51 protein-coding genes and 1 other RNA gene (2 of these 52 cut by a window edge) are annotated in these 57671 nt (G+C 66.0%); 22 read left to right on the forward strand and 30 right to left on the reverse strand.

The features are described from left to right. The 3 genes from ETC07_RS03770 to ETC07_RS03780 form a co-directional block, all read right to left on the reverse strand. Positions 1–205, reverse strand: partial view of a 16S rRNA (uracil(1498)-N(3))-methyltransferase gene (locus tag ETC07_RS03770; RefSeq protein ID WP_136247170.1) — the start only. 527 nt of this gene lie to the left of the window's left edge; only the first 205 of its 732 coding nucleotides appear in the window; the start codon lies at positions 203–205; the stop codon falls past the left edge of the window. A gap of 115 nt (positions 206–320) precedes the next feature. Then, the gene (secB, locus tag ETC07_RS03775; RefSeq protein ID WP_136247171.1) at positions 321–839 is read right to left on the reverse strand and encodes a protein-export chaperone SecB; all 519 of its coding nucleotides are present in this window, start codon (positions 837–839) and stop codon (positions 321–323) included. A gap of 42 nt (positions 840–881) precedes the next feature. After that, a complete protein-coding gene (locus ETC07_RS03780; protein WP_136247172.1) occupies positions 882–1304 on the reverse strand; it encodes a rhodanese-like domain-containing protein in 423 nt (140 codons plus the stop codon). 210 nt (positions 1305–1514) lie between these two features. On the opposite strand from ETC07_RS03780, the gene gpmI reads away from it, so the two are divergent. From gpmI to ETC07_RS03795, 3 genes are all read left to right on the forward strand, one after another. Next, a complete protein-coding gene (gpmI, locus tag ETC07_RS03785; protein WP_136247173.1) occupies positions 1515–3086 on the forward strand; it encodes a 2,3-bisphosphoglycerate-independent phosphoglycerate mutase in 1572 nt (523 codons plus the stop codon). Then, the gene (locus tag ETC07_RS03790) at positions 3083–4231 is read left to right on the forward strand and encodes a murein hydrolase activator EnvC family protein (protein ID WP_240724549.1); all 1149 of its coding nucleotides are present in this window, start codon (positions 3083–3085) and stop codon (positions 4229–4231) included. Before gpmI ends, ETC07_RS03790 begins: the two co-directional genes overlap by 4 nt. 217 nt (positions 4232–4448) lie before the next feature. Further along, a complete protein-coding gene (locus ETC07_RS03795; protein ID WP_136247175.1) occupies positions 4449–5771 on the forward strand; it encodes a S41 family peptidase in 1323 nt (440 codons plus the stop codon). A 100-nt stretch (positions 5772–5871) separates the two neighbouring features. Here the strand turns inward: ETC07_RS03795 and ETC07_RS03800 are convergent, their stop codons facing one another. The 4 genes from ETC07_RS03800 to ETC07_RS03815 all read right to left on the reverse strand — a co-directional run bounded on the left by ETC07_RS03800 (position 5872) and on the right by ETC07_RS03815 (position 10414). Continuing rightward, positions 5872–7110 (reverse strand): UbiH/UbiF/VisC/COQ6 family ubiquinone biosynthesis hydroxylase, encoded by a 1239-nt coding sequence (locus ETC07_RS03800; protein WP_368733014.1) that lies wholly within the window; start codon positions 7108–7110, stop codon positions 5872–5874. Positions 7111–7130: 20 nt separating this feature from the next. Further along, positions 7131–8354, reverse strand: a complete 1224-nt coding sequence (gene ubiH, locus ETC07_RS03805) for a 2-octaprenyl-6-methoxyphenyl hydroxylase (protein ID WP_136247176.1) — start codon at positions 8352–8354, stop codon at positions 7131–7133. 63 nt (positions 8355–8417) lie between these two features. After that, positions 8418–9755 (reverse strand): Xaa-Pro aminopeptidase, encoded by a 1338-nt coding sequence (gene pepP, locus ETC07_RS03810; protein ID WP_136247177.1) that lies wholly within the window; start codon positions 9753–9755, stop codon positions 8418–8420. Positions 9756–9826: 71 nt separating this feature from the next. Further along, positions 9827–10414, reverse strand: a complete 588-nt coding sequence (locus ETC07_RS03815; protein WP_136247178.1) for a UPF0149 family protein — start codon at positions 10412–10414, stop codon at positions 9827–9829. Positions 10415–10567: 153 nt separating this feature from the next. On the opposite strand from ETC07_RS03815, the gene ETC07_RS03820 reads away from it, so the two are divergent. The 3 genes from ETC07_RS03820 (at position 10568) to ETC07_RS03830 (ending at position 11737) form a co-directional block, all read left to right on the forward strand. Next, the gene (locus ETC07_RS03820) at positions 10568–10867 is read left to right on the forward strand and encodes a cell division protein ZapA (RefSeq protein WP_136247179.1); all 300 of its coding nucleotides are present in this window, start codon (positions 10568–10570) and stop codon (positions 10865–10867) included. A gap of 45 nt (positions 10868–10912) precedes the next feature. Continuing rightward, a non-coding RNA gene (gene ssrS, locus ETC07_RS03825) (6S RNA) lies at positions 10913–11097 on the forward strand. Between the two features lie 7 nt (positions 11098–11104). Further along, positions 11105–11737 (forward strand): 5-formyltetrahydrofolate cyclo-ligase, encoded by a 633-nt coding sequence (locus ETC07_RS03830; protein ID WP_136247180.1) that lies wholly within the window; start codon positions 11105–11107, stop codon positions 11735–11737. 374 nt (positions 11738–12111) lie between these two features. Here ETC07_RS03830 and ilvA read toward each other — a convergent pair whose 3' ends face one another. Then, positions 12112–13752, reverse strand: coding sequence for a threonine ammonia-lyase, biosynthetic (gene ilvA, locus ETC07_RS03835; protein ID WP_306462086.1), 1641 nt, complete (start codon positions 13750–13752; stop codon positions 12112–12114). Positions 13753–13778: 26 nt separating this feature from the next. Between ilvA and rpiA the strand changes: the two genes are divergently transcribed. Beyond that, the gene (gene rpiA / locus ETC07_RS03840) at positions 13779–14453 is read left to right on the forward strand and encodes a ribose-5-phosphate isomerase RpiA (protein ID WP_136247181.1); all 675 of its coding nucleotides are present in this window, start codon (positions 13779–13781) and stop codon (positions 14451–14453) included. Between the two features lie 251 nt (positions 14454–14704). Here rpiA and waaA read toward each other — a convergent pair whose 3' ends face one another. From waaA to ETC07_RS03855, 3 genes are read right to left on the reverse strand one after another with little or no spacing between them, the layout of a single operon-like run. Continuing rightward, a complete protein-coding gene (gene waaA, locus ETC07_RS03845) occupies positions 14705–16003 on the reverse strand; it encodes a lipid IV(A) 3-deoxy-D-manno-octulosonic acid transferase (protein WP_136247182.1) in 1299 nt (432 codons plus the stop codon). Beyond that, positions 16003–17433 (reverse strand): bifunctional D-glycero-beta-D-manno-heptose-7-phosphate kinase/D-glycero-beta-D-manno-heptose 1-phosphate adenylyltransferase HldE, encoded by a 1431-nt coding sequence (gene hldE / locus ETC07_RS03850; protein WP_136247183.1) that lies wholly within the window; start codon positions 17431–17433, stop codon positions 16003–16005. Before hldE ends, waaA begins: the two co-directional genes overlap by 1 nt. Beyond that, positions 17423–18520 (reverse strand): glycosyltransferase family 9 protein, encoded by a 1098-nt coding sequence (locus ETC07_RS03855; protein ID WP_136247184.1) that lies wholly within the window; start codon positions 18518–18520, stop codon positions 17423–17425. The genes hldE and ETC07_RS03855 overlap by 11 nt, the downstream gene beginning before the upstream one ends. Here ETC07_RS03855 and ETC07_RS03860 point away from each other — a divergent pair. The 4 genes from ETC07_RS03860 (at position 18519) to ETC07_RS03880 (ending at position 22916) form a co-directional block, all read left to right on the forward strand. Continuing rightward, positions 18519–19223, forward strand: a complete 705-nt coding sequence (locus ETC07_RS03860) for a 3-deoxy-D-manno-octulosonic acid kinase (protein WP_136247185.1) — start codon at positions 18519–18521, stop codon at positions 19221–19223. The genes ETC07_RS03855 and ETC07_RS03860 overlap by 2 nt on opposite strands. Positions 19224–19421: 198 nt before the next feature. Further along, positions 19422–20516: a glycosyltransferase family 9 protein gene (locus ETC07_RS03870; RefSeq protein ID WP_136247187.1), complete on the forward strand. Its 1095-nt coding sequence runs from the start codon at positions 19422–19424 to the stop codon at positions 20514–20516. Next, positions 20513–21286, forward strand: coding sequence for a glycosyltransferase family 2 protein (locus tag ETC07_RS03875; protein ID WP_136247188.1), 774 nt, complete (start codon positions 20513–20515; stop codon positions 21284–21286). Before ETC07_RS03870 ends, ETC07_RS03875 begins: the two co-directional genes overlap by 4 nt. Continuing rightward, a complete protein-coding gene (locus ETC07_RS03880) occupies positions 21279–22916 on the forward strand; it encodes a sulfatase-like hydrolase/transferase (RefSeq protein WP_136247189.1) in 1638 nt (545 codons plus the stop codon). The genes ETC07_RS03875 and ETC07_RS03880 overlap by 8 nt, the downstream gene beginning before the upstream one ends. Here ETC07_RS03880 and waaF read toward each other — a convergent pair. Beyond that, entirely contained in the window at positions 22906–23919 is a 1014-nt protein-coding gene (gene waaF / locus ETC07_RS03885) for a lipopolysaccharide heptosyltransferase II (protein ID WP_136247190.1), read from the reverse strand. The genes ETC07_RS03880 and waaF overlap by 11 nt on opposite strands. After that, on the reverse strand, positions 23912–24868 hold the full coding sequence (rfaD, locus tag ETC07_RS03890; RefSeq protein WP_136247191.1) for an ADP-glyceromanno-heptose 6-epimerase: 957 nt from the start codon (positions 24866–24868) through the stop codon (positions 23912–23914). Before rfaD ends, waaF begins: the two co-directional genes overlap by 8 nt. 265 nt (positions 24869–25133) lie before the next feature. On the opposite strand from rfaD, the gene glyQ reads away from it, so the two are divergent. From glyQ to gmhB, 3 genes are all read left to right on the forward strand, one after another. Then, entirely contained in the window at positions 25134–26078 is a 945-nt protein-coding gene (gene glyQ / locus ETC07_RS03895) for a glycine--tRNA ligase subunit alpha (protein WP_136247192.1), read from the forward strand. 1 nt (position 26079) lies between these two features. Further along, entirely contained in the window at positions 26080–28146 is a 2067-nt protein-coding gene (gene glyS / locus ETC07_RS03900; RefSeq protein ID WP_136247193.1) for a glycine--tRNA ligase subunit beta, read from the forward strand. Positions 28147–28787: 641 nt separating this feature from the next. Next, positions 28788–29354: a D-glycero-beta-D-manno-heptose 1,7-bisphosphate 7-phosphatase gene (gene gmhB, locus ETC07_RS03905; protein ID WP_136247194.1), complete on the forward strand. Its 567-nt coding sequence runs from the start codon at positions 28788–28790 to the stop codon at positions 29352–29354. A 120-nt stretch (positions 29355–29474) separates the two neighbouring features. On the opposite strand, the gene gyrB is transcribed toward gmhB, so the two are convergent. The 4 genes from gyrB to dnaA form a co-directional block, all read right to left on the reverse strand. After that, positions 29475–31895 carry a DNA topoisomerase (ATP-hydrolyzing) subunit B gene (gene gyrB / locus ETC07_RS03910; protein WP_136247195.1) on the reverse strand — a complete coding sequence of 807 codons (2421 nt, stop codon included), beginning with the start codon at positions 31893–31895 and terminating at the stop codon, positions 29475–29477. Positions 31896–31906: 11 nt separating this feature from the next. After that, positions 31907–33022, reverse strand: coding sequence for a DNA replication/repair protein RecF (gene recF / locus ETC07_RS03915; protein ID WP_136247196.1), 1116 nt, complete (start codon positions 33020–33022; stop codon positions 31907–31909). A 9-nt stretch (positions 33023–33031) separates the two neighbouring features. Continuing rightward, positions 33032–34135, reverse strand: coding sequence for a DNA polymerase III subunit beta (gene dnaN / locus ETC07_RS03920; protein ID WP_136247197.1), 1104 nt, complete (start codon positions 34133–34135; stop codon positions 33032–33034). A 70-nt stretch (positions 34136–34205) separates the two neighbouring features. After that, entirely contained in the window at positions 34206–35669 is a 1464-nt protein-coding gene (gene dnaA / locus ETC07_RS03925; RefSeq protein WP_136247198.1) for a chromosomal replication initiator protein DnaA, read from the reverse strand. Between the two features lie 515 nt (positions 35670–36184). Between dnaA and rpmH the strand changes: the two genes are divergently transcribed. The 4 genes from rpmH to mnmE all read left to right on the forward strand — a co-directional run bounded on the left by rpmH (position 36185) and on the right by mnmE (position 40103). Beyond that, positions 36185–36319, forward strand: coding sequence for a 50S ribosomal protein L34 (gene rpmH, locus ETC07_RS03930; RefSeq protein ID WP_008959105.1), 135 nt, complete (start codon positions 36185–36187; stop codon positions 36317–36319). 14 nt (positions 36320–36333) lie between these two features. Next, positions 36334–36729 carry a ribonuclease P protein component gene (gene rnpA, locus ETC07_RS03935; protein ID WP_136247199.1) on the forward strand — a complete coding sequence of 132 codons (396 nt, stop codon included), beginning with the start codon at positions 36334–36336 and terminating at the stop codon, positions 36727–36729. 204 nt (positions 36730–36933) lie between these two features. Further along, positions 36934–38619 carry a membrane protein insertase YidC gene (gene yidC, locus ETC07_RS03940; protein WP_136247200.1) on the forward strand — a complete coding sequence of 562 codons (1686 nt, stop codon included), beginning with the start codon at positions 36934–36936 and terminating at the stop codon, positions 38617–38619. Positions 38620–38732: 113 nt separating this feature from the next. After that, positions 38733–40103 (forward strand): tRNA uridine-5-carboxymethylaminomethyl(34) synthesis GTPase MnmE, encoded by a 1371-nt coding sequence (gene mnmE / locus ETC07_RS03945; RefSeq protein ID WP_136247201.1) that lies wholly within the window; start codon positions 38733–38735, stop codon positions 40101–40103. Between the two features lie 53 nt (positions 40104–40156). Here mnmE and ETC07_RS03950 read toward each other — a convergent pair whose 3' ends face one another. The 4 genes from ETC07_RS03950 to ETC07_RS03965 form a co-directional block, all read right to left on the reverse strand. Beyond that, positions 40157–41005, reverse strand: a complete 849-nt coding sequence (locus tag ETC07_RS03950) for a 23S rRNA (adenine(2030)-N(6))-methyltransferase RlmJ (protein WP_136247202.1) — start codon at positions 41003–41005, stop codon at positions 40157–40159. A gap of 75 nt (positions 41006–41080) precedes the next feature. Further along, on the reverse strand, positions 41081–41752 hold the full coding sequence (locus tag ETC07_RS03955; RefSeq protein WP_136247203.1) for a YiaD family glycine zipper/OmpA-like lipoprotein: 672 nt from the start codon (positions 41750–41752) through the stop codon (positions 41081–41083). Positions 41753–41789: 37 nt separating this feature from the next. Further along, on the reverse strand, positions 41790–42962 hold the full coding sequence (hemW, locus tag ETC07_RS03960; protein ID WP_136247204.1) for a radical SAM family heme chaperone HemW: 1173 nt from the start codon (positions 42960–42962) through the stop codon (positions 41790–41792). Next, positions 42959–43564, reverse strand: coding sequence for an XTP/dITP diphosphatase (locus tag ETC07_RS03965; protein ID WP_136247275.1), 606 nt, complete (start codon positions 43562–43564; stop codon positions 42959–42961). The genes hemW and ETC07_RS03965 overlap by 4 nt, the downstream gene beginning before the upstream one ends. Before the next feature lie 347 nt (positions 43565–43911). Between ETC07_RS03965 and ETC07_RS03970 the strand changes: the two genes are divergently transcribed. From ETC07_RS03970 to ETC07_RS03980, 3 genes are all read left to right on the forward strand, one after another. Then, entirely contained in the window at positions 43912–44610 is a 699-nt protein-coding gene (locus tag ETC07_RS03970) for a LuxR C-terminal-related transcriptional regulator (RefSeq protein WP_136247205.1), read from the forward strand. A 99-nt stretch (positions 44611–44709) separates the two neighbouring features. Continuing rightward, positions 44710–46158 carry a sigma-54 interaction domain-containing protein gene (locus tag ETC07_RS03975; protein ID WP_136247206.1) on the forward strand — a complete coding sequence of 483 codons (1449 nt, stop codon included), beginning with the start codon at positions 44710–44712 and terminating at the stop codon, positions 46156–46158. 217 nt (positions 46159–46375) lie between these two features. Then, positions 46376–47452 carry a transporter gene (locus ETC07_RS03980; protein ID WP_136247207.1) on the forward strand — a complete coding sequence of 359 codons (1077 nt, stop codon included), beginning with the start codon at positions 46376–46378 and terminating at the stop codon, positions 47450–47452. A gap of 87 nt (positions 47453–47539) precedes the next feature. Here ETC07_RS03980 and ETC07_RS03985 read toward each other — a convergent pair whose 3' ends face one another. The 9 genes from ETC07_RS03985 to ETC07_RS04020 form a co-directional block, all read right to left on the reverse strand. Continuing rightward, the gene (locus tag ETC07_RS03985) at positions 47540–48271 is read right to left on the reverse strand and encodes a hypothetical protein (protein ID WP_136247208.1); all 732 of its coding nucleotides are present in this window, start codon (positions 48269–48271) and stop codon (positions 47540–47542) included. A gap of 23 nt (positions 48272–48294) precedes the next feature. Beyond that, complete coding sequence (locus ETC07_RS03990) at positions 48295–48939, reverse strand: C39 family peptidase (RefSeq protein WP_240724551.1); 645 nt, start codon at positions 48937–48939, stop codon at positions 48295–48297. Between the two features lie 155 nt (positions 48940–49094). Next, positions 49095–49472 carry a hypothetical protein gene (locus tag ETC07_RS03995; RefSeq protein ID WP_136247210.1) on the reverse strand — a complete coding sequence of 126 codons (378 nt, stop codon included), beginning with the start codon at positions 49470–49472 and terminating at the stop codon, positions 49095–49097. Positions 49473–49595: 123 nt separating this feature from the next. Further along, entirely contained in the window at positions 49596–50744 is a 1149-nt protein-coding gene (locus tag ETC07_RS15970; RefSeq protein ID WP_168709159.1) for a hypothetical protein, read from the reverse strand. Between the two features lie 535 nt (positions 50745–51279). Beyond that, positions 51280–52515: a P-loop nucleotide/nucleoside kinase family protein gene (locus ETC07_RS04000; protein ID WP_136247211.1), complete on the reverse strand. Its 1236-nt coding sequence runs from the start codon at positions 52513–52515 to the stop codon at positions 51280–51282. A 34-nt stretch (positions 52516–52549) separates the two neighbouring features. Further along, positions 52550–53839 carry a glutamate-1-semialdehyde 2,1-aminomutase gene (gene hemL, locus ETC07_RS04005; RefSeq protein WP_136247212.1) on the reverse strand — a complete coding sequence of 430 codons (1290 nt, stop codon included), beginning with the start codon at positions 53837–53839 and terminating at the stop codon, positions 52550–52552. Positions 53840–54035: 196 nt separating this feature from the next. Then, positions 54036–54890 (reverse strand): bifunctional hydroxymethylpyrimidine kinase/phosphomethylpyrimidine kinase, encoded by an 855-nt coding sequence (thiD, locus tag ETC07_RS04010; protein ID WP_136247213.1) that lies wholly within the window; start codon positions 54888–54890, stop codon positions 54036–54038. Then, positions 54890–55321: a protoporphyrinogen oxidase HemJ gene (hemJ, locus tag ETC07_RS04015; RefSeq protein WP_136247214.1), complete on the reverse strand. Its 432-nt coding sequence runs from the start codon at positions 55319–55321 to the stop codon at positions 54890–54892. The genes thiD and hemJ overlap by 1 nt, the downstream gene beginning before the upstream one ends. 8 nt (positions 55322–55329) lie before the next feature. Next, positions 55330–57105, reverse strand: a complete 1776-nt coding sequence (locus ETC07_RS04020) for a chloride channel protein (protein ID WP_136247215.1) — start codon at positions 57103–57105, stop codon at positions 55330–55332. A 221-nt stretch (positions 57106–57326) separates the two neighbouring features. Between ETC07_RS04020 and argC the strand changes: the two genes are divergently transcribed. Next, a protein-coding gene (gene argC / locus ETC07_RS04025) for an N-acetyl-gamma-glutamyl-phosphate reductase (RefSeq protein WP_136247216.1) crosses the window boundary here: on the forward strand, positions 57327–57671 show its 5' end (the start). Its footprint extends 690 nt past the window's final position; only the first 345 of its 1035 coding nucleotides appear in the window; it begins with the start codon at positions 57327–57329; the stop codon falls past the right edge of the window.

The raw sequence follows: 57671 nt of genomic DNA on the forward strand, positions 1-57671 counted from the left end.
CGACGCGGGCCACCACGCGCTTGCGCGTGGCCTCGACCAGCACCGCCCAGGCCTCGATGCCGTGGCCGTCGAACAGCACCAGCGGCGCGCCCTCACCCAGGCGCAGCACCCGGGCCACATGGCGCGCGGCGCCTTCCGGCAAGACGACATCGCCGCCGGCGTTCAGCTCGGCATCGACATGGATACGGGGGGCTTTGATGGCCATGGACGAGACGCTCTCTCGGGCAAGGACGAAACGATGAACGCCGGGGCAGGCCGGGCGAGGGGTGAATACCCCTCGCGCGACCCGTCCCGGCGCGATCCGGTGGTGGCGCGGCCGCTTACTGGGTGGCCTGCTCACCCTGCTGTTGCTGGGCTTCGCGCTGTTTCTTCTGGGCGTAGATCGCCTCGAAGTTGACCGGCGACAGCATCAGCGGCGGGAAGCCACCCCGATTGACCAGGTTGTCGATGCATTCCCGCGCATAGGGGAACAGCATGTTCGGGCAGAAGGCCCCCAGGGTGTGGTCGAGCTGGGAGCCTTCGATGCCGCCGATGCGGAACAGGCCGGCCTGCTCGATCTCGGCCAGGAAGGAGGTGGTGCCCTCCTCGCTGTGGGTCACCTGGGCGGTGACCTTGATCACCACCTCGTAGAGGTCTTCGCCGACCTGCTGGTGGGTGGTGTTCAGGTCCAGGCCGACCTTGGGCTTGAACGGCTGCTGGAACACCGCCGGAGAGTTCGGCGCCTCGAAGGATATGTCCTTGACGTAGATGCGCTGCAGGGCGAACTGTACCTGAGGCTTGTCCTGCTGGCCGGCAGCCTCGCCATTGGCGCCGCCGTTCGGGTTGTTGTCTTCCGCCATGGAAAGCAATCCTTTGGTCGTTGGGGTATTAACAGGGCGTGATCACTTCTTGACCAGCGGCAGGCCGTCGGCCTGCCACTGCGTCATGCCGCCCTTGAGCTTGTAGACACGCTCGAAGCCGGCCTTGCCCAGCTTGGCCAATGCCACGCCGGAGGTCTGGCCATGCTTGCAGGCCACGACGATCGGCTTGTCCTTGGACTTCTCGAGCTCGCCGATGCGATCGTCGAGGCTGCCCTGGGGAATGTTGCGGGCGCCGGCGATATGGCCAGCCTTGAAGTCTTTCTTTTCGCGGATGTCGAGCACCACGGCGTCCTCGCGATTGACCAGCTGAGTGGCCTCGCTGGTGGTCACGCCGTTGGCACCGCCGCTGCGGATCTCATAGGCGATCCAGGCGACCAACACCAGCGCGAAGGCGGCGACCAGTAGCGGGTGGTTCTGCACGAATTCGAACAGCTGATCGATCATGATTCGGAAGACTCTTCTGCGGGTACGCGGTGAACGAAACCGGCCGGGCCGGCGGCACCCAGTATACATGATGCCAAGGGGCCGCCGAGGGCGCGCGATATGACGCCCGGCGGGACCGTGCGATATGATGCCGCAAGCAGAGACAAGTCGCGACCCCGCACGAGGTCGCAGAGCCGAGGTGGCAACGACCCAACGAAGAGGCTTCGACGCATGACCGATTCATCGACCCCGACTCCCCGCCCGGTGGCCCTGATCATCCTCGATGGCTATGGCGACAACCCGGACCCCACCGACAACGCCATCCTGGCCGCGAACACCCCGGTGATGGACCGGCTCAGGGAGACGCGCCCGCACACCCGCGTGCACACCGATGGCCGCTACGTCGGCCTACCGGACGGGCAGATGGGTAATTCGGAAGTCGGTCACATGAACCTCGGCGCCGGGCGCATCGTCTACCAGGACTTCACCCGCATCACCCAGGCCGTCGAGGACGGTGAGCTGGCCGACAACGCCATCCTCACCGGCCCGCTCGATGCCGCCGTCGAGGCCGGCCGCGCCGTGCATCTGCTGAGCCTGCTGTCGCCGGGTGGCGTGCACAGCCACGAGGACCACCTCCTGGCGATGGCCGAGCTGGCGGCGCAGCGCGGCGCCAGGCGCATCTACGTCCACGCCTTCCTCGATGGCCGAGACACCGCCCCCAAGAGCGCCCGCGCCTCCATCGAGCGCACCAACGCCCGGCTCGCCGAGCTGGTCGGCGCCGAGAACGGCTTCGTGGCCTCGCTGATCGGCCGCTACTTCGCCATGGACCGCGACAATCGCTGGGATCGCGTCGAGCAGGCTTATCGCCTGGCCACCGAGGGCACCGCCGAACACCTCGCCCAGAGCGCCGAGGCCGGCCTGGACGCGGCCTACGACCGGGGCGAAAGCGACGAGTTCGTGACCGCCACCGCCGTGACCGCCGACGGCGCGCCGGTGCGCATGGAGGACGGCGACGCCGCCATCTTCATGAACTTCCGCGCCGACCGTGCCCGCGAGCTGACCCGCGCCTTCGTCGAGGACGACTTCGCCGGATTCGCACGCCAGGCGCGCCCCCGGCTGGCCGGCGGCAGCCTGGTGACCATGACCCAGTACGCCGCCGACATTCCGGCCCCGGCCGCCTTCCCGCCGGCGGACCTGCACAACACCCTGGGCGAGGTGATGGAGAAGCGTGGCCTGACCCAGCTGCGCATCGCCGAGACCGAGAAATACGCCCACGTCACCTTCTTCTTCTCCGGCGGCCGCGAGGCCGAATACCAGGGTGAGACCCGCGTGCTGGTGCCCTCGCCCCAGGACGTGAAGACCTACGACGAGAAGCCGGAGATGAGCGCCCAGGAAGTCACCGACCGCCTGGTCGAGGCGATCGAGTCCGGCGCCCACGACCTGATCGTCTGCAACTACGCCAATGGCGACATGGTCGGCCACACCGGCGACTTCGACGCCGCGGTCAAGGCCATCGAGGCCGTCGACGCCTGCGTGGGTCGCGTGGCCGAGGCGATCGAGAAGGCCGGCGGCGCCTGCCTGATCACCGCCGACCACGGTAACGCCGAGCAGATGGTCCACCCCGAGACCGGCGTCGCCCAGACCGCCCATACCACCTTCGACGTGCCGTTGATCTACGTCGGCGCCCGCCCGCTGACCCTGGCCGACGACGGCCGACTGTGCGACCTCGCGCCGACCCTGCTGACGCTGATGGATCAGCCGGTGCCCGAGGAAATGACCGGCCGCGTGCTGATCGAGGCGTGAGCCGGCGGCCACGCCAGGCCCGTTGGCTAGGGCTGCTGCTGGGCGTCGCCCTCGGTGTCGCCCAGGCCGCGCCGAACGACGAGCGCGAGGCCCAGCAACGCGTGGATGCCATCGGCGAGCGCATCCAGGCGGCGACGGCGGACCTGTCCGACACCCGTGACGCCCGGGACGACGCCAATCAGGCGCTGCGCGAGGTCGAGACCTCGCTGGCCGAGACCCACCAGCGCCTGGACGACCTCCAGGCTCAGAAGCGCGACCTGCGCCAGGACGTCGAACGGCTCGAGGAACGCCGCCGGCAGCTCGAGGCCGAACGCCAGGATCAGCGCACGGCCATCGGCGAGCAGCTCGACGCCCTCTACCGGCTGGGCCTGACGCCGCAGCTCAAGCTGCTGCTCAACCAGGACGACCCCGCGCGCCTGGATCGCCTGCAGGCCTATCTCAATCGCCTCACCGACGCCCGCCAGGCGCGCCTCGACGAGCTCGAGCGGCTCGACGCGGCACTCGCCGACAATCGCCAGGCCCTCGAGGCACGCGGCGAACGGCTGGCGAAGCTCTCCACGGAGGTGGAGGAGCGCGGCGCCCAGCTGGCCGATCAGGTCGACGAACGCGAACGCCTGGTGGCCAAGCTCGATGATCGTTTCGCCAGCGAGCAGGCTCGGCTGAGCGAGCTCGACCAGGACCGTGCCCATGCCGAGCGGGTGCTGAACCGGGTGCAGGAGCGCCTGGCCCGCCTCGAGCAGCCCCCGCCCTCTACCGACATCACCGCCACCCAGGGCGACCTGCCCTGGCCGGTGCAGGGCGGCGTGGCATCACGCTTCGGGCGCGGCGACGGCGTGCATCGCAACGGCCTGGTGATCCGCGCCGCCGAGGGCACGCCGGTCGAGGCGGTGCACGCCGGCCGCGTCGTCTTCGCCGACTGGATGCGCGGCTTCGGCAACCTGCTGATCCTCGACCACGGCGACGGCGTGATGACCCTGCACGCCCACCTGCAACGCTTCACGACCGAGGTCGGCCAGGCGGTGAAGGCCGGCGCGACCCTCGGCGCGGTGGGCGCCAGCGGCGGCCAGTCATCGGCCGGGCTCTACTTCGAGGTTCGCCGCAACGGCGAGCCCATCGACCCCAGCCGCTGGATCGCCCGGCGCTAGCGTGCATGCCGACACCCGGGCGATGACCGCCCGGCAGACAGCCTCGGGCAGACGCCTGCATGCGCCCCGGCGCCGTCCTGGGCGCAGGGGCTCATCACCGGCGCGCCGCCGGATCGCCCTGCGCGGATTCCAGTGGCGTCCGCCGCCACGCTATTCCCATCGCGTCCGCCGCCACGCTATGCTGGAAATCCATCTGCGACACACCGCGAGAGAGCGCATGTTCCCGACGAACGCCCCGCTGCGGCATCTGACAACGGCCCTGCTGCCGGTCGCCCTGCTGACCCTGCCGCTATCCGCGCCGGCCGACACCGATCGCTCATCGGCCGATGACGCCCTGCCGGTGGCCGAGATTCAGGCCTTCTCCGAGGTGTTCGAGCGCATCAAGCGGGCCTACGTCGAGGACGTCGACGACGCGACCCTGATGCGCAACGCCATGCGCGGCATGCTCAGCGAACTCGACCCACACTCCACCTACCTGGACGCCGAGGACTACCAGCGCCTGCAGGAATCCACCCAGGGCGAGTTCGGCGGCGTGGGCATCGAGGTCGGCAAGCGCGACGGCCAGCTCACCGTGATCACCCCCATCGACGACACCCCGGCGTCGCGAGCCGGCCTGCAGGCCCAGGACACCGTGCTGCGCATCGGCGACACCCCCACCGAGGGCATGTCGCTGCAGGAGGCGGTGGAGCTGATGCGCGGCGAGCCCGGCAGCGACATTCGCCTGACCATCCTGCGCGAAGGCGAGAACGCGCCCCGCGAGGTGAACATCGAGCGCGAGATCATCCGCACCGAGAGCGTCAAGCAGGAGCTGCTGGCGCCGGGCTACGGCTACCTGCGCGTCAGCCAGTTCCAGACCCGTACCGGCGAGCAGGTCGTCGACGCCCTGGGCGAGCTGCGCGAGGACGCCCCGCTGCAAGGCCTGGTGCTCGACCTTCGCAACAACCCCGGCGGCGTGCTGCAGGCCGCGGTGGACGTGGCCGACGCCTTCCTCGACGACGGCCTGGTCGTCTATACCGAGGGCCGGCTGGCGAACAGCGCGATGCGCTTCTCCGCCCATCGCGACACCACCGCGCCGGACGTGCCGCTGGTGGTGTTGATCAACGGCGGCAGCGCCTCGGCGGCGGAGATCGTCGCCGGCGCCCTGCAGGACCAACGGCGTGGCGTGGTGATGGGCACCGAGAGCTTCGGCAAGGGCTCGGTGCAGCAGATCATGCCGCTGGGCGATGACGAGGCACTGAAGCTGACCACCGCGCGCTACTTCACCCCCAGCGGGCGCTCGATCCAGGCGCTGGGCATCGAACCGGACGTGCAGGTGGTGCGCGGCCGCCTCGAGGTCGCCGACGACACCAACCTGCGGGTACGCGAGGCCGACCTCGAAGGCCACCTGAGCGGAGACGGCGAAGGCGACGCGCGCGACGAGCTCAGCGAGCGGCTACGCGACGACTACCAGCTCGGCGAGGCGCTCAACCTGCTCAAGGCGCTGAACGTGCTGGGCGAGCGGGGCGCCGCGGCCTCGGTCGATGCCTCCGACGACGGCTAGCAGCGCGCACCGGTCTCGGCGGAAGGTCCTTGTTTTCCGCTGAGGCCGAGGGCCACCTGGGCCCTCGGCGACAGGAGCCTTCGGCCGAGGGCGACCGCCCTCAGCGACAAGAGCCGGGTAGTCGACCGCGGCGCCCCGCCGCCTGCTGCATCAACAGCCGCTTGAGCGGTGACACGCGGTCCACGCTCGCCATGCCCAGGTTCCGCGCCAGGGTCAACGCCGGATGGCGAGCCCCGAACAAGCGCTGGAACCCATCCATCAGCGCCAGCATGGCGGCATTATCGCCACGCCGGCGACGCGCATAACGCGCCAGCCAAGCCTCGCTTGCCAGGCCCGCGCCGCGGCGGCGGGCCGTCAGCAGCTCCTCGGCGAGCACCGCCGCGTCCATCAGCCCCAGGTTGACGCCCTGCCCGGCCAGCGGATGAATGCTATGGGCCGCATCGCCCACCAGCGCCAGCCCCGCCAGCACATAGCGCTCGGCGTGGCGCTGGGTCAGCGGCACCGCCTGGGCTTCGTCGACCGCCGTCACCTCACCGAGCCGCCCAGCGAAGGCCGTCGTCAGCGCCTCGCCCAGGGCCTCGCGGGGCAACCCGCACAGCCGCTCGGCCGCCGCCGGCGTGGTCGACCAGACGATCGAGCAGTAATGGGCGTCGCCGTCCACCGTCAGCGGCAGGAAGGCCAGCGGGCCATCGGCCAGGAAGGCCTGGCGGGCCACGCCGCCATGGGGCTCGGCGGTGCGCACCGTGGTCACCACCGCCGAATGCCCGGTCTCGCGGCTCGTCACGCCGATGCCGGCCAGCTCGCGCAGCGGCGAGCGGGCGCCATCGGCGGCCACCACCAGCGGGGCGGCCAGCCGCTCGCCGCCTGCAAGCACCAGCTCGCGGCCCGCCGGCCGCTCCTCGAGGCCGACCACCCGGGCCCCGAAGCGGCGCGTCACGCAGGGCAGGTTCGCCAGCCGTGCCTCCAGGGCGGCCACCGCCACATCGTTCTCGACGATATGGCCGAGCACCGGCAGGCCGGCCTGCTCGGCGGAGAAGGCCACCTCGCCGGTGCCCTCGGCGTCCCACACGCGCATGCCTCGATACGGTGTCACCCGCCGCGCCCGCATGCCCTCCCAGGCTCCTAGACCCTCGAGCAGGCGCTGGGAAACCGGCGTCAGGGCGCTGACCCGGCGCTCGGGCAGGCCCCGCCCCACCGCCTCGGCATCCAGCGGCGCCGGCCGCGCATCCAGCAGCGTCACCGCCACTCCGGCCTCGCCCAGCAGGCACGCCAGGGTGGCGCCGACCATGCCGCCGCCGACGATGATCGCCTCGCCGGCCTCCAAGGCTTCTCGCCTCATGTCGCTCGTCTCTTCATGACTCATCGCTCGACTCCCATGGCCCGGCGAGCCAGGGTCCGGCGCAGCGGCCCCAGCAGGTTGAGCCCCACCAGCCCCGCGGCCCGAGCGTGGGACAGCAGCGGATGGTCGAGGCCGAACAAGCGTATCAGGCCATCGCTGAAGCGGATGACATCCTGGCGATCGCCGCCGCGCCGGGCCTCGAAATCGCCCAGCGTGGCGGCACTACCCGCGGTGTCACCGCGCGCGGCACGGGCCTCGATCGCCGCCACCAGATCCATGACCCCACGCAGCGCCAGGTTGAAGCCCTGGCCGGCTACCGGGTGCAGGGCATGGGCGGCGTTGCCCATCACCGCAAGCCCGGGTCGGGTGGTCTCGCGTGCCGTGACCAACGACAGCGGATAGGCGTGGCGCCGGCCGACCCGGCGGAAACGCCCGGCACGATCGCCGAACGTGCGCTGGAGCTGGGCCAGGAAGTCGCCGTCGGACAGCGCCAGACGCGCCTCCTCCCGCCCCGCTTCGTGGGTCCAGACCAGCTCCATGGACTGCCCCTTGAGGGGCAGCAGGGCGATCGGGCCCTCGCCGCTGAAGCGTTCATAGGCCCAGCCGTCATGCGGGCGATCGAGCTCGACCCCGGCGATCAGCGCGACCTGATCATAGGGCCGCGCATCGCTCTCGATGCCCAGCCGCTCCTTGAGCCCCGAACGGCCGCCATCGGCCAGCACCGTCAGCCCGGCCTCGAGGCAGGCGCCGTCGGAGAGGGTCAGGCGATGGCCGCCGGCCTGCGGCCGAATATGCTCCACCCGGGCCGGGCAATGCCAGGCCAGCGGTAGCTCGGCCAGCCGACGATGCAGCACCCGCCCCAGCCAGGCATTGGGGATCACCTGGCCCAAGGCCTCGCCGCCCAGTTCCTCGGCGTTCAGCCGGGTCGCGCCCAGGCGGCCTCGCTCGCTGACGTGGATACGCCGGATCGGCGAGGCCTGCTCGGCGAGGGTCTCCCATAGCGCCAGGTCCCGGAAGTGCGACACCGACCCCTGGGCGATGGCGCTGGCCCGGGCATCGAAGCTCGGCTGCCAAGGGGTATCGAGATCCGCCGGCAATGGCGCGGCCTCGATCACCGCCACCGTCAGGCCCCACCGCTCGATCAACGGCGCCAGGGCGCAGCCCAGGCTCGCCCCGACCAGGCCACCGCCGACGATGGCGATATCCACACGACGCAGGGGCTCGGCCCCGGTCAGGTCGCTCATGGCTGGCTCCCAAGTATCATAATGTAATTTACGTAATCCAATATCCCGCAAGATCCTTGGCGATCAACCCTTGACCATCAAGGCCTCGATATCGGCCACCCGCTTGGGCACATCGGCCGTCAACACCTCGCGCCCTTCCTCGGTCACCGCCACGTCGTCCTCGATGCGAATGCCGAGCCCGCGGTAGGCGACGGGGATGTCGTCGTCATCGGGCACATAGAGGCCCGGCTCGATGGTCAGCACCATGCCCGGCACCAGCGGACGGGGCTCGCCGTCCCGGCGATACTGCCCGACATCGTGAACATCGAGCCCCAGCCAGTGGGAGGTGGCATGGAGGTAGAATCGTCGCCAGGCTTGGTTCTCTAGGCAGGCCTCCAGATCCCCCGCCAGCAGGCCGAGCTCGATCAGCCCGGCGGTGAGGTCACGCAGCACGCCGCGATGAATGGCCGCCAGGGTGGTGCCGGGCCCCACCGCCTCGAGGGCGCGCTGCTGGGCGCCGAGCACCACCTCGTAGAGGGCACGCTGCGCCTCGCCGAAGCGACCGCCGACCGGGAAGGTGCGGGTGATATCACCGGCGTAGAGGTCGAACTCGGCACCGGCATCGATCAGCACCAGGTCGCCGTCTCGCAGGGTGTCGGCGTTCTCGATGTAGTGCAGCACACGGGCATTGCCACCGCCAGCGACGATGCTGGCATAGGCCGGCCCGCTGCCGCCCTGCCACAGGAACTCGTGCTCGAGCTCGGCTTGCAGCTGATACTCCATGATGCCGGGGGCGCTGGCCTGCATCGCCCGACGATGAGCCCGGGCGCTGACCGCGCCGGCATGACGCAGCAACGCCAGCTCCGCCGGGCTCTTGATCAGGCGCTCCTCGTGGAGCCGGACGGCGACATCGGCGAAGGCGAGCGGCGGCCGGGCACCGCGCCGAGCGCCGTCCTGTAGCTCGGCGCGCAGCGCCTCGGCCAGGTGCAGGGCCGCGCTGTCGTCCAGCGGCAGGTAGAGCGTGGCACGGCCATCGAGCAGCGTCGCCAGCCGCTCGTCACGCTCCGCGTTGGCGAAGGCCTGGTCGATGCCATACTCGCGCTCCGCTCCTTCCGCGCCGCAGCGCCGTCCGGTCCAGGCCTCCAGGTGCGGATCACGATCCTGGCAGAACAGCACGCTCTCGCCTGCCTCGCGGCCGGGCAGCAGCACCAGCAAGGCGTCGGGCTCGGGGAAGCCGGTCAGGTAGTGGAAGTCGCTGTCCTGTCGGAAGGGGTACTCGCTGTCCCGGGAGCGGGGGGTCAGCGCGGCGCCGGGCAGCAACACGGCGGCATCGCCGGGCAACCCGGCCATCAGGCGCCGGCGGCGCTCACGATATTCGCCCGTCGCGATGGCGGCGGGGCGGGGAAGGGGCTCGGGCGGCATGGCAACTCCTCTGGGCTGGGCGGGACCCGGCCCCGCCGACGAGCGGGGCCGGGGTGACGGGGCGGCCCGCATCAGTGCTTGGTCTGGGCCTCGGGGTCGTCGACCTTCTCGACCTGCGGCAGGCCCGGGTGCTGCTCGGTGTAGAGCAGCATGGCGGCCATGCGGGCATGCTCGGAGAGCGCGAAGAGGTCGTTCTCATTCTCCGGGTCGTCGTCGAGGTCGGTCTCGATGGCGGTCAGACCCTTGAGGTCGCTGACCGCCTCGGTGAGCGCCTCGGACCACTGCTTGCGTGCCGCCTCGCCGACATCGTCGGTCACCTCGAGGAAGCCCAGCGTCCAATCCTTGAGCCCCTGGGCACGCTCGGCCAGGGAGAACAGCTCATCGGGCAGCAGCGGCTCGTAGTTCATCTCGCTGGCCGACAGCGCCTCCGAGGTCTGGCGGCGCCAGCCCAGCAGGCGTTCGGCGGAAGCTTCGTCACGGGGCTGCTCGACGCCCAGGTGGAGGCAGACCGCCTCCAGCCAACCCTCGGCGCTCAGGTCGTGCAGCGCCAGCAGGGCGCACAGCCGCCCATCCAGGAAGGCCGGCGATTGCATGCTGCCGTGCAGCAGGAAGGTGTCGGCGATATCGGAGAAATCCTGGCGTTCATTGATCAGAGACATGGGACCATCCGGTGCGAGGGCCGCGCGGCGCGTTGACCGGCCGCAAACGGCTCTCTTATAGTGACTTGACGTACGTATTCCCCACGATGTTAACGCATCGGGCCCCCATGGCGCCGCATCCTGCGCGTTCGTCCGGGCCCGCCGGAGCCCCCCATGACCGACGCCTCGCGGCCCACCACCGAGATCACCCTGCTGGAACGCCAGTACGTCATCGCTTGTCCTCCGGACGAGCAGGACAAGCTGGAGCGCACCGCCCGCTACCTGGACCGCGCCATGCAAGGCATCCACGCCCAGGGCAAGGTGGTCGACCGGGAAAGGGTCGCCATCATGGCGGCCCTGAATATCACTCATGAACTGCTCGAGACCCTCGAAGAGCGCCGCGCCGGCGAGCAGAGCCTCGGTGAGCTGAGCGAACGCCTGGAGAAAGCACTGGCCGACGCGCCCTCGCGCTGAGGATTCTTCGCTTTGGGCGAGTCCATCGCTCTGCTAGGATAGAGACGTTCCCTGGGGTGTTCGCCAGTCGTTAAGTCCCTCGAGCCTATGCGCATTACCCAGGGGGCCATTAGCTAGTCCGGACCCGTGTGCATGTCCGTGCGACGGAAAGCCTGACGGTCCGGCTGCGGCCACCCACCTTGAACCACAGGGTTCAAGGGCCAGAATGACAGCGGCACTCTGGGGAACGCCTTCCGCATGACCGACCAGCAAGATACCTCCGCCGACATCCCGCGCGACGAAGAGCGACGCCGGCTGCGCCGTGACCTGCGTCGTCACCGCCGCCAGCTGAGTCTGCGTGAGCGATATCGGGCCGCCCAGCGGCTTTGCCACCGGCTGCGCCACCTTCCCGAGGTACGACGCGCCCGACGCGTGGCCCTCTACCTGCCCAACGACGGCGAGATCGACCCGACCCGGCTGATGCCTTGGCTGAACGGTCGTGGCGCCCGCGTTTATCTACCCGTGCTACGCCCGCTGAGCCACAACGCCCTGTGGTTCGTTCACTACCATGCCGGCACCCCGATGGTGACCAACCGCTTCGGCATCGCCGAGCCCTGCACACGCTACGGTGCCCATCGCGCTCGCCGCATGCCGGCCTGGGCGCTGGACCTGATCCTGATGCCCTTGGTGGGCTTCGACGACGACGGCCAGCGCATCGGCATGGGCGGCGGTTTCTACGACCGCACCCTGGCCTTCACCCGTGGCATCGGCCCGCGGCCCCGGCTGATCGGCTTGGCCCACGACGGTCAACGCGTCGAGCGCCTGCCGGTGGCCCCCTGGGACGTGCCGCTGGACGCCATCGTCAGCGACCAGCGCGTCGTGCGCCCCTGACGCCAGGCCCTTCGTCACTCACACGACATAAAAAAAAGCGCCCGATGCCAGGCATCGAGCGCTTCTTTGCGGGAATCGTCTCGGCCGACGGCATTCACTGCCCGACCAGTGCCTGGGCGTAGCCGGTGGCCACGACGCCGCTACCGAAGATCAGTACCAGGATCATGACCAGGTCAGGCTTGCGCTTCATCATCGACTCCCTGCGATATTGTGGGTGACCGGACGGCGGTCCGGTGGGCTCTCTAGAGCGAGGCCATAGCCTAGCGAAAGCCCTCGGGTATGACAACCGCCCCCTTCGAAAGCATGACGACCACGGCCTTGTGGTGGTCGGTGCTAGCGAGGGAGCAAACGTTCACTCACCTGGCTCACCGGTATCAGGCCATGAACAGCCGATAGGCCGGGTTAGCCGATTCCTGCCAGTAGCGGTAACCGATCCTGTCGAAGTGCTCCTCGACGTGATCGCGGTCGCCGCCCGGCAACTGCATGCCCACCAGCACCCGGCCGTAGGCGGCGCCATGGTTGCGGTAGTGGAACAGCGAGATGTTCCAGTCGTGGGGCAGGTGGGTGAGGAAGTTCATCAAGGCCCCGGGGCGCTCGGGGAATTCGAAGCGATAGACCTCCTCCTCGAAGTGCTCCTTGGGGCGCCCCCCGCCGAGGTGGCGAATATGCAGTTTGGCCAGCTCATTGTCGGTGAGGTCTTCCACCGGATAGCCGGCATCGCGCAGCCGCTCGATCACCGCCTGGCGATCCTCGCCGCCGGGTTTGACCTGCACGCCGACGAAGATATGCGCCTGCTCCGGGTCGGCATAACGGTAATTGAACTCGGTGACCATGCGCTTGCCGATGGTGCGGCAGAACTTCTTGAAGCTACCCGGCCGCTCGGGAATGGTCACCGCCAGGATCGCCTCGCGCTGCTCGCCGAGCTCGGTGCGCTCGGCGATATGCTGCAGGCGATCGAAGTTGGTGTTGGCACCGGAGTTGATGCACACCAGCGTCTCGCCGCTGGCGCCGCTACGCTGGATGTACTTCTTGAGACCGGCCAGCGATAGGGCGCCGGAGGTTTCGGAGACGGCCCGGGTGTCCTCGAAGATGTCCTTCACCGCCGCACACATCTCGTCGGTGTTGACGGTGATGACCTCGTCCACCAGCTCACGCATCACCGCGAAGGGCGCCTCGCCGACCTGGGCCACGGCCACGCCCTCGGCGAACACGCCCACCTGGTCCAGAACCACACGCTTCCCGGCATCCAGCGCCGCCTTGAGGCTGGCGCTGTCTTCGGATTCCACGCCGATCACCTTGATCTCGGGGCGCAGATACTTGACGTAGGCCGCCACCCCGGCGATCAGGCCGCCGCCGCCCACCGGCACGAAGATGGCATCCAGATGGCCGGGATTCTGACGCAGGATCTCCACCGCCACGGTGCCCTGACCGGCGATGACATCGATGTCATCGAAGGGCGGGATGTAGGTGTAGCCGTGCTCGGCGATCAGCTCCTGCACATGGGCCACCGCCTCGCCGAAGGCATCGCCCTTGAGCACCACCTTGGCGCCGCGCGCGCGCACCGCGGCGACCTTGATCTCCGGCGTGATGCGCGGCATCACGATCACCGCCTTGACGCCCATCTGGCGGGCCGCCATGGCCAGCCCCTGGGCATGATTGCCCGCCGAGGCGGCGATCACGCCCTTGGCCTTCTGCTCCTCACTGAGCTGGGCCATCTTGTTGTAGGCGCCACGAATCTTGAAGGAGTAGACCGGCTGAAGATCCTCGCGCTTGATCAGGATCTGGTTGTCGAAGCGGCGAGACAGGAAGGGAGCCGGCGAGATCGGCGTTTCCCGGGCGGCCTCATAGACCCGAGCCTGGAGAATCTTCTTGACGGTATCTTCGAGCATCCTGACATTCCGATAAGTAGCGCGAGGGGCCGCGAGACGCGGCGCGTGGGGAACCTCTATTGGTAGCACTCGCGCCGCCATGGCGTCCAGCACGGCAAGGCGCCATGGCCTATAATGTCGCCGCATTTCTCCCCCAACCAGACGAGCCCCCCATGACCCAGGACGAACTCAAGGACGCCGTCGCGGCTGCAGCCCTCGATGAGATCCGCCCCCTGCTCGGCCAAGATGTCGTGATCGGCATCGGCACCGGCTCCACCGCCGACCGTTTCATCGACAAGCTGGCCGCGCTGAGTGGCGATTTCCGCGGCGCCGTGGCCAGCTCCGAGGCCAGCGCGCAGCGCCTTCGCGGCCACGGCATCGACGTCTTCGAGCTCAACGAGACAGGCACCGTCCCGGTTTACGTCGACGGCGCAGACGAAGTGAACACTCACCTACAGATGATCAAGGGCGGCGGCGCGGCGCTGACCCGGGAGAAGGTCGTCGCCGCCTGCGCACAGCGCTTCGTGTGCATCGCCGATGGCTCCAAGCGGGTCGAGCGGCTGGGCGACTTCCCGCTGCCGGTGGAGGTGATTCCCATGGCCCGCTCGTACGTGGCGCGGGAGCTGGTCAAGCTGGGCGCCGACCCGGCCTACCGCGAGGGCGTGATCACCGACAACGGCAACCAGATCCTCGACTGCTATGAGTTCATGATCGACGATCCGCTGGCCATGGAGGCACGCCTCAACGCCATCGTCGGGGTGGTGACCAACGGCCTGTTCGCCGCCCGCGGCGCCGACGTGCTGCTGCTGGGTACCGAGCAGGGCGTCGAGCGGCTGACCCCTCAATAGAGCGAGCGCCGGGGATAAGTCGCAGCGAGGGGGTTTGACCCTGGGCGAGGCGGGCTGAGAAGAACCTCCAGTGAATGTTCTCCCCGCCGAGCGGGATGGCCACGGATGGCCATCCCAGGCTCTGCAAGCGTCCCAGGAAGTTTAAGCGACACAGGGTCAAAGTAGAGCGCCCAAGGATGGGTTTATAGCGTCCTCGCGCAGGCTTGTCGCCGGGAAAACGATGTATACCGGAAAATCCGGTATGTAGGCGCTCACTTCTCTTGTAGGAGCTGCTCCAGGCCTTCCAGCGTACGCTCGAGGGCACCACGATTGGCCTCGACCACCGCCCGACCGGCGCTGGCGAGCCGCTGGCGTTCCGCCGCATCGCCGAACAGCCGCTCCAGCTCGACCGCCAGCGTCGCGGCGTCGGCGACCTCCACCAACGCCGCGCGCTCGCGCAGTGCCTCGGCCACGTCGCTGAAGTTGGCGAGCTCGGGGCCACTCAGCACCGGCACGCCCATGGCGGCCGGCTCCAGGAGGTTGTGGCCCCCCACCGGCACGAGGCTGCCGCCCACGAAGGCCACGTCGCCCGCCCCGTAGAACGCCGACAGCTCGCCCATGGAGTCTCCCAGGTAGACCGCGGTATCGGCGTTCACGGCCTCGTCCCGCGAGCGCCGTGCCACGCTCATGCCCTCGCCACGACACAGCTCCGCCGCCGCCTCGAAGCGCCGCGGATGACGCGGCACCAGGATCAGCAGCGCCTCGGGATAGCGCTCGAGCAGGCGCGCATGGGCCTCGAGCAGCGCCTCGTCCTCGCCTTCGTGGGTCGAGCCCGCCACCCAGACCGGGCGTTTTCCGAACCGAGTGCGCAAGCGCTTACTCACCTCGAAAGCCTCATCATCACGGCTCATGTCGAACTTCAGCGAGCCGGTCACCTCGCCCTTGGCGGCCGCCATGCCCAGCGCCTGGAAGCGCTCGAGATCGGCCTGCGACTTGGCGCCCAGCCAGCTCACGTGGGACAGCGCCTCGGCCATCAGCCACCCGAGGCGCCGGTAGCCCTGGAAGGCCCGCGCCGAGAGCCGGCCGTTGACCACCGCCACCGGCACGCCGCCCCGCTCACAGGCGGCCAGCAGGTTGGGCCACAGCTCGGTCTCGAAGAAGATGGCCAGGTCCGGGCGCAGGCGCTCGAGGAATCGACGCGCCGCACCGGGGAAGTCCAACGGCACGAAGTGATGACTCACTTCGCCTACATCGGCCTCGTTCCGCAGGCGATCGGCGACGGCCTGGGCGCGCTCGGCACCGGTCGCGGTCATGGTGGTGATCACCAGACGGGCGTCGGGATGGCGACGCGCCAGGGCCTCGATCAGCGGCCGGGCGGCCTGTACCTCGCCCACCGAGGCGCAATGCAGCCACAGGCTGCGCACGCCCGCGGGCGAGGCGGCGATGCGGCCCAGCCGTTCGGCGCGCGAGCGCCCGGGGAGATGTTCCCGCCAGACCCGGCGCCAGACCAGCGGCGAGAGCGCCAGCAGGGCGGAGGAATAGCCGCGCCGCACCCAGGGATGGCCGGCCATCAGGCCTCGCGGTCGAGGATGGTGGAGATCATCGCCGTGGTCGAGACGCCGTCCTCGAAGTCCAGCACCCGCACCTCGCCGCCGGCCGCCCACACGGCCTCGCCGCCGGCGATCTCCTCGGGCTGGTAGTCGCCGCCCTTGACCAGCACATCGGGCAACACCGCCTCGATCAGCCGTTGCGGGGTCTGTTCGGCGAAGGGCACGACCCAGTCCACCGCGCCCAGCCCGGCCAGCACCTGCATGCGCCGGACCAACGGGTTGATCGGCCGCGTGGGCCCCTTGAGGCGGCCGATCGAGGCGTCGTCGTTGACCGCCACGATCAGCCGGTCGCCGAGCCGCCGGGCCTGCTCCAGATAGGCCACGTGGCCGGCGTGGAGGATGTCGAAGCAGCCGTTGGTCATCACCACCCGCTCGCCGCGCGCCTGGGCGGCGCGTACCGCCTCGACCAGCGCCGGCTCGCCGATGGCACCGAACTCGGCCAGCTTGTCGCCGTGCAGGGCGGTGTAGAGCTCGGCGACCGACAGCGTCGCGGTACCCGGCTTGGCGACCACCAGGCCGGCGGCCAGGTTGGCCAGGGTCATGGCCTCGGGGAAACCGTGGCCGGCGGCCAGCGCCAGGCCCAGCACGCCGATCACGGTGTCGCCGGCGCCGGTGACGTCGAAGACCTCGCGGGCGCGGGTCGGCAGGTGCAGCGGCTCATGGCCCCCGCGGATCAGCGTCATGCCCTTCTCGCTGCGGGTGATCAGCAACGCCTCGAGCTCGAGCTCGACTCGCAGTGCCTCGCCACGCTCGGAGAGCGTGGCATCGTCCGGGCAAGGCCCGGCGACGGCCTCGAACTCGGCCAGGTTAGGCGTCATGACGCTGGCTCCCCGATACTTGCCGAAGTCGCTGCCCTTGGGATCGACCAGCACGCGTTTGCCGGCGGCCCTCACGCGCCCGATCAGGCCCTGCACGTCGGCCAGCGTGCCCTTGCCGTAGTCGGAGAGGATCACCAGGTCGGCACCGCCCAGGGCCGCCTCGACGCGCTCCGTCAACGGGCCGGTATCCACGTCACCGAGGCTCTGCTCGAAGTCGAGGCGGATCAGCTGCTGGTTGCGGCTCATCACGCGCAGCTTGGTGATGGTCGGAATTTCGGTGCTACGGGCGAAGTGAGTGCTTACCCCGGAGTCTTCGAGGCGGCGGCTCAACAGGTCGGCGTTGTCGTCGTCGCCGACCAGTCCGGCCAGCGCCGCCTGAGCGCCCAGCGAGGCGATGTTGAGCGCCACGTTGGCGGCACCGCCGGGGCGGTCCTCGGCCTCCTCGACCCGCACCACTGGTACCGGGGCCTCGGGGGAGATCCGCGAGGTGCCCCCATGGAAGTAACGGTCGAGCATCACGTCGCCCACCACCAGCAGGCGTGAATGTTCGAGGGCGGTCAGATCAAGCTTCATCGGAAGGCTCCCTTTCCTGACGAGACGCGGCGATGTCCAACACCGCCTCGAGGTTGCGGATGACGTCGTCGGCCTGGATCAGCGACATGGCGTCGGGGTGACGGACCCGCTGCCCCCAGGGCAGCGTCTTGGCGTCCTTGTGCAGGAACTGGCTCACCGCGGCCGGATAGCGATTCACCACCTGCTCGCGCCAGCAGTAAGGGGCGGCGCGCTCGGGGTTGGTGGTGGCGTAGAGGCCGACCACCGGGGTGTTCAGGGCGTTGGCCATGTGTACCGGGCCGGAGTCCGGCGCCACCACGGCGCGGGCGCCATCGATCAGCGCCAGCAGGCCCTTCAACGACGAACCGCCGATGGCATCGATCACCGCACCGGGCTGGGCCAGGGCCTGGATGTGACTGCCCAGCTCACGCTCCTGGGTGCTTCCGCCGCCGGTCAGCACCGTCTTCAGGCCATGCTGCACCCAGGCGTGCTCGACCACGCTGGCATAGCCCTCCGCCGACCAGTTGCGGAAGTTGCGCAGCCGCGGGTTGGCGCAGGGGCTCATCAGCACATAGGGCGCATCGCCGGTCAGCGCCGTCGCCTCCTGGCGGGCGGCATCGGGGATCGGCATGTCCCAGGCCAGGGAGAGGTCCTCGACACCCAGCAGGCGGGCGAAATCGAGGAACGACTCGAGCACATGGGCCCGGGGGTGCGGCGCCAGCTGACGATGGGTGAACCAGTGCTGGGCATCCTTGGCACGCGCCTTATCGTAGCCGATGCGCAGGTCGGCCTTGAGCCCCAGTGAGAGCACGCTGGCGCGCAGCGCCTGCTGCATGTGCAACAGCACGTCGAAGCGGGTGTCCGAGAGCGTCCGCCATAGCTCGCGCATCCCCGCAAGGCCTGTGGACTTGTCGTAGACGATGAACTCGACCCCCGACATGCCGGCCAGTAGACTGTGCTCGCCCTTTCCGATGATCCAGGTAATGCGCGCGTCCGGCCATTGGCGCTGCAGGGCACGGATCGTCGGCACCAGGTTACAGACATCGCCCAGGGCGGAGAGGCGCAGCACGCCGATATGGGCGGGGCGGGCGGGCAGAGGATGCTTCATGCGATTGGCAACGTTTCGAACGGGAAAGGTTTTCATTTTATATGATGCGGACAGTTTATGTGACGCCAATGGGGCGCCACAAATCGCCCCGTCAACCTTCGATCCCGACCACTGGCGGCGGCAGGGGCTCATCACCGGCGAGGCTCCCGGCCGCGGCGCCAGCCTGTTCCTCGACGTCGGCGGCGCCGAATGGGTACTGCGCCCCTATCGTCGTGGCGGCCTGGCCGCCCGGGTCAGCGCCTCGCGTTACCTATGGACCGGCGTCGAACGCAGCCGTTCCTTCCACGAGTGTCGCCTGACCGCGCACCTCTTCTCGCTGGGCCTGCCGGCGCCCCGCCCGGTGGCCGCCGTGGCGACTCGCCATGGCCCGACCTACGAGGCGGCCCTCGTCACCGTGCGACTGCCGGCGGCGCGAGCCCTCGCCGAACGCCTCCACGATGCCGACGAGGCGCTGCTGGCGCGGGTCGGCGCGACGGTGCGTCGCTTCCACGACGCCGGCCTCGACCACGTGGACCTCAACGCCCGCAACCTGCTGGTCGACGACGCCGAGCGCGTCTGGCTGATCGACTTCGACCGTTGCCGGCTGCGCCGCCCCGGTAAATGGCAAGCGGCGAACCTCGAGCGGCTAGACCGCTCGCTGACCAAGTTCAACGCCGCCCCTGCCATGGCGGCCATCCGCCGCGGCTACGCGTCTCACGCCTAGGCGCCCCCGACGCCAGCCTCGCCGAGCGCCGCCCCCGGAACCGGCCGACGCCCGGCCGTGGCCCCACCCTTGGCGTGCCAGCTCGGGTATAATCCGGGCAGGATACATTACCAGTCCGCCCCGGCCGTTCGAGAGGCCGCGCCGCATGAGCCTGGGGCTCACGGCATCCTCCATGCGCTGTCGGGGCTCGGGAGCCCCATGACGAGTTTCACCGCTCAACGGCCGCCACGCCTGCTGGTGGTTCGCAACGACAAGCTCGGCGACTTCATGCTGGCCTGGCCGGCCCTGGCGGCCCTCAAGGCCGCCTCGCCGAGCCCCCATGTCAGCGTGCTGGTGCCCGACTATACCGCGCCGCTGGCCCGCGCCTGCCCCTGGATCGACGAGGTGATCCTCGACCCGGGCGACGCCGCCGGCCGCGAGGGTCGATGCACGCTGCTGGCCGACCTGAAGTCCCGGCGCTTCGATGCGCTGCTGACGCTGTTCTCCACGCCGCGCATCGGCTGGCTGGGCTGGCGGGCCGGCATCCCGCTGCGCCTCGCCCCGGCCACCAAGTGGGCACAGCTCTTCTACCATCGCCGTGTCACCCAGCGCAGGTCACGCTCGGAGAAGCCCGAGCACGTCTACAACCTGGAGCTCGCCGAGACATTGCTCGACGCCCTGGGCCTCACGGTGCCGCCACGACCCGCTCCCCCCTATTGGCCGCTGGCCATCGACGAGTCCCGCCGCCAGCGCGCGGCCGTCGCCGAGGAGGCCGGGGTCGCGGCCGACGACGACCGGCCCTGGCTGTTCCTGCATCCCGGCAGCGGCGGCTCGGCGGTCAACCTCACGCCCGAGGCCTACGCGCGGCTGGCCGGCGACATCGATGCCCGGCTGCGTGCCGCGAACACGACGCCGGCCTGGGTGATCACCGCCGGCCCCGGCGAGGCCGACAACGCCGATGCCCTGTGCGCGACGCTCGCCGCCGATGGCCTCGAGGCACGGCGCCTGCCGCCGAGCCCCGGGCTCGAGACCTTCGCCCGCCGCCTGGCGGCGGCCGACCTGTTCATCGCCGGCTCCACCGGGCCGCTGCACATCGCCGCCTGCCTGGACCGGCCCACCGCCGGCTTCTACCCATCGCGGCGTTCGGCGACCCCGCTGCGCTGGCAGACCTGCAACGCCGCGGAACGCCGCCTGGCCTTCTGCCCCCCCGACGACGCCCACGAGGCGGACATGTCGACCATCGACCTGACGATGGCCGCCGAGGCCATCGCCGAAAGCCTGTCACCCTCTTCGATCAGCGAGTTACGCCCATGACGCCTCTCTCCGGCATCATCATCACGCTCAACGAGGCCGACAACGTCGCCGACTGCATCGCCTCCCTGCAGCGGGTCTGCGACGAGGTGATCGTCGTCGACTCCGGCAGCCATGACGACACCGTGGCACTCGCCGAGGCCGCCGGTGCCCGTGTCATCCATCAACCCTATCTCGGCGACGGCCCCCAGAAGGCCTTCGCCGTGCCACAGGCGAAGCACGACTGGATCCTGGCGCTGGACGCCGACGAACGCCTCGACGACGACGCGGTCGCGGCGATTCAGGGCCTTCCCCTGGACGATCCGCAACAGGCCTATCGCCTGCGCCGCCGCAACTTCGCCGGGCGCCATTGGATCCGTGCCGCGGGCTTCTACCCGGACCCGGTCACCCGGCTCTATAATCGCACCACCTCGGGCTACCTGCCCAAGAAGGCCCACTCCTCGGTGAAAGCCCCCTCGGTGGTCGACCTGGACGCCCACCTTCGCCACTTCACCTATCGCGACCTGTCGCACTGGATCAGCCGCATCGACGCCCTTTCCAGCCGCGATGCCTGGGCCATGAAGGAGCGTGGCAAGCGGCCCTCCGCGGTCCGGCCTGCGCTGCATGCGGCCACCGCCACCTTGCGCAAGCTGATCCTCAAGGGCGGCCTCTTCCAGGGCGCGGACGGCTTCACCGTGGCCATGACCACGGCGTTCCACGCCTACATGAAATACGCCAAGCTCAACGAGCTCTACGAGAACGAGCGCGCGCCCTCCGACGCCGACGATGCCTGACCGCCAGCGTCTCGCGAGCTTCCAGCGGCCGCGCGGATGGGCCGCCCTGCTGGTCCTGGGCCTGGCCCTGGGATTCACCGCCGTCACCGTCAGCCGCCTGCCGGCGCTTGCGCTGTGGCCGATCGCCGCCGGCTGGCTGTGGCTGGCCCACGCCTGGCGCTGGGGTGACGAACCCGCCGCCTCGCCGCCGCGACGCCGCTGGCCCTGGTCGCTAGGGCCATTGATCCTGTGGGGCCTCTACGCCTACCTGGCCGGCAGCTTCGGCAGCGTCGATCTGGGGGCGGTGTTCTTCCACCTTCAGGCGGGCATCGAGGAACATGGCGGGCACGGGCGACTGGTCGCCGCCACGCTCTATACCCTGGGCATACTGGCGGTGCTGGCGGCCTTCATCTGGCTGGTACGCGCCGACTCCCGCTGGGCACGCTGGGAGCGCCTGCTGGCCGTAGTGCTGCTGGTCGGCAACCCCTTGCTGCTGGGCCTCGGACAACGCGGCGCGGCACTGATCACCGAGGACGGGGCCTGGCTGGAACGCCACTACGTGTCACCGGAGATCCACTCGGCGGCGGACGATCCCCCCAACCTGCTGGTGCTCTACCTGGAGAGCCTCGAACGCACCTATGCCGACCGCGAGCGCTTCGGCGATGCCTATGCGCCGCTCGCCGAGCTGGGCCGACGTGGCGTGGTCTTCGAGGGTGTCCGCCAGCTCGACAACACCGGCTGGACCATGGCCGGGATGATCGCCAGCCAGTGCGGCACACCGCTGATGCCGGCGGGCCTGCTCCACGACAGCCAGTTCGACCCCCTGGAGCGAGTCGTGCCCGGGGTGGACTGCCTGGGCGACCTGCTCGCCGCACGGGGCTACGACCTCAGCTATCTGGGCGGCGCGAGTACCCGCTTCGCCGGCAAGGGCCGTTTCTACACCGACCATGGCGTCGCGCGGGTGAGCGGCCGCGAGACCCTGGCCCCACGGCTCGAGGACCCGGACTACCTCAATAGCTGGGGGCTGTACGACGACAGTCTCTACGACTTCACCCTGGAGGAGATCCGGCGCCGCGAGGCCGAAGGCGGTCCCTGGGGCGTGATCGCGCTGAGCCTGGGCACCCATCCCCCCGCCGGCCACCCGGCCCGCGCCTGTGAGGCACGTCAGGGCGAACACGACGGCGAGGACATCCTCTACGCGGTGGAGTGCTCGGCCTGGCTGGTCAAGCGACTGGTCGAGCGGCTGGAGGCCGAGGGGCTACTGGCCAATACCCTGGTGGTGATCGCCAGCGACCACCTGAGCATGCGCGTCTCGGCCTGGGAGTCGCTGATCGCCGGCCCTCGGGCCAATACCCTGATGCTGCTGCACAACGACCTGGTGCCGCGGCGCCTGCGCCGCGAAGCCTCGACCATGGACACCCTGCCCACGGTGCTCGAGGCCATGGGCTTCGGCCTCGAACACCACCGGGCGGGGCTGGGCGTCTCGCTGCTCTCCACGGAGCCGACCCTGGTCGAACGCCATGGTCTTAAGCCACTCAACGCCCGGCTCAAGGAAGAAACCGCCCTGCAGCGCCGGCTATGGCAGGGGCTGGACCTGCCCCTCACGGAGACGCCTCCAGGCGGGGCTGCCGCCGCCCGCCCTAGTCGCTGAGCATGGCACGCAGCAGCCGTTCGGGCGGCTGCTGCTTGAGGCAGTTGGTGTGGCCCAGCGGGCAGGTCCGCGCGAAGCAGGGCGAGCAGTCCAGCGCCAGGTAGTGGATGTGGGCCTCCTCGGTCAGCGGCGGCGTGTAGGCCGGCGACGAGGAGCCGTAGATCGCCTGCACCCGGGTCCCCGCGGCGGCGGCCACGTGCATCAGCCCGGAGTCGTTGGTCACCGCCTGGCGGCAATCGGCGAGCAGGTCCACGGCATCCGCCAGGCGGGTCTTGCCACACAGGTTATGGGCATGTTCGATGCCCTCGGCGATCGTCTCCCCAGCAGTATCGTCCTTGGGCCCGCCTATCACCCGCACCTCGAAGCCCTCGGCCACCAGCGCCTCGGCGAGGGTGCGGAAATGGGCCAGCGGCCACTGCTTGGCGGGGCCATACTCGGCACCGGGCATCATGGCGATGGCCGGCCGCCGGCCCAGGCCCAGCGCCTCGTGCAGCGACGCCAGGCTGGCCTCGTCGCGGCGCAAGGCCGGGCGCGGGATCGCGAAGTCTCCCTGCGCCGCCTCCGCGGCCGGCAGGCCCAGCGACACGAAACGCTTGACGGTCTGGTCGAGCAACGTCTTGTCCAGGCGCCGACGCTCGTTGAGCAACCCGAAGCGCTGTTCGCCGTGGAAGCCGACGCGCCGCGGGATGCGCGCCAGGAAGGGCACCAGCGCCGACTTCCAGGAGCGCGGCAGCACGATGGCACGATCGAAGCGCCCGCGCAGCCCGGCGGCCAGCCGGCGCCGTGCGGCCCAGCCGAACTCGCCATGGCCAACCTCCAGGGCGGCCACCTCGTCGACCTCCGCCATGCGCTCGAGGATCGGCCGCGACCAGGCCGGCGCCACCACGCCGATACGCGCCGCCGGGTCACGGGCCTTGAGCGTCTTGAACAGGCTCTGGGCCATGACCATGTCGCCGACCCAGGACGGGCCGACGACCAGGATACGCTCCCCCCGGTCAGGCATTCAGCCACTCCAGATAGGCCCGCACGCCCTCGGCGACGGTATGGAACTCGCGCTCGTAGCCGGCCTCGCGCAGTCGCTCGATATCGGCGCGCGTGTAGCTCTGGTAGCGGCCCTTGAGCGCGTCGGGGAAGTCGATGTACTCGATCTTGCCCTTGCCGTAGTAGTCGGTCACCGCCTCGCCGATCGCCTTGAAGGGTTCGGCACGGCCGGTGCCGAGGTTGAAGATGCCGGAGGCCTCGGGGTGGTCGAGGAACCACAGGTTGACGTCGACCACATCGCCGACATAGATGAAGTCACGGCTCTGCATCCCCGCCTCATAACCGTCCCAGGCGCCGAACAGCTTGACGTCCTGACCGCCGCTGATCTGGGTGTGATGATGGTAGGCGACGCTGGCCATCTTGCCCTTATGTTGCTCGCGCGGACCATAGACGTTGAAGTAGCGAAAGCCGACCACCTGGCTCTCGAACTCGTCGTGGCGGGCACGCACGTACTGATCGAACAGCAGCTTGGAGTAACCGTATACGTTGAGCGGCTGCTCATGCTCGGGGTCCTCGCGGAACACCTCGCTACCGCCGTAGGTGGCCGCCGAAGACGCGTAGATGAACGGAATGCCCTTGAGCTGGCAGAAGTGCAGCAGCTCCTTGGAGTACTCGAAGTTGTTTTCGAGCATGAAACGGCCGTCCCACTCGGTGGTGTCCGAGCAGGCCCCCTCGTGGAAGATCGCCTCGATGGGTGGCAGGTGCGAGTTCTCACCGTTCAAGGCGGCCCGCACCCGGGCCAGGAAGTCATGCTGGTCCAGGTAATCGCCGAGGGTGCAGTCGGCGAGATTGACGAACTTGGTGCCGTCGCTCAGGTCGTCGACCACCAGCACATCGTCGCGGCCGCGCTCGTTGAGTGCCTTGACCAGATTCGAGCCGATGAAGCCGGCTCCGCCTGTTACTACGATCATGGGAATTCCTCTCTATGCGATTGGGCCACCGCGGTCGGCCGATGACGGGGGGCGCCGGGAACGGTGCGAAGAGGGAGCGACGCCATGGGTGGCGTCGGTTGCACCTTGGGAAGGCACGCAGCCCCTCTCGCTGCTCCGTCGAACGATCAGCCCCGAGCCCCGCTCGACGACGATGGCCCATGTATTCCAGGCTGCGCCTATAACCGATCTGCCCGTGATTGTATACTTGACGGCTCGTGAATTCATGGCCAACGGTGACCCGCCAATGACACAGTCGACACCAGACGTGACAACCTTCCAGGGCATGATCCTGACCCTGCAGCAGTACTGGGCCGAGCAGGGCTGCGTGGTTCTCCAGCCCCTGGATATGGAGGTCGGCGCCGGGACCTTTCACCCGGCCACCTTCCTGCGTTCCATCGGCCCCGAGACCTGGAATGCCGCCTATGTGCAGCCTTCTCGCCGCCCCACCGACGGCCGCTACGGCGAGAACCCCAACCGCCTGCAGCACTATTACCAGTTCCAGGTGGTGATGAAGCCCTCCCCCGCCGACCTCCAGGAACGCTTCCTCGGTTCACTCAAGCGTCTTGGCATCGACCCGCTGGTGCATGACATTCGCTTCGTCGAGGACAACTGGGAATCCCCGACCCTCGGCGCCTGGGGGCTGGGTTGGGAAGTCTGGCTCAACGGCATGGAGGTGACCCAGTTCACTTACTTCCAGCAGGCCGGCGGCCTGGAATGCTACCCGGTCACCGGCGAGCTGACCTACGGCATCGAGCGCATCGCCATGTACGTCCAGGATGTCGACAGCGTCTACGACCTGGTATGGACGGTCGCCCCGGACGGCACCCCCGTCACCTACGGCGATGTCTTCCTGCAGAACGAACGCGAGCAGTCGACCTACAACTTCGAGCACGCCGACGTGCCGGCGCTGTTCGCGGCCTTCGATCACCAGGAAGGCGAATGCACCAAGCTGATCACGGCCGGGCTGCCACTGCCCGCCTACGAGCAGGTGCTCAAGGCCTCCCACACCTTCAATATGCTCGATGCCCGTCACGCCATCTCGGTCACCGAACGCCAGCGCTACATCCTGCGCGTCCGCACCATGGCCCGTGACGTGGCCAACGCCTACTACGAATCGCGCAAGGCCGCCGGCTTCCCGCTGGCTCCCGAGGCCCTGCGCCGCGAACTGCTTGCCGAAGGAGACGCTTGAGATGGCAGCCGATACCTTTCTGGTCGAACTGGGCGTCGAGGAACTGCCGCCGGGCGCGATCGACAACCTCTCCGACGCCCTCGCCGCCGGCATCCGCCGTGGCCTCGAGGAAGCCGACATCCGGCATGGCGAGGTGACCGCCTACGCATCGCCGCGGCGCCTCGCCGTGCAGATCGCCGAGCTGGCCGACAAGCAGCCGGACCGCGACGTCGAACGCCGTGGCCCGGCGCTGGCCGCCGCCTTCAAGGACGGCGAACCGACCAAGGCCGCCGAGGGCTTCGCCCGCTCCTGTGGCGTCGGCGTCGATCAGCTGATCCACCTGGAGACCGACAAGGGCACCTGGCTCGGCTATCGTGAACAGCAGCCAGGCTCGGCCACTACCGCCCTGCTGCCCGGCATCGTCGAGAAGGCCATCGCCGGTCTGCCGGTACCCAAGAACATGCGTTGGGGCACTTCTCGGATCGAATTCTCGCGCCCGGCTCACTGGTTGGTGATGCTCTACGGCGACGCCGTCGTCGAGGCCAGCGCCCTGGGCCTGGAGGCCGGTCGCACCACCCGCGGCCACCGCTTCCACGCCCCCGAGCCCCTCGAACTGGCCCACGCCGACGACTACGTCCAGGCGCTGGAGCAGGCCTGGGTGCTGGCCGATCGCGACAAGCGCCGCGAGCGTATCCGCGAGCAGGTACTGGCCGAGGCCGAGGTCCAGGAGGCCCAGGCCGTGATCGACGAAGACCTGCTGGTCGAGGTCAGCGGTCTCGTCGAATGGCCGGTCGCACTGGCCGGCGGCTTCGACAAGCGTTTCCTCGAGGTGCCGGCCGAGTGCCTGATCTCCTCGATGAAGGCCAACCAGAAGTACTTCCACCTGCTGGATGGTGAGGGCCACCTCAAGCCGGGCTTCATCACCATCTCCAACATCGACAGCAGCGAGCCGGAACAGGTGATCCGTGGCAACGAGAAGGTGATTCACCCGCGCCTGGCCGATGCCGTCTTCTTCTACGAGACCGATCGCCAGCAGCCATTGGCCGCCCGCGTCGAGGGTCTCGCAAGCGTGGTCTTCCAGCAGAAGCTCGGCTCGCTGGGCGACAAGACGCACCGTAACGCCGCCATCGCCGCCTTCATCGCCGGGCATATCGACGGCGACGTACCCCAGGCGCGGCGCGCCGCGGAGCTGGCCAAATGCGATCTGGTCACCGAGATGGTGCTGGAGTTCCCCGAGCTGCAGGGCATCATGGGTCGCTACTACGCCACTCATGACGGCGAAGATGCCGAGGTTGCCCAGGCCCTGGAAGAGCAGTACCTGCCGCGCTTCGCCGGCGACGCCATCCCGCAGACCCGCGCCGGCCAGGCTCTGGCCCTGGCCGACCGCCTGGACACCCTGACCGGCATCTTCGGCATCGGTCAGCGCCCTACCGGCACCAAGGACCCGTTCGCCCTCCGCCGTGCCGCCATCGGCGTGCTCAACATCCTGATCCACGGCGAGTTGGACCTGGACCTGCGTGAGCTACTCGAACTGGCCGTCGCCCAGCATCAGGCACTGCCCTGCGCCGACGGCCTGGTCGACGAGGTACTGACCTACATGCTCGACCGCTTCCGCGCCTGGGCCCAGGACGAAGGCATCGGTGCCGAGGCCTACCTGGCCGTGCGCGCCCGTCCGGTCAGCAAGCCGCTGGACTTCGCCCGCCGCCTGCATGCGGTGAGCGCCTTCGCACGTCGCGAAGAGGCCGCTGCCCTGGCCGCCGCCGACAAGCGGGTTTCCAACATCCTCGCCAAGCAAGGCGGCGAGGTGTCCGCCGAGGTCGATGCCGGCCTGCTGCAAGAGGGTGCCGAGCAGGCCCTGGCCGAGGCCCTGAGCGGCTGCCGCGAGCAGGTGGCCCCGCTATTCGCCGAGGCCCGCTACAGCGATGCGCTGGATGTGTTGGCGACCCTGCGCGAGCCTGTCGACCGCTTCTTCGATGAGGTGATGGTGATGGCCGAGGACCCCGCGGTGAAACACAACCGCCTGGCCTTGTTGGCCAGCCTTCAGGCGCTGTTCCTCGAGGTCGCGGACATCGCCGAGCTCCAGCACTAAGCGAGGCGCGATACGATGAAAAGGGCCGGCGAGATGACTCGCCGGCCCTTTTTTGATGCACCGTTCCCTCGCCGATGTTTCACGTGGAACGCTTCGCCCATGGGCAAGATGTTCCACATGAAACATCCCTCTCGTCCAGTCGCCATGAAACACCACACCCTCAACCGCCTCACCGTCGCCTCGAGGCACCCGGCCAGGTAAGCGGCATGAAGCTATCGGACACGCTTACCACTCCCCTCTTCCTGAGCCTCGTGGATATCGCGGTCATATCAGGGGCGCTCGCCCATCCGACACCCAACGAGGTAGCACCACCCCGGAGCCTTCCATCGCGGGCTCGCCAAAAGAACCGGCAACACGCATCCCCTTCCCTGGCAGGCGCCTGAGTTTCTCCGACGCGGCCGCCAGGAGCCGCCAGTCATGCCTCAGAGTGCGCCGGTATCCCTCGACGGCTGCGGCACTCCGCTTGTCCGGCCCGATGTTTCACGTGGAACATCGGGCCGCGCGGTTAGGTGACGCCTCATCGCGAAAGGAAACGAGACACATATCGGAGACGACGCGTTGAGCACGATGCGCCGCCGCTTGGCATGCATTGTTCCACGTGAAACACTCTCGCCCTGATCCACCTTCCCCCGGAGCCTGCCATGCCGCTTGCCAGGAAACTCGTCATCCTCGATCGCGATGGCGTCATCAATCAGGATTCCGATGACTATGTGAAGAGCCTCGGGGAGTTCCAGCCCTACCCCCAGGCCATCGAGGCCATCGCCCGCCTGACGCGGGCCGGCTGGACCGTCGCCGTGGCGACGAACCAGTCGGGCATCGCTCGCGGCTACTACGACGAGGCCACCCTGGCGGCCATGCACCGGCGGCTCCACGATCTCGTCGACGCGGCGGGCGGCAGCATCGCCGACATCGTGCACTGCCCCCACGGCCCCGACGACGGATGCGACTGCCGCAAGCCATTGCCAGGGCTCCTCGAGCGGCTGGGCACCAGGCTCGAGATCGAAGACCTCACGGGAAGCTGGATGGTCGGCGACAGCCTGCGCGACCTCCAGGCCGGCGAGGCCGTGGGCTGCCACCCGGTCCTGGTGCGCACCGGCAAGGGGCAAAAGACCCGGGTCAAGCACCCCGAGCTCGCCGTCGACGGCAAGACTCGACTGTTCGACGATCTGGCCGCCTTCACCGATTGGCTGCTCGGCGAGTCGCCATAGCGGTCAACCGGCAGGCTGGAATGATCCCTACAAAAGAAACCCCCGAAGGTCACCGCCTTCGGGGGTTTCTTGTCGCTCGGCGCTAGAGATGTTTCACGTGAAACAGCGCCCCGAATCCGGTCACACGTCCAGGTTGGCCACCAGGGCATTCCGCTCGATGAAGTCACGCCGCGGTTCGACCTCGTCGCCCATCAGGGTGTTGAACATCATGTCGGCGGCCACGGCGTCCTCGATCGAGACACGCAGCATGCGACGAGTCTCGGGGTCCATGGTGGTCTCCCACAGCTGATCGGGGTTCATCTCGCCCAGGCCCTTATAGCGCTGGATGGAGAGGCCGCGCTGCGCCTCGTTCATCAGCCATTCCAGGGCATCGTAGAAGCTGCCGATGGGACGCTGACGCTCGCCGCGTGCCACGAAGGCGCCCTCTTCGATCAGGCCGTCCAGGGTCTCGCCGAGACCGGCGATGGCGCGATAGTCGGCGCTGGTGAAGAAGTCGACGCCCCAGACATAATCGCTGGTCACGCCGTGAGCGAGCAGCGTCACCGCCGGCAGGTAGAAGCCACGCTCGTTGTCTTCCTCCAGACGGAAGCTGTAGCGCGGCCCGCCCTCGTAGTCCACCAGGGCGTCCATCTCACGCTGTAGGTGATCGATCCAGCCCTGCATGGCGGCACGGTCACGCAGGCTCTCCTCTCCCTCGACACGGGTCGCGTGCACGATCTTGCGCAGCACCACGTCCGGGTAGACCCGCGACAGGCGTTCGATACGACGCATCACATCGCGATACTGATGCACCAGCGACTGCAGGTGCTCGCCACCGATGCCGGGGGCGTCGGCGTTCACATGGAGGCGCGCGCCGTCCAGGGCGGTGGTGGTCAGGTAATCGGTGAGCGCCTGCTCGTCCTTGAGGTAGCTCTCCTGCTTGCCACGCTTGATCTTGTAGAGCGGTGGCTGCGCGATGAACACGTGACCACGCTCGATCAGCTGCGACATCTGACGGAAGAAGAATGTCAGCAACAGGGTACGGATGTGGGAGCCGTCCACGTCCGCATCGGTCATGATGATGATCGAGTGGTAGCGCAGCTTGTCGGGGTTGAATTCCTCGCGGCCGATGCTACAGCCAAGCGCGGTGATCAGGGTGCCCACCTCGGCCGAGGAAAGCATCTTGTCGAAGCGCGCCTTCTCGACGTTGAGGATCTTGCCCTTGAGCGGCAGGATCGCCTGGGTACGCCGGTCACGCCCCTGCTTGGCGCTGCCGCCGGCCGAGTCACCCTCGACCAGGTAAAGCTCCGACAGGCTGGGGTCCTTCTCCTGGCAGTCCGCCAGCTTGCCGGGCAGGCCGGCGATGTCCAGAGCCCCCTTGCGGCGGGTCATGTCGCGGGCCTTGCGTGCCGCCTCGCGCGCCCGGGCCGCATCCAGCATCTTGTTGACGATGGACTTGGCCTCGTTAGGCTTCTCGACCAGGAACTCGGCGAACTGCCGGCCAACCTCCTGCTCCACGGCGGTCTTCACCTCGGAGGAGACCAGCTTGTCCTTGGTCTGGGAGGAGAATTTCGGGTCCGGCACCTTGACCGAGATGATCGCGGTCAGGCCCTCACGAGCGTCGTCGCCGGACGTGCTGATCTTGGCCTTCTTGAGCAGCCCTTCGGCCTCGATGTAGTGATTCAGCGTCCGGGTCAGGGAGGCCCGGAAACCCGCCAGGTGGGCGCCGCCATCCCGCTGGGGAATGTTGTTGGTGTAGCAGAAGATATTCTCGGCGAAGGTATCGTTCCACTGCATGGCCACCTCGACGCCGACGCCATCCTCGCGCTCGACATTGAAGTGGAATACCGGATTGAGCACCGTCTTGTTGGTGTTCAGATGGTCGACGAACGCCTGGAGGCCACCCTCGTAGTGGAACAGTTCTTCCTTGCCGGAGCGCTCATCCATCAGGCGAATGGCCACACCGGAGTTGAGGAAGGAAAGCTCACGCAACCGCTTGGCCAGCACATCGTAGTGGAACTCGATGTTGTGGAAGGTCTCGGGCGAGGGCCGGAAGTGCACCCGGCTACCGCTCTGCTCGGTCTTGCCGACCACCGAGAGCGGCGCGACCGGCACACCATGGCGATAGATCTGTTCGTGGACCTGTTCGTTGCGCCAGATGGTCAGCTTGAGCTCCTCGGAGAGGGCATTGACCACCGAGACCCCGACCCCGTGCAGGCCGCCGGAGACCTTATAGGAGTTGTCATCGAACTTGCCGCCGGCGTGCAGCACCGTCATGATCACCTCGGCCGCCGACACGTGCTCTTCCTCGTGCAGGTCGGTCGGAATCCCACGGCCGTTATCGCTGACGGTGATCGACTCATCCGGGTGGATCACCACCCGGATCTCGCTGCAATAGCCGGCCAGGGCCTCATCGATGGAGTTGTCCACCAGCTCGAACACCATGTGGTGCAGGCCCGTGCCATCGTCGGTGTCGCCGATGTACATGCCGGGCCGCTTGCGTACCGCATCCAGGCCCTTGAGGACCTTGATGCTCGATGAGTCGTAAGCCTGTTCGCTCATTGACTACTCCGTCATGAAGTCTGTCTGTCCGTTGGCAGCAGCTGCCCCTGCCCCGATTCGGTACGTTTCACGTGAAACATCGCTACCGGCGTCTGCGGGCTCCAAGCGCCGGCCAGAGCCTCCGGGTCGACACTGGTGATGAATGCCTGACAGCGCATGCGTTCCAGCCAGGCGCAGAAGACCCGGCGATGCGCGGCGTCCAGTTCGGCGGGAAGGTCGTCGATGAGATAGATGCAGGAGCGGCCCGTGGCCTGCTCCAGCAGTCGTCCCTGAGCCAGCTTAAGGGCGCTTACCACCAGCTTCTGCTGCCCCCTCGACAGCACCTCCACGGCCGCTCGGCGATCGAGGCGAATGCCCAGGTCGGCCCGCTGCGGCCCCTGCTGCGTGAAGCCCATCTGTCGATCGGTTTCCCGCCCCTGTTGCAGCACCTCGGCCAGGGAGCGCTTGCGGTCCCAGCCCCGCGAGTAACGCAGGTCCAGGCCCGGCAGCTCGATCAACCCGGCCAGGGTCTCGCTGAACACCGGCTGGAAGTCCGCCATCCAGTCACGGCGCAGGGTATCCAATCGCTCGCCCCACAGCACCAGCTCCTGTTCCCAGGCATCCAGTGAAGCATCGTGCATTCTACCATGTCTGAGCAGGGCATTCCGATGCTTGAGGGCGCGGCGATAGCGCCGCCAGGCGTCGAGGAAGCCGTGTTTCACGTGAAACACGCCCCAGTCGAGAAACTCCCGCCGGCCGGCGGGAGATCCCTCCAGCAATCGGAAGGCATCCGGGTTGATCAACTGCAGGGGGAGCGCCTCGACCAGACCGGACACTCGCTCCAGGCGCTCGCCACCCAGCCGTAGTTCGAGCTCCTCGGCGTCGCGACGACGGCGCACGCCGAGTGGCACGGGGGGCTCGCCCATCAGGCGACCATGCAGGGTCAGGCTCTCGGCGTCGTGGTCGATGGCATGACGCAGCCGACGGGTGCGGAAGGAACGCCCCATGCCCAATACGTGAATGCCTTCCAGCAGGCTGGTCTTGCCGCTGCCGTTGGCACCCACGAAGAGGTTGATACCCGGCCCGGGGGCGAACTCCAGGGCCTGCAGGTTACGCAGGCCCTGGAAGGTGAGACGATCGAGGGGCATGCCGGGCGGTCAGAGGCGCATGGGCATGACGACATAGAGGGCGTCGCCGCCGCCCGGCTCTTCCATCAGGGCGCTGCTGTTGGGGTCGCCCAGGGTCATCTGCACCCGCTCCTGATCGAGTACGTTGAGCACGTCCACCAGGTAGCCGACGTTGAAGCCGATCTCCATGGACGAGCCGGCGTATTCGATACCTACGTTCTCTTCGGCCTCTTCCTGCTCGGGGTTGTTGGCCATCACCCTAAGGTTGCCCTCCTCCAGGTTGAGGCGCACGCCACGATACTTCTCATTGGAGAGGATCGCGGTACGCGACAACACCTGGCGGAGCTCGGAACGCTCGGCGATGAACACCTTGTCGCCGTTACGCGGTACCACCCGCTCGAAATCGGGGAACTTGCCGTCCACCAGCTTGGAGGTGAAGGTGAAGTCGCCGGTGTGGGCGCGGATGTGATTCGCGCCGAGGGTCAGGCTGACCGGCTCCTCGCTGTCATCGAGCAGGCGTACCAGCTCGAGGATGCCCTTGCGCGGCACGATCAGCTTCTGCGACGGCTCCAGCTGAATCTCGGCCGGCCGCGAGCAGACCGCCAGGCGATGCCCGTCGGTGGATACGGCGCGCACCAGGTTGGTGGCGAATTCCAGCAACATGCCGTTGAGATAGTAGCGCACGTCCTGCTGCGCCATGGCGAAGGAGGTGGAATCGATGAGGTGCTTGAGGGTGCCACGCGGCAGGCTCAGCTCGACGCTGCTCTGGCCATCCTCGATGCTCGGGAACTCGGCGACCGGCAGGGTCGAGAGCGTGAAGCGCGAGCGACCGCTGCGCAACACCGCCCTGCCCTCCTCCAGGGACAGCTGAATCTCCGACTGATCGGGCAGCGACTTGCAGATGTCCATCAGCTTGCGTGCCGGCACGGTGATGCCACCCGGCTCCTCGACCTGACTCGCCACGGTTCGCCCGATCAGCTCGACCTCGAGGTCGGTGCCGGTCAGCGAGACCTGGTCCTGCTCGACCTGGATCAACACGTTCGACAGCACCGGCAGGGTCTGGCGGCGCTCCACCACGCCGGCGACCAGCGCCAGCGGGCGCAGCAGCGCTTCACGGGAGATGGAAAATTTCATGTCGACTCCACTTCTCTTGTCCTGGAGGAATTGGGGCCGGCGCCGCGCCCGGCCCTTCGCATTCGGGGAATCAGCTGGTCAGCAGACGCAGCAGATTCTTGTAGTCCTCGCGGATATCCGCGTTCTCTTCCTGAAGCGCCTGAACCTTGCGACAGGCATGTAGCACGGTGGTGTGATCGCGTCCGCCGAAGGCGTCACCGATCTCCGGTAGGCTGTGATTCGTCAGCTCCTTGGCCAGCGCCATGGCGACCTGACGCGGGCGCGCCACCGAGCGTGAACGTCGCTTGGAGAGCAGATCGGCCAGCTTGATCTTGTAGTACTCGGCCACGGTGCGCTGGATATTATCGACGCCGACCTGCTTGTCCTGGAGGGCCAGAAGGTCCTTGAGCGATTCGCGGATGAAATCCTGGGTGATCGGCTTACCCATGAAATGGGAGTCGGCGATGACCTTCTTGAGGGCGCCCTCCAGCTCACGGACGTTGGAGCGGATCTTCTGGGCGATGAAGAACGCCGCGTCATGGGGCAGATCGACCTTGGACTGGTCGGCCTTCTTCATCAGGATCGCCACGCGTGTCTCCAGCTCAGGCGGTTCGATGGCCACCGTCAGGCCCCAGCCGAAACGCGACTTGAGGCGCTCCTCGACGCCGCTGATCTCCTTCGGGTAGCGGTCCGAGGTCAGGATCATCTGCTGGCCACCCTCGAGCAAGGCGTTGAAGGTGTGGAAGAACTCCTCCTGGGAACGCTCCTTGCCGGCGAAGAACTGGATGTCATCGATCAGCAAGGCATCGACGCTACGGTAGAAGCGCTTGAAGTCGTTGATGGCATTGAGCTGCAGCGCCTTGACCATGTCGGCGACGAAGCGCTCGGAGTGCAGATAGACGACCCGTGCGTTTTCGCGCCGGCCGGCCAGCGCATTGCCGACGGCGTGCATCAGGTGGGTCTTACCCAGGCCGACACCACCGTATAGAAACAGCGGGTTATAGGCACCACCGGGATTCTCGGAGACCTGACGGGAGGCGGCCCGGGCCAGCTGGTTGGACTTGCCCTCGACGAACGTCTCGAAGGTGAAGTTGGGGTTCAGGCCACTGTTGTGCTTGAGGCTGCCCTCTACCTGTACCTGACGTTCGTTGACGGGGCGACGCGGCGCCTCGCCCTCGTCGCGCAGCTGATCGATCTCGCTCTCGTCGGCCACGTCACCGCGCGGCGGCGTCTGCACCGCAGGGGCGCGCGGCGCCGCGGAGACCGGATCACCCAACTCGCGGGTCTGTGGTGCCGGTGACACGGTGCGGCGACTGCCCACGGTGAGCACCACCTTCGGCGGCTTGGTCGGCGACAGCTCGCGCATGAGCTCGCTGATCCGCTTGGCGTACTTGTCGCTGACCCAGTCACGCACGAAACGGTTCGGCGCCAGCAGACACAGCTGGTTGACCTCCCCTTCCTCCGCCTGCAAGGGGCGAATCCAGGTGTTGAACTGCTGGGAACTCAGTTCGTCCTGCAGGGTATCCAGACATTGTTGCCAGAGAGCGAGCGACACGCGACCTCACCATTCGGTTGAAGAACGACCGGGCATTGTATCGTGCCATCGCCGGGTTATCCACATGGATGAGGGGCGTGAAAAACTCTGTGGACAACCTGCCTGGAGGTCGTAGGTATCCTGAGGAGTCTCTGGGCATGCCTCACGGGCTGTGGATAGTTCGCCCATCCATCCACCGCTCATCCACCTTCCTTGCACCCTGTTTCAAGCGTCCATCCACACGATTCTTACGCTCATAAGCGACTGTCATGGAAAAGAAGTGCTAGGTTATCCACAAAAACCCTCCCCACTAGTAATAACAGGGTGTAATAGAACCCCAATACTAGTAATAACAGTTGTAGGGATGTTGGCTCGCGAGATCGCCCCCAGCGAAAAATCGCAAGGAAAAATTGCGCCCAGGGCCCGATATCACTACAATTTCCGGTCCTGAGCCGAATCTACCCGGATTCCCCACCGGAAACCGGGAACCTCTGAATCGCCGATTTGTTCCAAAAACCACGTGGGAATAACGAGTTATGAAACGCACATTTCAACCCAGCGTTCTCAAGCGCAAGCGCGCGCATGGCTTCCGTGCTCGCATGGCCACCAAGAATGGTCGTGCCGTCCTGGCGCGTCGTCGCGCCAAGGGCCGCAAGCGCCTGAGCGCCTGAACCGCGGACATCACATGTCCAGTCAGGGCTTTCCCCGGCAGCTGCGTCTGCTGACTGCCGGGGATTATCGACGCGTCTTCGACAGCGCTGCCTTCAAGGTCCATGGCAAGGGATTGATGGTCCTGGCCTCCCCGAATGATCTGGGGCATCCCCGCCTCGGGCTGATCTTCAGCAAGAAGAACGTACGTCGGGCCGTCGACCGCAACCGCCTCAAGCGCCTCGCGCGCGACTCCATTCGCCTTCGCCAACATCGACTTCCCGCTGTGGATATCGTACTGCTCGCCAGACGCGGCGTTCACGAGCTGGACAACGCCACCGTCCACCGCCAGCTACACGGCATGTGGAAACGCCTGGCACGCGAAGCGGACAAGGCGGCGACGAGCGATGCACAAACGGCAGATCGCTCATGACGCGACCTGCCGGTCGCTGTTAGCACCGCCCGGAGCCTGCATGCGCGTGATCACGCCAGACGCCACCCCGCTTGACGTCGTCGTCCTCCCAAGGGACGCTCGGCGAGCTGACGCTAGCCTGCCCCTGGCAGGCTTTCGCGTATGTCGGGCCGGCGAACGGCATCGCGCCACCGGATTGTTCACCACCCATCGAGCAGACCCCTCATGGATGTAAAACGACTACTACTACTGATTCCCCTGGCGGTCCTCGCCTACCTGATCGTCGTGCAGTGGAATCAGGATTACGGTCAGGTGGCCACCGCCCCCCAGGCCCCGGCCATCTCGAGCGAGTCCCAGACGTCGACCTCCTCGGCCTCCGATGATGCCGACGGCGGAGACCTCTCGGTGCCGACCCAGAACCGGGCCCCCGACGGCATCGCCGACGAACAGGCCACGTCTGGCAACAGCCGGGATCTGGTCGCCGTTTCCACCGACGTGCTCGACGTGCGCATCGACCCGCAGGGCGGCGATATCGTCTACGCCGCCCTGCCTCAGCACCAGTATGCGCTCGATTCCGGCCAGCCCTTCGTGCTGCTCTCCAACGACCAGACACGCAGCTACATGGCCCGTTCAGGCCTCCAGCTGGAAGGCCATCAGGGACGCCTCACCTTCGCCAGCGAGCAGACCGAGTACCGGCTAGCCGAAGGCGAAGACGCGCTGCAGGTGGACCTCTCGGCCAAGGTCAGCGGCGTGGACGTCATCAAGCGCTTCACCTTCGATCGTGACAGCTATGCAGTGAGCGTCGACTACCTGCTGGACAACCAGGGCGAGACCCCGGTCACCGCGCGTTTCGTCGGCCAGCTGGTCCGCGATAGCAGCGACGATCCCTCGTCCGGCCCCAAGATGGGCATGCGCTCCTTCCTTGGCGCCGCCTACTCCACGCCGGAAGACAACTACCTGAAAGTTGATTTCGAGGATATCGGCGAAGGCAAGTTCGACAATCGCGACGCCGAAGGCGGCTGGGTCGCGATGATCCAGCATTACTTCACCTCCGCCTGGGCCCCGCCCCAGGACCAGCAGAACCTCTACTACGCGACCACCGACTCCCAGGGCCGCAACGTGGCCGCCTTCGCCGGCGCCACCGAGAACGTGGCAGCGGGCAGCGCCGCGACCCTGGGCGCCACGCTCTACATGGGCCCCAAGATCCAGGACCGCCTCGAGGCCGTGGCCCCGAACCTGGAGCTGACCGTCGATTTCGGCTGGCTGTGGTTCATCGCTAACCCGCTGTTCTGGCTGCTGGATCATATCCAGGACCTGATCGGCAACTGGGGCTGGTCGATCGTCATACTGACCCTGCTGGTCAAGACCGCCCTGCTGCCGCTCTCCGCCAAGGCCTACAAGTCGATGGCGCGGATGCGCAAGCTGGGCCCGGAGATGCAGCGGCTCAAGGAACAGTACGGCGATGATCGCCAGAAGATGTCCCAGGAGATGATGAAGTTCTACCAGAAGGAGAAGATCAATCCTCTGGGTGGCTGTCTGCCGATCCTCGTGCAGATGCCGGTGTTCATCGCGCTCTACTGGATGTTGCTCGAGTCCGTCGAGCTGCGCCACGCGCCCTTCATGTTCTGGATCCAGGACCTGTCGGTGAAGGACCCGTTCTTCGTGCTGCCGATCCTGATGGGGGCCTCGATGTTCGTCCAGCAGCTGCTCAACCCGACGCCGCCGGACCCCACTCAGGCGAAGATCATGAAGCTGCTGCCGATCGTCTTCACCTTCTTCTTCCTGTGGTTCCCGGCCGGTCTGGTGATCTACTGGGTGGTGAACAACATCACCTCGATCGCCCAGCAGTACTTCATCACGCGCAAGGTCGAGGCCGACCCCAACGTCGGCAAGGGCATGAAGACCAAGTAACGGCGCGCCCGTCACGGCGTCTTGCTTCCCGCTCCAGACCCCCGCCTCGGCGGGGGTCTGGCGTTTACGGGAGCGGAACCGGACAATAGCGTCGTCTCACCGAGGAGCCACCGATGGCCGAAAGCTTCTATTCCCAGGACACCATCGCCGCCCTGGCCACGCCTCCGGGGCGTGGCGGCGTCGGCATCATTCGCGTCTCAGGGCCCGCCTGCCGGTCGATCGCCGCCAGCCTGCTGGGGCACTGCCCCGCTCCGCGTTATGCCCTCTATGCGCCCTTCCGCGGCGACCACGGCATGATCGACGAGGGCATCGCCCTGTTCTTCGAGGGGCCGAACTCGTTCACCGGCGAAGACGTGCTCGAGCTGCAGGGCCATGGCGGCCCGGTACTCATGGACCTGCTGCTGGAACGCTGCGTACGCCTCGGTGCTCGCCTGGCCCGTCCCGGCGAATTTTCCGAGCGCGCCTTCCTCAACGACAAGCTCGATCTGGCCCAGGCGGAAGCCATCGCCGATTTGATCGAAGCCAGCTCACGGGGCGCCGCCGAGAACGCCCTGCGCTCGCTGCAAGGCGAGTTCTCGCGGCGGGTCGAGGCCTTGGTACAGCGCCTGATCGAGCTGCGCATCTACGTCGAGGCGGCCATCGACTTCCCCGAGGAGGAGATCGACTTCCTGGCCGACGGCCATGTGGCCACCAAGCTGGCCGAGATACGCGGCGAGCTTAGCGAGGTGCGCGCCGCGGCGGCCCAGGGTGCGCTGATGCGGGAAGGCATGAGCGTGGTGATCGCCGGCCGGCCCAACGCCGGCAAGTCCAGCCTGCTCAACGCGCTCACCGAGCAGGAGACCGCCATCGTCACCGATATCGAAGGCACCACCCGGGACGTGCTGCGTGAGCACATCCACCTGGACGGCATGCCCCTGCACGTCATCGATACCGCCGGCCTGCGCGACACCCCGGACGCCGTGGAGAAGATCGGCGTGGCACGGGCCTGGTCGGAGATCGAGCAGGCCGACCGAGTGTTGCTGATGGTCGATGCCGCGACCACCGAGGCGCTGGACCCGATGGCGATCTGGCCGGAGTTCGTCGCGCGGCTGGCCGATCCCTCACGGCTGACGCTGGTGCGCAACAAGGTCGACACCAGCGAGGAGGCCGCGGGACTGGACTTATCCACCACCACCCCGATCGTGCGGCTCTCGGCAAAGACCGGTGAGGGTGTGGATAACCTCAAGGAGCACCTCAAGGCCGTGATGGGGTTCTCGGCTACCACCGAGGGCCGTTTCTCGGCGCGACGCCGCCACCTCGATGCCTTGGACCGTGCCGCACAGGCGCTCGACAATGGCGAGGCGCAGCTGGCCGGTTACGGGGCCGGCGAGCTGCTCGCCGAGGACCTGCGCGATGCCCAGCAGGCGCTGGGCGAGATTACCGGGGAGTTCAGCGCCGACGACCTGCTCGGCGAGATCTTCGGCAGCTTCTGCATCGGCAAGTAGGTCGCCGTGGCCGGCGCCGGCGCCGGGTGGCTTCCCATGACGCGACTCGGCGCCTACTCGCCGACCCACCAATCGCCATGATGACGGGCGGTGGACCCCCACAGCGGTAACAGGGCGTCCATGGACTCGGCGATCCGCGCATCGAGGCCCCACGGCGGGTTCACCACCAGCATCCCGCTGCCGATCATGCCCCGCTCGCCCTCCTGCGGCTCGCGCAGCCTCAGTTCGCTACGCCAGATCTTGCGTAGCCCGGCGTCGCGCAACCCCTCCAGCAGCGTTTGATGACGCCCCGCGGGGAGCAGCGGATACCAGACCATGACCACGGCATGACGCGCCTTGCGCATGGCCGACAGCAGGGTCGAGACCACCTCCTCATACTCCGCCTTGCGCTCATAGCTCGGGTCGATCAGCACGCACAACCGCGGCGTCTTCACCGGCAACGCCTTCAGCAACCCGGCCAGGCCATCGCCCTGGATACGCTGCACCGCGCTGGACAGGGCCTGGTCGGCCAGATGCCCGTGCTCTGCGGGGTGCAGCTCGAACAGGCGCAGCCGATCCTGCTCGCGCAAGCGATGCGACAGCCACCAGGGTGAGCCAGGATAGTGAGCGAGCCCCGATCCCTGCTGGGCGCCGACCAAGGCCATCAGCCAGTCACTCAGCAGGGGGGTCGTGGCAGACAGCCTCTCCCTTTCTTCCCAGAGCCTGGCGACGCCATCACGGTATTCCTGGAGCCGTGTCGTCTCGTCCGCGTCCAGCGGATAGAGGCCGCGACCGGCATGAGTATCTATGTACGTAATTGGCGATTTTTTACGTAACAAATGATCGGCGACGCTATAAAGCACTAAATGCTTATGAACGTCGGCGAAATTTCCCGCATGGTAGGCGTGTTGATAGGAGAGCATGGCAATGATCGAGGCATCGGAAAGAAAAGGGCCCGCCCCCTGACGGAGGCGGGCCCGGCGGGTGCGGGGAGTCGATCAGCCCTGAGAAATGGGCGTCAGGGTGATCTCCACACGACGGTTCTGGGAACGGCCGGCCTCGGATTCATTGCTGGCCACCGGCTGATTCTCTCCATAACCGTTCGTATAGAGCCGGTTGGAGGCGACACCGCCCTGCGACAGGTAGTTGCCAACCGCCTGGGCGCGACGCTCGGAGAGGCCCTGGTTATACCCGGCATCGCCCGTGCTGTCGGTATGCCCGGCGATATTGACGCGGGTCTCGGGGTACTGGGTCAGTACCGAGGAGACATCGTTGAGTGCATTACGCGCCTGCGTGGTCAGGTCGCTGGAATCGAAGCCGAAGGTCACGCTGCTCGGCATGTTGAGGGTGATGTCGTTACCCTGGCGCTCGACACCGATACCGGTGCCCTCCATGCTCTGACGCAGCTGTTCTTCCTGCTTGTCCATATAGGCACCGACACCACCGCCTGCGGCGGCACCGACGGCGGCGCCGATCAGTGCCCGGTCGCGGCGACTGGTACTGCCGTCACCGCTCAAGGCCCCGGCGGCAGCGCCGACCAGCGCCCCGATGGTGGCACCGGTTCCGGTCTGGTTACGCTGGGTTTCACCGGAATAGGGGTCCGTGGTGGTGCAGCCCACCAGCAGGGCGGCGGCCGCGAGCGGCGCGATCATGCGAACAGTCTTGGTCATAGCGTCGTCGACTCCATGTTGACGAATGGCGTACCGGCTAGCCCTTTTCATCGATCAGGGCCAGCAGCTCGTTCAAGAATAATAGACCTTGGGGGGAAGCTTGAAGTCTTTCCCCTTCTTCCACCAGAAGTCCTTTTTTCCTCGCCGCCTCGAGGCTAGTCCGAAGGCGGCCGAGGGGGCGCCCGGTATTGGCAGACCAGGCCGTGAGCGGCACACCTTCGACCAACCGTAACGCGTTCATGGCGAACTCGAGCGGTAGTTCATCGGGCGCTATGGGCTCACGCCCGGCCACGAAGCCTCGTGGGTCTTGATGGCGCCGCAGGTAGGCCTCGGGCTGGCGAGTCTTCCAGCGCCGCTCGATATGCAGCCCGTCGCCATCGGGAGCGCTCAGTTTGCCATGCGCGCCGGCACCGATGCCCAGGTAGTCACCGAACCGCCAGTAGTTGAGATTATGGCGTGCCCGGCGCCCGGACAGGGCGTAGGCGGAGATCTCGTAACGCGCGAAACCGGCGGCTTCCAGGCGCTCGTGGCCGAGTTCCTGGATGTTCCAGAGGGCCTCTTCCTCAGGCAGCACGGGGGGGTGGGAGTGGAATTCCGTATTGGGCTCGAGGGTGAGTTGATACCAGGAAAGGTGTTCCGGCGACAGGGCCAGGGCCTGCTCCAGGTCATCGAGGGCGAGCGCCGGTGTCTGCTCCGGCAGGCCGTGCATCAGGTCGAGGTTGAGGTTGTCGAACCCGGCCTCACGGGCCTCGGCGACCGCGCTTCGCGCATCGTCGCCACTATGGATCCGACCCAGTGCCGACAACTGAGCATCCTGGAAGCTCTGTATACCAATCGACAAGCGGTTGATCCCCGCGTCGCGATAGCCCGCGAAGCGCCCCCTTTCGACGGTCCCCGGGTTGGCCTCCAACGTGATCTCGATATCGTCGGCCAATGGTAGCCGCGCCGACACGGCCTCGAGCAGGCGACGATAGAAGTCGGCCGACATCAGGCTGGGCGTGCCGCCGCCGATGAAGATGCTGACCAGATCACGACCGGCGGCGAGCGGTAGATCGGCGTCGAGATCGGCGATCAATGCCGCCAGGTAGGCCTCCTCGGGCAGGCTCGCCCGCGAGCCGACGCCATGGGAATTGAAGTCACAGTAGGGGCACTTGCGCACGCACCAGGGCACATGCACGTACAGCGCCAGGGGCGGCAACGCTAGGCTCATGAAGTCGGCGCCCCGTCGGCGAGTTGTGCCACCAGAGCCTGCAAGGCACGACCACGGTGGCTCAAGCGGTTCTTCTCGTCGGCAGAAAGCTCGGCGGCCGTGCGGCGCTGGCCCGGCAGCCAGAACAACGGATCGTAGCCGAAGCCGCCTTCCCCACGGGGCTCGGTGAGGATCTCACCGTCCCAGCTCTGCTGCACGATCAAAGGCACCGGATCCTCGGCATGGCGCAACAGCACCAGCACGCACCAGTAGCGAGCCGTGCGCCGCTCAGCCGGGACCTCTGAGAGGGACTCGAGCAGCAGGGCATTATTGCGACTATCCTTCTTGGGCTCTCCGGCGAAGCGAGCGGAATAGATGCCCGGCCGTCCATGCAGCGCATCCACGGCCAGCCCCGAGTCATCCGCCATGGCCGGCAGGCCACTGACGCGACTGGCTTCGCGCGCCTTGAGCAAGGCATTCTCGACGAAGGTTAGCCCGGTTTCCTCGACCTCCGACACGTCAAAGTCGGCCTGCGGCCGAACGTCCATGCCCAGAGGCTCGAGCAGCTGGCCGAATTCGCGCAGCTTGCCGGCATTGCCGCTGGCCAGCACCACCGTTGTCATCATCTCACTGTCTCGACTGTTCATGATCATATTGGCGGCATTCTAAGCCTGCCCCGAAGCGATGCAAAGCGCCTGGGGAAGAGGGGACGAGACGCATGAGGCAAGCACGCGATCGCGATGGCACGGCGGGAACCACCCATGGTGTGCGGCCTACGCCAGGCTAACCTTCTGATAAAAAAGGTCTAAAATGAAAACTATATAGAATGCCTAAAAAGTAAGACCGTTATAATAAAAAGTTAGTTACAAGATATTACAAAAGGTCCGACACTGGATGGTACTCGAGAGGTTCAGGTCGCTACGACATATTCATCGGGTGAGTGTGTCGGATATTTCAACGGGGCTTATCCATGGTACAGCACCAACACCTGATACAGCTGGTCACCGAGAGCAACCCTCAGTCGCAGCTATTCGCGGACTACCTGCGTCAGCAGCTCGAGTGTCAGGTCGCCATTCTTTCCCCCTCCAGTACCGGGAAGCCGAGGGAAACCGATCATACCCTCATACTTCTGGATGCGGACCACATGCATGATGCCGCCATGCAGGGTTGGCAATCGCATGCCGCCGAACGTCCCGGCACCGCCCTGGCGACCTTCAACTTGAGGGATGAGAACCATGCCGTCGAAACATTATCCTGCTTACACCTTCAGGGAGTGTTCTATCGTGACGACAGCCTGCCCAACATCTGCAAGGGGTTGAGAACCCTACAGGACGGGCATCTCTGGATGTCACGTCCGTTGATGGGCAGGATGCTGGAGTTCTATCGCCGCCACCAGATCAATGCCTACCGGCCGGCTTGCGGCCTGACTCAGCGGGAACTCGAGATCATCGGCCTGCTGGGGTCGGGAGCTTCCAACATGGAAATCGCCGACCGGCTTTTCGTTAGCGAGCATACCGTCAAGTCACATCTTTACAATATCTTCAAGAAGATCGATGTTCACAACAGATTACAGGCGGTCAACTGGGCGCGACAGAACCTGGGAGCTCCTCCACCGATCGCTAAGAAAAGACCCTCAGCGACTAACTATCAAAGACCAGAAAAATCATGAACAAGACTTTCTGCTTGGCTGATAGATTTCAGCCTACCTGTTTGGTGTCTCATATCGTCATATCTAGGAAATAGAATGAGTCATTACTAGGGACATGCGATGAAATCTGACAACAACCTCCTTTTCATTGGCAAGGATGACGAAGAGGAGAATGCGATCATGGAAAGCCTGGAGAAGAAAGGGTGGAGCATCACCAGAGTTCATTCCATCGATACAAGGAAAGAGCTCTCATGCATTGGTGATCACGACATCGGCATCCTATGCCTGGAGCCTGAGCACCTTGAGGATTCGGCGAGGGTAGAAAACCTCCTCAATGGCCTGAAGACTCGGCTGATCGCCGTGGCGACTCATGACCTCTTGGCGGCATTCACCCAATATCACGCTATCGGAAGATTATTCTTCGGATATCATATTATTCCCGTCGATACCGATAGGGTTCATCATTCCCTGGAAAACCTGTTATCGATCATTCATCTGGAGAGAGCATCGCAGGACCCCGAACATCATCAAGGGGCGGCGGAGTGTCAGATGATTGGGGAAAGCCCCGTCATGAAAGGCCTGTTCAAGTGCATCCACAAGGTCGCCGCCGTCGATGCCCCCGTTCTCATTCAGGGTGAATCCGGCACAGGCAAGGAACTGGCTGCCAAGGCCATTCATCGTGAATCTTCACGTTCCGAGTCGCCTTTTAATGCCATCAATTGCGGAGCCCTCCCTGCAAACTTGATCCAGTCTGAGCTATTCGGCCATGAAAAGGGTGCCTTTACCGGGGCAACTCAGAGAAAGCTCGGCATCATTGAGCACACGGATGGCGGCACCCTATTCCTCGATGAGATCGGCGACCTTCCCCTTGAAATGCAAGTCAACCTGCTCAGATTCCTGGAAAACAACACCATACAGCGGGTAGGCGGTCTCAAGGAGATAGTGGTAAACCTCCGTGTATTAGCCGCGACACATGTCGACCTCGAGCAGGCCGTCAAGGAAGGAAAGTTCAGGGAGGATCTCTATCATCGCCTCAATGTACTTCAAGTTCAGGTGCCTCCCTTGAAAGAACGGGGAGCAGACATCGTGATGCTGGCGCATTATTTCTTTAACAAGTTTTCCGCCGATAAACCCTTCATCGTCAATGGGTTCAGTAAGGAAAGTCTGGCTGTCATGCAAGGCTCCGAGTGGCCAGGCAACATTCGTGAGCTCATCAACCGAGTGAGGCGGGCCATGGTCATGAGCGAGCACTCCCTGATACGACCCACCGATCTAGGCCTCGAGCGCCGACACTCAGAGGCCCGTTACGCCTCCAGCCTGGAAGAGGCCAGGGATATGGCAGAACGCAGCGTTATCATGGCCTCGCTGACGCGCAACGCCTTCAATATCCTGCATGCCGCGCGTGAACTCGGCATATCCCGCGTCACGCTCTACCGGTTGATGGAGAAACACAAGGTTCATCGTCATGAGCACCATAAGGAAGCAGGCTCCATCGCGACCAACCGTGCCCCCGCATCACCCAATGTGTTGAGCTTTACCCCAACATCCAAAGGAAGAAATAACTTATGAGGAGCAGGCTAATAAATAATATGGAAAACAAATGACGCCGAATACAACTGCCAAAGAAGCGAAGGCGAGAACGAAAGAACCCAGGTCTCGGCCCATTTTCACGACAAGATGAGTCGTTGGTCTATGCTTTTGATGAGTCCTCCATGAGGACCGATGTTTCGCGAAAGGCAAGGTGCTGAATTGTAAGGTATTGAATCAAGGGAAAAGGGGCACTGTCATGAACTTTATCCACAAGGGTTTCACTCTAGCCTGTGGCCTGGTACCTCTCGCGTTGTCGGGACACGCCTGGGCACAGACGAATGATGGCAATTCCGTCCGCCCAGTGGGTCAGCGACCGCCACCCACTGAGGAGGCCCCCGATATCCAGGCCATTCCGGATATCGGGGGGGTACTGACACCCAAGGGGCGCCTGGTCATCGAACCCGAATTCCAGTATTCCCACGCCAGCGTCAATCGACTGACATTCCGTGGGGTGGAGATTCTCAGCACCCTGCAGATCGGTGTACTGGCTGCCGAGGATATCGACCGCGATACCTTTACGGCTGCCGTGACGGGCCGTCTTGGGGTCACCGATCGCCTCGAGATGGAGCTGCGCCTACCGTATCTTTATCGCGACGATACAGCCAACTTCAGCGTTAATGAGGCCGAAGAGCCCTTCAATCTCCGCAGGAGTCAATCGGGGGATGGCCTGGGCGATATCGAGCTCGCCGCCCATTACCAGATCAACAGCGGCCGTGATGGTGGCCCTTTCTTCGTGGGTAATCTGCGCTACAAGTCCACGACGGGTAAAGGTCCCTTCGACGTCTCACGTGATAGCAACGGTATCGAGGAAGAACTGGCCACCGGCTCAGGGTTTCACTCACTCGAACCCAGCCTGACCATGCTGCTGCCATCGGCACCGGCGGTCTATTTTGCCAATGTCGGGTATCTCTTCAATCTCGAGGACGACGTTAACGAGACTATCGGCGAGACGAGGGTCAAGGAAGTCGATCCAGGCGATGCCGTGCGGCTGAGCCTTGGCATGTCCTATTCGATCAATCCCCAGTCATCCTTCACCCTGGGTTACAAGAATGACTTCATTCAGGAAACCGACACGACCTTCGAGGATATCAATACCGGAAGATCGACGACACAGAGTGGTCAAAGCCTGAATGTCGGCTCGATGCTTCTGGGGTGGTCATATCAAATGAGTGAGGATTCTGTCTTCAACCTGGGACTGGAATTCGGCGTTACCGAAGACGCACCCGACACGACCCTGACACTACGCACACCTATCGGGCTCAATGTCTTCTAACAGGGAGACATTCACCTGATAATAACAAGCCACGAAAAAGCTGCCTTGATCGAGGCAGCTTTTTCATTGTTATGGTTGGTCGCACCATTAACGAGGAATGCCCTGGAGGGAGTTGAGAATCATGGCTCGCTGCCGCGATGCCTTGACCTCACCGATGTTCATGACATGCACGCTGACATCGATATCGTTGCTGATGCTCTGACCGCTGGCGGTCGTCGAAAGACTACTGACGATGGCATCCCGCGTCACCTTATGAAGGGCGGCGGTCATCCCACCATCTTTTCCGCTGAATAGAACACCGGAGAAATCGGATAGTCCCGCCAGGTTCAACTTCCCGGGAGTGCTCGCAGCATCCAGACTACTGTTGTTAGATTGACGGCTGGTTCCGGTGGCCTCAGGCCTTATCGACGTGATGCTGCCCGATCCTGGTTCGCTCCTCACGGCTATTTCGGCTCCAGCTCCTACTCCCGATGCCTCCAGTGTGCTCGACAGCACCCTGGACCCGGCATTATCGAAAGCAACTTGGGTGATATAACGAACTTTGTCGTTGATCATGGTGGTCAGCTTGGCGCCGAAGTTCAATTCCAACCCTGACAGCTTGAACCCACCTCGAAGTTCCTCCAACCCCTCATCCGGAATCACATACCCTTGATAATAGATATCGTGGGTTCCCGCCGAAAGGATACCGGATGATAACGTGGAGGCAGAAGTGACTGCCGCAACCGGCAGCAAGGTTCCCGACAACAGGAATGCCATCCACCAGCGATTTATCCCCCTTATTCTCCCAGATGACGCATCATTGATACTCTTCATGCTCATGGCCGGTAACTCCTGTGAAAGCATCACCTACCCAGTTCATTCGCGCCTGGCAGCGTCAGCAGGTAAGAGCCCACGCTGCCGCGCCGAACCCCGGACGCAATAGGCGAGGCTGGGCGCACGCGCCAGTCTCGTTCGCTATTGAAGTTGGCCCGAGCCACCTCGACATCATTACGTACCCCGAGCACCTTGCCACTCCATAGATCTTCGAATATGTCTCTGGGAACCACGACGGTTCCCGCCGCCGGATCTCCCACCAGCACATTCTCGGCATCCACTCCCTTGACGACCACAAAATGTTTGTATCCACCGGTATTCACCAGCGTGATGGCGGGAACCCCGATACGAATGAAGTCGTCCAGGGTGATCTCGAAGCCATCGGCATTGAAGCCTCGATCATCCAGGTAGCTCTTCATATCCAGCATCGAGAACCCATAGGTCTGTATCTGCTCACTATCTCCGTTGCGAATCATCGACTCGAAGACATTGGCCTCTGTCGTGGCCCGGTCGTAGTGATAGGTGAGTAGGGTCGCGACGGCCGCCGAACCACAGCTGTAATCGTACTGCTGACGCACCACACCGTCCCAGCTAATTTCCGCCAGACTTTTTGCCTCGACTTCGAAGTGGCCGAAGGGGTTGGAGATACGGACCGTCCCCGCCTCGACAGGCATGATGCCCCCTCCTCCCGCCACAACGATCAAGGCGGTTAACAGGAAAGAGCGCCTGAGTCCCTTGTGCATAATTACCACCTCTTAACAACACCACATGAATCGGTGCCTCTCCATCCTTCTATTAGACGAGCATCACGCGCTGCGCACTCTCTGTCTCATGGATTGGAGATATAGACGCTGATACCGATGGCGTTATTGACGGCATTGGCGTTGCCGGTCACGTTGTTGAAGATACCGGTGCCGCTGTAACGACCCATGGAACCACTCTCGAAGGTGATGTTCCCCGTGCTCATATCGCCGTTGGTCACATTGAAGCTCGATCCTGCGCTGATGGCCTGCATGTCCTGAATGCTCTGCACATTGACCTGGTCGAGGTGGACATTCACCCCGTCTCGGCCACGCGTCTGATCCAGGGTTTCCGTCGGTATACTCTGCAGCGCAGCGAAGCCGCCGGCGGCTTTCTCCTCGGCATGCACGGTCGACAGAAAACCGCCGGAAAGCACCATCACACCCGTAACAACTAGCCACTTCATGTGGACTGACCTCTTCATCACCCGCCCTCCACTGACGAGAATCTGGCAGTGAAGGAACCGGCGAAGCATCGCTCCGCCAGTTCCCGGTTCAGACAAGACGGGCCTCTCGCGAGGCCCGATCCATCAGTTGCCGATGCTCACGCCACTGTGGGCGGAGATGCTGGTGCCGGACAGCTGCGAGTTGTAGAACCCGCTGGAGTTGTTCATGTTGGACACCCCACCGTAGACACCACCGGCCGCCACGGAGATGCTGGCCGCTCCGGTGTGCAGGACGGCCGCGCCGCCGTTACCACCATTGCCTCCAGCGCCACCTTGAGCGCCTGCGGCATAGGCCGCACCGCCGACACCCTGGCCGCCACCGCCGCCACCGCCGTAGCCATCGCCGCCGTCACCGGCCACGGCCCTGGCCCAACCGCTGCCCGTGCCGTTGCCACCGCTCCCGGTACCAGCACCTCCGCCGGTCCCATGACCATTACCACCGCTGGAGTCGGCGCGGGTAGCACCGGCATCGGCATCCTGGCTGCCGGAGTTGTCGGCGGTACCCAGACCAAGGCCCAACAGGGCACCGATTCCAGACCCGTTGGCATCGCCGTCGCTGTTGCCCGCGGCAGAGAGAGCATCCGCTCCTGAACCGCCGCCTTTGCCGGCTCCTACGCCGATGCCGGCGCCGACGCCTTCGCCGCCTTGGCCGGCCCCAAGGCCCAGGGAACCGGCATCGCCACCACGATCACCGTTGCCGTTACCGCCATCGCCGCCGATGCCGGCGCCGACGCTGATGGCTGCGTTGGTGCCGCCCGTTGCCCCTGCAGCACCACGAGCGCCTTGGCCACCAGTCACATTGATGGGGCTACCAGTCACGATGGAGGTCATGTTTTGACGCGACACCACATCAACGCTCTTCACCGTTGTGGTGGTGGTGTTGAAAGAGTTACTCATATTGTGGGAATCGGCCATTGCCCACGCATCACCACCACCGCCGGTGTTACCGGCACTCCCGCCGGATCCCCTGGCATCGGCGGTACCACTGCCACCATCACCACTCTCAGCACCGGCACCACCGCCGCCTCCCAAATTCAGCAGGTTGGTATTCCGGTTATCGTTGCCACCGTCGCCCCCCAAGCTGGAACCACCCGCACCAACCCCAAGGGCTGTACCGGCGCCACCATTGGAGCTGCCACTACCACCACCGTTGGCATTAGCATCGGCCTGAGCAGTGGAAATCGCCATGACCAGTGTCAGCAGGGTTGTACCCGCGATTGCATAAGCTTTCATGATCTCACTCCCGTTCAGATTCGGCTGAATCCCTTGCGTCCTGCCGGACGATCCGTTGATCGATGCCGGCGTCGGTTCTCGTTGCCTGCTCAGCCGAAGGTCTGTCTCGAGCCCTCGAAGATCCCGCTGCAGGCAATCAACACAGAGCACGTGACATGCCAACTTTTATTAACTAACTGATATTAAAAAGAAAATAACGAGAACGTGACGGAGTGGGGGGAGAGATGCATCGAGGAGGGAAGAATCTGGGTAGGAAGAGTGTCAGGCTGATGAAACAGTCGACGCTAGGAAAGCCCAGCAAGAGACACTAAAATTGTTATAAAACAGCAGATTAACTTATTGATACAAACAGGAAACAAAGTCGTTGCACTCTTGACATTGTCACCCGTCATCCCAGTAATCTGTTTAATATCAATAAGGTAAAGTACTACAAGAAAAACAGGAAGACGTCACGATATGACAAGGTCATGCAACACTCGGGCTCGACGCGGCGGGTCATATGAGGGACCAGAGCCGATGGCTGGCCCCTCGTTTTTCAACTCCAGTGCATATGCTCCTGAATCAGCCCGGCCAGGGTCTCACCGGCGTTATCCGCCGTGGTGTCCAGGCGCACGAGGTGGAAACGCTCCTCATCGGAAAAGGCTTCGAAGGCTGCCTGCTGATGCGATAACACCCCCAGCCCCTCCTCGGCCGTCACCCCCTGGCGCTCGGCCCGCTTGATGATGCGGCGCCTCAGGGTCGACTGATCCGCCTCGAAACTGACCAACAGCACCGGCAGCCCGCGGCTCTCGGCCTGATGCCGCAGCCAGTCGCGCTGTGCCTGAGTCAGGCAGGTGGCGTCGATACAGGCCGAGAGGCCCGCATCCAACAGACTGCCGGCGCACTGGGCCAGGCGGTGATAGGTGCGTTCGGTAGCCGCCTCACCGAAGATATCCACAGAGTCATCGGCCTTCACCCCTTGTGGAGAAAGGCCGTGCAGGCGCCGACGCTCGGCAGAGGAGCCCACGCGCACGGCACCCAGCCGCGTGATCAGGTTGCGGGTGAAACGGCTTTTGCCGCTGCCCGAGACCCCGACGCCAATCACCAACGGGGGGAAGCGGAACTCGGCATGGCGTTCCGCCAGCGCCAGGTATCGCCGGCAGGCGCCCATGGTCTCCGCCCGCAGTGCCGGGCGTTCGGCATCGCCCTGGGCCGCTTCGAGACGCCGCAGGGCACGCCGTGCCCCGGCCAGACACTCCAGCACCCGGAACACCGACAGCAACCGCGCGGCCTGATAATCCCCGCTCAGCCGCAAGTAGTGATCCAGGGCCTTGTGCGCCAGCAGCCCCTCGTCGCGCACCTCGAGTCCTACCAGCAGCGAGGCCAGGTCTGCCACGGGGTCCTGGCAAACCCGCGCTCCGAGACCTTGCAGGTCTCGGTCGATGGCATTGGCCATCACCACTCGACCGTCGTCCAGCAGGCGACTGTCGCCATGCTCGCAGGCCCAGCTATGCGGCAAGCGCCGAGACTCGCGCGCCTCGAACACCGATACCAGACGCGCAAGATTCTCCTCCAGCCAGCGCTGCAGGGCATGCAGCCGCTGGCGGTCCTCATCGGCGACGATCAGCGACGCCAGGGCCTGCGCCTCGTCGGCGACCCGCTGATGCACGGCCTCCTGCAGGGAGCCACCGGCATCGGCCGCGTGATCGGCATGCCAGGCACTCAGGCCCTCGACCAGCGTCTCGAGGGTGACATCGCGAGTCGGACTTGCGGGGGCGTGTCGCTGATTCATTGTTAGTCTCCGTTCACGCGGTCATGTCGGGGCATCAGGCCTGGCACATGGCGGCAAAGGCCACCTCGGCCGCGTCCAGGGTCTGCTGAATGTCCTCGGGAGCATGCGCGCTGGACATGAAGCCGGCCTCGAAGGCGGAGGGCGCCATGTAGACGCCCTGGTCGAGCATGGCGGCAAAGAAGCGGCGGAAGGCAGCGCCATCGCAGGCGGTGGCCTGGGCGAAGTTATCGACCCGGCTCTGCCCGGTGAAGAAGACGCCGAACATGCCGCCGGCCCGCTGGGTGATCATGTCGATGCCGGCCGCGTCGGCCCGCTCCTGCAGCCCGTGGCACAGGGTCTCGACGCGCTGGGCCAGGGCATCGTGGAAGCCGGGCGCCTGCAGTTTGGTGAGCAGGGCGATGCCCGCCGCCATGGCCAGCGGATTACCCGCCAGGGTACCGGCCTGATAGATGGGCCCCAGCGGCGAGATGTTCTCCATGATGCCGCGCCGCCCTCCGAAGGCGCCGACCGGCATGCCGCCGCCGACGATCTTGCCCAGGCAGGTCAGGTCGGGCTCGACACCATAGTGAGCCTGAGCGCCCCCCATGGCGACGCGGAAGCCGGTCATCACCTCATCGAATATCAGTAAGCTCTCATAACGATCGCAGACCCGGCGCAAGGTCTCGAGGAAACCGGGCTGCGGGGGAATGCAGTTCATGTTGCCGGCCACCGGCTCGACGATGATACAAGCCACCTGATCGCCGATTTCTTCGAAGCACTGCTCGACCGCGTCGGGGTCGTTGTAGGGCAGGGTCACGGTGTGCTCGGCCAGCGATGCCGGCACGCCCGGCGAGCTCGGCTCGCCATGGGTCAGGGCGCCAGATCCCGCCTTGACCAGTAGCGAGTCGGAGTGGCCGTGGTAGTTGCCCTCGAACTTGACGATCTTGTCACGCCCGGTATAGCCGCGCGCCAGGCGAATCGCCGACATGGTGGCCTCGGTGCCGGAGTTGACCATGCGCACCATCTCGATGCTGGGGATCATCTCGCAGATCAGGTCGGCCATGGTGGTCTCGATGGCCGTGGGCGTGCCGAAGGAAAGCCCGTTGTCGAGCCGCTCGCGTACCGCACCGAGCACCTCGGGATCGGCATGGCCGGTGATCATCGGTCCCCAGGAGCCGACGTAATCCACATAGCGCTGGCCCTCGACATCGAACAGGTAGGCACCCTGCGCCCGTTCCATGAACACCGGCGGACGCTCCAGGCCCTTGAAGGCACGCACCGGCGAATTGACGCCTCCGGGAATACGGCGGCAAGCCTGTTCGAAGAGCTGGGCGGATGTGGTCATGTCAACCTCATTTGCTGTTGAAAGTAAGCGTCGTATCGTGCTGCAGCCGCGCTACCACGGCCTTCGGCTTGTGGATAATTCTCTGGACAATCTCTTGGCTAGCGGTGATCACACGGTGAATATCGCCCAATATCATCCAAGTTGTCCCCGATATAACCATTTTCGATGCTGCGGCCAGGGATGACCAGCCCGATGCCTAGGCATCGGACTCGAAACGCGGGGCTGGCAACCGCCACAGGCGCCTGGGCAGCCACTGTCCACCGGCTTCGCTAGCCGCGTCCGGTCGCCATCCATGAGCCAACGTCTGCCAGGTATAGGCCTGCGCCTGCTCGCAGGCCGTCACCAACGATTCCCCCTGCGCCAGCCGCGCGGCCAGCGCCGAAGCCAGGGTGCAGCCGGAGCCATGGAAGCTGCCAGCCAACCGCGGCCAGTGCCACTGGCGGTCGCCGTCGGGCATATGCAGGGTGTGCATGACCCGTTCCTCCGGCACCCGGGCCTCGGGCTCATCGGTGCCGGTGATCAGCACCGCCTGACAGCCCAGATGCATCAGTTCGACGACCCGTTCGGTGTCGTCCCGACAGGCCGGGCCGGCCAGGCGAGCCAGCTCACGGCGGTTGGGCGTCAGGATATCCACGAGGGGCAGCAGCCGCCGACGGAAGGCTTCGACCAGTGTCGGTGTGGACAACTCCTTTCCGCCTCCGGCCTTGAGCACCGGATCGGCCACCACCGGCACCCCGGGGCGCCGGCGCAGGATCTCCACCACCGCGTCGAGGGCTTCCTCGGAGGCCAGCAGGCCGATCTTGATGGCGGCGATCTCCATATCCACCAGCGCCGCGGCGGCCTCGCGTATCAGTTCGGCCTCCACCGGCCGCACGCCAGCGACGTCGCGGCAGTTCTGCACCGTCAGCGCCGTCGGTATGCTCAGGGCCCAGCCGCCACAGGCGGCCACCGCCTCGCTGTCGGCCACCAGGCCGGCACCACCGGTCGGATCGTGGCCGGCCAGCACCAGCACGCCAGGCAGGTGGGGATGGGTCGTCGCGTCGTCGATCATCAGAATGGTTTCAACACGGCGAGCGCGACGATCGCCAACAGGGCAATCACCGGCAACTCGTTGAAGATCCGGAAGTAGCGGTGGCTACGGGTGCAGCGCCCATCGGCGAACTGCTTGAGATAGATCAGGCACACATGGTGATAGGCCACCAGTGCCGCCACCAGGGTCAGCTTGGCATGCATCCAGCCCTGAGACATCCAGCCGGGATTCAGCGCCAGCAGTCCACCGCCGAACACCAGTACGGCGATCATCGAGGGCATCATGATGCCGCGATAGAGCTTGCGCTCCATGACCTTGAAGGTGTCGATGGCCTGTGCCTCACCGCGGTCCCGGGCCATGGCGTGGTAGACGTAGAGGCGCGGCAGGTAGAAGAGGGCGGCGAACCAGGTCACCATGGCGACCAGGTGCAAGGCCTTGATCCAGAGATACATGTCGACTCCTAGCCAGGGGGGGCATCGCTGTAACGATAGTAACGCTCGACGGCGTCGCGGGTGATGATACCGGAAATTCGTTTCTGCTTCGGCCGATGGCCGTGCTCGACGTAGAGGGCGTCGGCATGCTTGGTATTGAGCCGCGAGAAGGCCTCGGAGAGCGTCGCCTGCAGGTGGATCGGCGCCAGATCGAGGCGCTGGCCGGGGATCTCCAGCAGGTCTAGGCGCCCGTCCTTGTCGATCAGCTTGTCGCTCTCATCGTGTTCGAGCATCCAGCGCGCCAGGTCCGCCGCCTTCAGCGCCAGGGTCGGCTTGGCATCGCTAGAACGCTCGATCAGGATCCACACCGGCTTGGACTCGAGCATCACCCCGGCCTGCTCGAGGGTCACCCGGCGCCGCGTGCGCACCAGCTCGCGCTCCATCACCGCCGGTACAGAGACCCGGTTGAGCGCCTGCATCAGCGGCTGCTGCAGAGGATGCAGGCCGTGCCGCGTCACACTGATGAAGAACCCATCGCAGCCGCACAGCTGACGCGACGTCAGCCCCGCCACGACCACCGCCAGCATGCCAGGCAGGATCAGGTGGGGGTTATGCGTCAGCTCCAGCAGCGCCATCAACGCCGCCAGCGGCGCCTGCAACACCGCCCCCATCATCGCGGCCATGCCCAGCATGGCGTAGACGGCTGGCCCGGCGGCGAGCTCGGGCATCAGCTGAGCGCCGAGCAGGCCGAACAGGGCCCCGGCCGCACCACCGGCGACCAGTATCGGGCCGATGATACTCACCGGAATCCCGCAGGCCACCGTGAAGGCGGTCAGCAGCAGCTTGCCGATGGCCACCGCCAGCAGCACATCGAGGCTCAACGAACCCCCGATGGTCAGCCCCAGGGTGTCATAGCCCATACCCTGAACCTGGGGGTACCACCAGGCCGCCGCCCCCACCAGCACACCGGCCAGGGCGCAGCGCGCCGCGAACGGCACGCGCTTGAGGCGCGGGCCGGCACGAGCCACCCGCACGAAGGCACCGGCCAGCAGGCCGATGCCCAGCGCGCTGAGCACGATCCAAGGCAGGTTGAACAACGAGCCCAGGGCGATGCCGGTGCCCTCGAAGGGCAGCTCGAAGCCGAATACCGCCTGGGACACCACGGCCCCCATCGTCGAGGCCAGGATCACCGGCATGAAGCCGATGATGGTGTACTCCATCATCACCACCTCCATGGCGAAGATGACACCGGCCACCGGGGTATGGAAAGACGCCGAGATACCTGCCGCGGTACCACAGGCCACCAGTACGCGCAGGCTATTGTGGGGCAGGCGTAGGCGTTGACCGAGCCCGCTGCAGGCCGCGGCCCCCAGGTGAATGGCGGGGCCCTCACGGCCCGCGGAGAGCCCGCCCAGCACCGAGATCAGCCCGACCCACCACTGGGTGAACCAGTTGCGCATCGGGAAACGGCCCTGATGATAGGTCAGCCGTTCGATCACGTGGGCGACGCCGATCTGTCGCCCGGCGGGGCGCAGCCACCACAGCCAGGCCCCGATCAGCGTCACCGCCAGCAGCGGCAACAATGCCCGCGGCACCGGCGCCATCGCTTCGAAGTTCTCGGGGTCGTCACCGGGCAAGAAGGCCATCGCGCCCAGCAAGAGCAGCAGGCGGAACACCACCATCAGGCCGCCGGTAATCAGCCCCGATACCAGGCCCAGCACGCATAACTGAGGCAGGGCATCCACACTGGCCAGACGATGGCGGAAGCGTTCCAGAGTAAAGCGGGATAACGAAAGACGCGGCAAGATGACCTTCCTGTTCGATGCGACTCCCCGCTGACCCGAACCTCGCCGGGGCTGTCACCGAACCAGCCCGAACGCCAGGACATTCGAGCGCGACGCCTCACTCGAACTCCGTGCTGTTCGCGACCAGCGGCCGCCCCAACAGGCTCCTAGGTGGGAGTCCTCTCTCTTGTGTATCATATCCGGAGACACAGGTCCCAGCGTTCACCAGTGAGGAGCCCATCGTGATCAAGGTTGGAATCGTCGGCGGCACCGGTTATACCGGCGTCGAACTGCTCAGGCTGCTGGCCCGCCACCCGCAGGTGGAGGTCGAGGTCATCACCTCACGTAGCGAAGCCGGGCTCGGGGTCAGCGAGCTTTATCCCAACCTGCGCGGCCACTATGACGGGCTACGCTTCAGCGAGCCCGATCCGGCCCGCTTGGCGGCCTGCGATGCGGTGTTCTTCGCCACGCCCCATGGCGTGGCCCACGCCCTGGCCGGGGAACTACTCGCGCTGGGCACCCGGGTGATCGACCTGTCGGCCGATTTCCGCCTGCGCGACGCCGACGAGTGGGCGGCCTGGTACGGC

It is taken from the genome of Halomonas borealis (assembly GCF_004798905.1).
GTDB classification, from domain to species: domain Bacteria; phylum Pseudomonadota; class Gammaproteobacteria; order Pseudomonadales; family Halomonadaceae; genus Halomonas; species Halomonas borealis.

Coding starts and splice junctions, on each gene's coding strand:
- hemJ (WP_136247214.1), bottom strand. CDS start 55,321: ATGTATCTCTGGATCAAGGCCTTGCACCTGGTCGCCATGGTGACCTGG.
- glyQ (WP_136247192.1), top strand. CDS start 25,134: ATGACACAGTCGACACCAGACGTGACAACCTTCCAGGGCATGATCCTG.
- ETC07_RS03955 (WP_136247203.1), bottom strand. CDS start 41,752: ATGACCAAGACTGTTCGCATGATCGCGCCGCTCGCGGCCGCCGCCCTG.
- ETC07_RS15970 (WP_168709159.1), bottom strand. CDS start 50,744: ATGAAAGCTTATGCAATCGCGGGTACAACCCTGCTGACACTGGTCATG.
- gmhB (WP_136247194.1), top strand. CDS start 28,788: ATGCCGCTTGCCAGGAAACTCGTCATCCTCGATCGCGATGGCGTCATC.
- ETC07_RS03820 (WP_136247179.1), top strand. CDS start 10,568: ATGACCGACGCCTCGCGGCCCACCACCGAGATCACCCTGCTGGAACGC.
- ETC07_RS03980 (WP_136247207.1), top strand. CDS start 46,376: ATGAACTTTATCCACAAGGGTTTCACTCTAGCCTGTGGCCTGGTACCT.
- ETC07_RS03860 (WP_136247185.1), top strand. CDS start 18,519: ATGCGATTGGCAACGTTTCGAACGGGAAAGGTTTTCATTTTATATGAT.
- waaA (WP_136247182.1), bottom strand. CDS start 16,003: ATGGCCGGCCATCCCTGGGTGCGGCGCGGCTATTCCTCCGCCCTGCTG.
- waaF (WP_136247190.1), bottom strand. CDS start 23,919: ATGCCTGACCGGGGGGAGCGTATCCTGGTCGTCGGCCCGTCCTGGGTC.
- thiD (WP_136247213.1), bottom strand. CDS start 54,890: ATGATCGACGACGCGACGACCCATCCCCACCTGCCTGGCGTGCTGGTG.
- ETC07_RS03990 (WP_240724551.1), bottom strand. CDS start 48,939: ATGCCTGTCGAGGCGGGGACGGTCCGTATCTCCAACCCCTTCGGCCAC.
- ETC07_RS03995 (WP_136247210.1), bottom strand. CDS start 49,472: ATGAAGTGGCTAGTTGTTACGGGTGTGATGGTGCTTTCCGGCGGTTTT.
- ETC07_RS03780 (WP_136247172.1), bottom strand. CDS start 1,304: ATGATCGATCAGCTGTTCGAATTCGTGCAGAACCACCCGCTACTGGTC.
- pepP (WP_136247177.1), bottom strand. CDS start 9,755: ATGCCGCCCGAGCCCCTTCCCCGCCCCGCCGCCATCGCGACGGGCGAA.
- glyS (WP_136247193.1), top strand. CDS start 26,080: ATGGCAGCCGATACCTTTCTGGTCGAACTGGGCGTCGAGGAACTGCCG.
- ETC07_RS03965 (WP_136247275.1), bottom strand. CDS start 43,564: ATGACAACGGTGGTGCTGGCCAGCGGCAATGCCGGCAAGCTGCGCGAA.
- ETC07_RS04000 (WP_136247211.1), bottom strand. CDS start 52,515: ATGAATCAGCGACACGCCCCCGCAAGTCCGACTCGCGATGTCACCCTC.
- recF (WP_136247196.1), bottom strand. CDS start 33,022: ATGCCCCTCGATCGTCTCACCTTCCAGGGCCTGCGTAACCTGCAGGCC.
- ETC07_RS03830 (WP_136247180.1), top strand. CDS start 11,105: ATGACCGACCAGCAAGATACCTCCGCCGACATCCCGCGCGACGAAGAG.
- hemW (WP_136247204.1), bottom strand. CDS start 42,962: ATGAGCCTAGCGTTGCCGCCCCTGGCGCTGTACGTGCATGTGCCCTGG.
- ETC07_RS03975 (WP_136247206.1), top strand. CDS start 44,710: ATGAAATCTGACAACAACCTCCTTTTCATTGGCAAGGATGACGAAGAG.
- dnaN (WP_136247197.1), bottom strand. CDS start 34,135: ATGAAATTTTCCATCTCCCGTGAAGCGCTGCTGCGCCCGCTGGCGCTG.
- rfaD (WP_136247191.1), bottom strand. CDS start 24,868: ATGATCGTAGTAACAGGCGGAGCCGGCTTCATCGGCTCGAATCTGGTC.
- hldE (WP_136247183.1), bottom strand. CDS start 17,433: ATGAAGCTTGATCTGACCGCCCTCGAACATTCACGCCTGCTGGTGGTG.
- secB (WP_136247171.1), bottom strand. CDS start 839: ATGGCGGAAGACAACAACCCGAACGGCGGCGCCAATGGCGAGGCTGCC.
- ilvA (WP_306462086.1), bottom strand. CDS start 13,752: ATGCGGCGACATTATAGGCCATGGCGCCTTGCCGTGCTGGACGCCATG.
- rnpA (WP_136247199.1), top strand. CDS start 36,334: ATGTCCAGTCAGGGCTTTCCCCGGCAGCTGCGTCTGCTGACTGCCGGG.
- ETC07_RS03870 (WP_136247187.1), top strand. CDS start 19,422: ATGACGAGTTTCACCGCTCAACGGCCGCCACGCCTGCTGGTGGTTCGC.
- ETC07_RS03815 (WP_136247178.1), bottom strand. CDS start 10,414: ATGTCTCTGATCAATGAACGCCAGGATTTCTCCGATATCGCCGACACC.
- ETC07_RS03875 (WP_136247188.1), top strand. CDS start 20,513: ATGACGCCTCTCTCCGGCATCATCATCACGCTCAACGAGGCCGACAAC.
- yidC (WP_136247200.1), top strand. CDS start 36,934: ATGGATGTAAAACGACTACTACTACTGATTCCCCTGGCGGTCCTCGCC.
- ETC07_RS03855 (WP_136247184.1), bottom strand. CDS start 18,520: ATGAAGCATCCTCTGCCCGCCCGCCCCGCCCATATCGGCGTGCTGCGC.
- ETC07_RS03970 (WP_136247205.1), top strand. CDS start 43,912: ATGGTACAGCACCAACACCTGATACAGCTGGTCACCGAGAGCAACCCT.
- hemL (WP_136247212.1), bottom strand. CDS start 53,839: ATGACCACATCCGCCCAGCTCTTCGAACAGGCTTGCCGCCGTATTCCC.
- ubiH (WP_136247176.1), bottom strand. CDS start 8,354: ATGAGCGACCTGACCGGGGCCGAGCCCCTGCGTCGTGTGGATATCGCC.
- mnmE (WP_136247201.1), top strand. CDS start 38,733: ATGGCCGAAAGCTTCTATTCCCAGGACACCATCGCCGCCCTGGCCACG.
- ETC07_RS03795 (WP_136247175.1), top strand. CDS start 4,449: ATGTTCCCGACGAACGCCCCGCTGCGGCATCTGACAACGGCCCTGCTG.
- ETC07_RS03985 (WP_136247208.1), bottom strand. CDS start 48,271: ATGAGCATGAAGAGTATCAATGATGCGTCATCTGGGAGAATAAGGGGG.
- rpiA (WP_136247181.1), top strand. CDS start 13,779: ATGACCCAGGACGAACTCAAGGACGCCGTCGCGGCTGCAGCCCTCGAT.
- ETC07_RS03950 (WP_136247202.1), bottom strand. CDS start 41,005: ATGCTCTCCTATCAACACGCCTACCATGCGGGAAATTTCGCCGACGTT.
- rpmH (WP_008959105.1), top strand. CDS start 36,185: ATGAAACGCACATTTCAACCCAGCGTTCTCAAGCGCAAGCGCGCGCAT.
- gyrB (WP_136247195.1), bottom strand. CDS start 31,895: ATGAGCGAACAGGCTTACGACTCATCGAGCATCAAGGTCCTCAAGGGC.
- ETC07_RS03800 (WP_368733014.1), bottom strand. CDS start 7,110: ATGAGGCGAGAAGCCTTGGAGGCCGGCGAGGCGATCATCGTCGGCGGC.
- gpmI (WP_136247173.1), top strand. CDS start 1,515: ATGACCGATTCATCGACCCCGACTCCCCGCCCGGTGGCCCTGATCATC.
- ETC07_RS03880 (WP_136247189.1), top strand. CDS start 21,279: ATGCCTGACCGCCAGCGTCTCGCGAGCTTCCAGCGGCCGCGCGGATGG.